The following is a 55747-nucleotide window of genomic DNA, read 5'->3' as shown; positions in this document are numbered from 1 at the left end:
TTCCGGAGCCAAGGCGCGAGTGTCGGCCAGTGACGTGTCCCCGGCGACCGCGACGGGTGCGGACATGCAGTCGTCCTCGTCCACGTAGAGGCACGTCCCGGTCCACGTGCACGGCGGGGTATCGGCGTCCGGGTTCGTCTGTGTATTGCCGGTGTGTGGTGGCGTGCAGCCCGTCGAGCAGTCCGGCCGCGGCCGGCGCGAACGCGCTAGGCGACCTTGAACGCGGCGATCCCGATTTCCGCGGCGAGCACCGCGGTGGTGGTCTCCAGACCGCGTTCGCGCAACCAAGCGCCCTCCGGCGAGCCGAGGATGCGATCAGTCATGATGGCCCGCTCTACCTGACCGGACCTTCGTCTTCTCCTGGCTGTTCGTCGGGCATGTCCAGGATGGCTTCTCGGGTGTAGTGAGGGCTCCCCGGTGGTGGGGCTGCCCCGGGGGCCATGAGTTCGGCGAGGAGCCTGCTCAGGTCATCCGTGGACAGCGCCAAGCCGAGGGTCTGCACGATGCGCAGAGCGCAGTCCCGGATGGACTGAGCGCTCCTCCCGGGCGCCGCCGTGCTCCTGATCTCGTCACACACTCGGCTGAACTGCTCGGCGCTGATCGTTGGCCGACTTACCGGTTGCGCCATGGTGCGCTCCTCCTGGAAGAACGGGCCGTTCCACCCGCTCTTCCAGAAAGCGCTGAGCACACCCCGATGGCAACTGGAGAGAGCCGGCGCGCAGGCGATCGGCCGGAGGCGCTCAGACTTCGTCGGCCAACGCCGGGCCTTACAATCCGCCCGCTTCGGAATCGGTTCCCGACAGGGGCCGGCGATTACCCAGCCGGCCGCCCCGATCCCGTCATCAGCATCCACCGGCAGGGATGATCAACTCGTTGGGCGTCCGGCACGCCCGGCCGAAGCACCTGAACCGAAGGAGTGGACATGGCCGAGCGACAGAGCGGCACCGTCAAGTGGTTCAACGAGGAGAAGGGGTATGGCTTCATCACTCCAGAAAACGGCCCCGACCTCTTCGTACACTTCAGGGCGATCCAGGGCGGCGGCTTCAAGAGCCTCCGGGAAGGCCAGAAGGTGACCTTCGTTGCAGTGCAGGGCCAGAAGGGCATGCAGGCGGACGAGGTCATCCCGGAGGGATGAGCCCGGCGGCCTGGCGTCGTGCACGGAGCGACCTCGGCCCGGAGACGACTCGGCTCCGGGCCGACGCGCCAGTGGTCGTCTGCCGGATCCGCTCAAACCGTGCTGGCACACGCCCAGGGTTCGATGGCACAGGACATTCGTGAACGCCTGACCGCGGATCACACCTTGAATCGAACATGTGAACGAGATGCGGCCGGACCCTCCTCCCCTTCGGGCGATCCTCGGGTACCTCGAAACTCAGCGCGCCGAGGAAGAGACCGCGGTCCCCTACCTGCGGCTCCGGGTTGAGTCCGTGCGGCACGCCCGCACGGTGACCGAGAGCCGGAAGCGTGCGGAGTCCGGCCCGCCGAAGCGCCGGCCAGCAGCAGCCCGTCCGGCACGGGGGCCCGCGCCGACCCGCAGCGAGCGGGGGCCGACGGGCTTCCCACGGTGGGCCCGTCGAAGGCGGAGACCTCGCTGCGCATCATCCGCGAGGTCGGCGTGCGGCCCGGGCAGACGCTGCCGGTCAGCGGCGCGTCCGGCGGCGTCGGGTCGGCGGTGCTACAGATCGCCCGCGAGCGCGCCATCACGGTGATCGGCACGGCCGGGGCTGCGAACCAGGACTACCTGCGCGGCCTGGGCGCCCTCGCCACGACCTACGACGAGGGCTGGGGCGAACGGGTGCGGCACCTGTGCCGGGTCGACGCAGCCCTCGACCTGGCCGGCTCGGGCGTGATCCGCGGACTCGCCGAGCCGACCGGGGACCCGCGCAAAATCGTCTCCATCGCCGACCTCGGTGCGCCGCAGCTGGGCGTCCGGTTCTCCGGCGTGGCCGGGAGCGTGCCCGACGCGCTCGCCGAGGCCGTCGGCCTCATCTCCCGGGGCAGGTTCCACATCCCGGTCGAGAAGTCGTACTCGCTCCCCGAGGCAGCGGCGCCGCACACTGACAGCCGCGCCGGCCACACCCGGGGGCGCCGGGTCCGGGTCGTCCGAGCCGCCGCCCGCCCGGCGTCCCGCGCCGAACGGCCGGTCACTGGCGGGTGGTGAAGCGGCGTCGGACGAAACCGGGGCGGCTACGCCTCGCACACCAGGGCGACCGCGGTGTCCTCCGCCGAGATCCGGTTCAGGCCGTCGGCGTTTCCTATCGCCTGTCTTGCTTGTCGGCCCGGGCATGGGGCGGGGTGATCTCACGCTTCGGCGATCCATTGGGCGAGGGAGATCAGGGTGGCTTCGACGCTGTTCGCCATGTAGTCGCGGAGTGCGTCGAGGTCGCGGCGGGTGGTGCCCAGCACCGGGTCGAGGCGCAGGAGTTGCCAGGACTGCTCGACGAGGGTTCCGCGTCCCTGGGGGTGGAAGGTCCAGGTCCACTGCACGATGCCGTCTTCGGCGCCGCCGACCACGAAGGTGAAGGCGTCGCCGGGGTCGGCTCGTACGACCTGGGAGCGGGTGGTCCATTCCCTGCCGTCCTTCTGATTGCGTCCGCTGAACCAGGCGCCGACCCGAGGCCCGGTGCCCTGGTCGAACGTGACGTCGGTCGCGTTGGGGCTCCAGCGGCCGATCGCGGACACATCACTGACCAGGTCATAGACCCGGGCGGGTGTGGCATCGACCCATGCGCGTCTGGTGAAGGCGAAGCCTGATGCGTCCAGATCCTCCACGAGGTCGTGTTCATTGGTGGTGGCGCTCAAGGCGTCCTCCTGGGTGCGTACGGGGTGGTGCCGGGTCGGCGACACCCACGTCATCACCAGTCCTGCCGGGGATCCAGACCGGCTGGTGCCTATCCACAGCTGGGGCAGGCTGTGCGTTTCGAGTCGGACCATACTCGGATCCATGACCGGAAAATCGCAGCTCGGGGGCTTCCTACAGGCGCGGCGCTCCCAGCTGCGCCCCGAGGATGTCGGGGTGCCGACCTATGGGGAGCGTCGGCGTGTGCCGGGCCTTCGGCGCGAGGAGTTGGCGCTGCTGGCGGGTGTGAGCGCCTCCTACTACACCCGGCTGGAGCAGGGGCAGTCGCTGAGCGCGTCGCCCGAGGTGCTGGACGCGATCGCATCGGCTCTGCGGCTGGACGCCTCCGAGCGGCGGTACCTGCATGACCTGGCCCAGGTGGACAGGCACCGCACTCGGGGCCGGCGGCCTGCACCGGAGCGCGTGACGGAGGCTGCACGTCAGTTGCTGGACGTACTGGCTGACGTTCCCGCGATCGTGCTCGGCCGGCGCAGTGACGTGCTGGCGTGGAATCGCCTGGGCCACGCGCTGTTCGCCGGGCACCTGGACCGTGGCGCGCCGGACCTGCCGGCGCAGCGTCCCAACATGGCCGGGCTGGTGTTTCTCGACTGTCATACCCGCGACCTGTACGCGGACTGGCCGAGCAAGGCCAGGGCGGTGGTGGGGAACCTGCGCCTGGTGGCGGCCCAGTACCCGCAGGACACGGCCTTGCACGCGCTGCTGGGTGAACTGAGCGCCAAGAGCACTGAGTTCGCCTCGATGTGGGCCGACCACCGGGTCAAGGCGTGCACCGTCGCCGCCTATGAGATGCGGCACCCGCTGGTGGGCACGCTGACCGTGGTTCAGCAGACCCTGAGTCAGGGGCCGGGTCCCAACGTCGTGGTCGCCACCACGGAGGCGGGCTCGCCCTCCCGGGCCGCGCTGGCCCTGCTCGCCCAGGCCGTCACCCACAACGCCATCCCGGCCGACCCGGTACAGCTGGGGCCCCGGGCCGGCACCGGCTGACCTCGCACGACGCCACCGGGCGCTCGGCCGGAACCTGCGAGCACCCCTGTCCCACCCGGGGACGGCCGACGACCGGCCGCCGCCGCGAGCAGCCTCGGGGCCGCCCGGCCCGGGGCAAGATCCGCCTTTCCTAACCCGTGCGTCGGCGCGTTGCTGCCGCATGCCCGAAAGCCAGTGAAGGAACCATGTTCAAGAAGCTCTCCACGTCCGCTGTATCGGGGGCAGTCCTTGTCGCGGCCGCGGCCGCGGCCGCAGCGCTCAGCCCGGCGTCGGCGTCGGCCGTCTCCGCCCCGCTGAGCAGCGCGCGGATCGCCGTGCACTTTGACCTGGCCAGGGGTCAGACGCCGGAGAACGCGTCCTGGCACCGGGCGGCGCCGCGTACGTCACCTTCGCCGAGGGCCGCCAGATCGCCGAGCTCTCCCCCAAGGGCACCCTCCGGATCCTGGCCACCCTGCCCAAGCCCGCCGACGGGGGTGTCCACACCCCGGCCCTGGGCTTCCCGCTGACCGTCGGCAGCACCGCGGCGAGCCCCGCCGGGCCCCGCCCCACCGTGCTCACCAGCGCCCGCCCGGTCCCCCGAGAAACCCGCACATCAGGAGAAGACCATGAAGAACACGCACGAGCTCGAACTCGGCGCTGTCACCGTCACCCGCATCGAGGAGATGCACGGTCCGATCATGCCTCCGGACCAGTTCTTCCCCGACCTGCCCGAGCATGCCTGGCAGGATCACCGCGAGATGCTGGTGCCCGACCACCTGGGTGCCGACGACGCCATGGTCAACGTCGCGATGCAGACCTGGCTGCTGCGCAGCGAGGGCAGGATCATCCTGGTCGACACCGGCGTCGGCAACAACAAGACCCGCCCGGCCGTCGCCGGGTGGGACCACCTTCGGCTGGACTACCTCGGCAACCTCGCCCGCGCCGGTGTGCGGCCCGAGGACGTCGACCTCGTGGTCAACACCCACCTGCACGTCGACCACGTCGGCTGGAACACCCGCCTGATCGACGGTACCTGGGTGCCCACGTTTCCGAACGCCACCTATCTGATGCCCAAGGCCGACTTCGAGTTCTGGAACCCGGCGAACAACCCGGACATCGCCGGCGGCGTCAACGAGAACGTGTTCGAGGACAGCGTCGCCCCCGTGCACGCCGCAGGCCAGGTTCAGCTGTGGGAGCACAGCCACGCCGTCGACGGCAGCCTGCGCCTGGAAGCGGCCCCCGGCCACACTCCCGGATCCAGCGTCGTCAAGCTTCAGTCCGGCAGCGACCGGGCTCTGTTCGCCGGTGACTTGATGCACACCCCCCTACAGGTCATGCACCCCGACCACAGCAGCTGCTTCTGCCAGGACCCGGCCCAGGCCCGGACCACCCGCCGCACGCTGCTCGGCTGGGCCGCCGACGCAGGCGCCCTCGTCCTGCCCGCCCACTTCAGCGGCCACAGCGCCCTCGAAGTCGAGAACAAGGGCAGCGGATTCGTGATCAAGAAGTGGGCGCCGATCACCCGGTACTGACGGCGACTTCACCCCACCGCCGCTCCAGCCACCCCGGAGCGGCGGCATCCACCTGTGCAACCAACAGCGAGGAGATCCGAAATGGCACCCGCCGATCCCGCCACCGTCACGACCACCTCCGGCCCGATCCACGGCCGCCGCCACGAACACGGGACCGTCTTCCTCGATGTGCCCTACGCCGCCCCGCCCGTCGGACGCAGGCGTTTCGCCGCGCCGAGCCCGCACGAACGGTGGAGCGGGATCCGTGACGCGACGCGGCCGGGACCGACCGCACCCCAGCCCACCCGGGACTCCTTCGGCACCCTCGACATGTCGCCCTACTTCGGCCCGGGCTGGCAGCGCGGCGAGGACTACCTCACCGTGAACATCTGGGCCCCGCAGCAGGATGAAGCGACCCGGCCAGTCATGGTGTTCGTGCACGGCGGAGGATTCGTCGCGGGCTCCAGCCGTGCGCCGCTCTACGACGGAACGGCTTTCGCCCGCGACGGCGTCGTGCTGATCACCGTCAACTACCGTCTGGGCATCCCCGGTTTCCTGCACCTTCCCGATGCCCCGGACAACCGCGGAATGCTCGACGTCCTGGCCGCCCTGCACTGGATCCAGGAGAACGCCGCCCGCTTCGGCGGCGACCCCGGCAACGTCACGCTCTTCGGCCAGTCAGCCGGAGCCGTCATCGTCGGCGGCATCCTCGCCGACCCGGCCTCCTCCGGCCTGGTCCGACGGGCGATCATCCAAAGCGGCAGCGGCACCGGAGCCTTCACCCCCGACCAGGCCGGCATCGTCACCGCGACGGTCGGACGCGAGCTGGACCTCGAACCCACCGTCAAAGCCCTGGCCGGCATCCCCGACGAGCGCCTCGTCGCCGTCATGGCCGGCCTGACAGGCCTGGACTTGCGCACGTCCACCCATCACGACCCGCTCGGCGGTATCACCTCCTTCAGTCTGGTCAGCGAGCACCAGCCGGCCACCGCGGTCGCCGCCGGCCAGGGAGGCGAGGTCGACCTGTTGATCGGCGCCAATCTCGACGAGGGCAGTCTCTACCTGGCCCCGTTGGGACTCCTGGCGAGCACCACCGATGCCGATGTCCGGGACACTGCGGCAAAGTTCCACCCCGGCCCCGACGAAGTCGTCCGTGCCTACCGGGCACAGCACCCGTCCGCCTCGGCCGCCGACCTGCGCACCACCATCCTCGGTGACGGGCTGTTCAGAGCCGGCACCCGGCAGATGGCCGCCGCACACGCGAGCGCCGCGGCCGGACGGACGTACTGCTACGAGTTCGTCTGGCGCTCCGACGCGATCGACGGGCGCCTGGGCGCCAGCCATGTCATGGAGTTGCCGTTCGTCTTCGACCGCCTGTCCCTGCCATCGCTGCGCGGCCCACGAGGGCTCCTCGGCAACGCCGAACCGTCCGCCCTGCTCGCCGCCCGTATCCACCGATCGTGGATACGGTTCGCTGAGACCGGCAATCCCGGCTGGCCCGTCCACGAACCGGCCGATGGCCACGTCCAGCGCATCGGCGTCGCCTGACCGCCGACCGCGGGCAACGGCGCCGCGCACTGCGCGCCGGGGGCCGGGAGGCGGTGCTCGCGACGATACCCGAGCAGACCCGCGGGACCTGATCAGTCCCGCGCCCACTGGCCGAGGGCCCGCAGACGCCGGTGGTCCGGCGCGAGCCGCCGACAGGGCCTCACCGGCTGGAACCAAGGTGATTCCACGTGCGGCAAGGAGTCTCGAGGGTCGCGCAGCGCAGGAGTTACGGGTCTCGATGCACATCGTCCCGAAGGAGCCATCCGCCCGCCAGCAGGTGCCGAACTGAGCCTGGCTGCGGGTGCCCCGGACCCGGTTCCCGCCGAAACCTGCGCCCCCATGCCCCACATGGTGCGCGAGAGGCCGTCGGCATCGATCGGCCGCCGGTCCGAGGGCCGCCGGCCGCCGCCGGACTCGCCGACGGACGGGACCGGCCCGCGCCCGGCTGTTCGCGGGCCCGCGGGCTCGGCTCATTCGGTGTCGCCGAGCGCTGCCATGGGGGTGGCGCGGCCGGCCCGGCGGGCGGGGAGGAGTCCGGCGAGTGCCGTGACGGCCGTCAGGGTGACGAAGACCGTCAGGAGCCGGCCCGTGGGCAGCAGCAGGGGCGCCGGTGCGACGGCGAGCCGGACGGCCAGCCAGGCGTACGGGACTCCCAGGGCCAGCCCCAGGATGCCGCCGAGGGCGCCGTACAGGGCGGCTTCCACGGCGACGGTCCGGCGTAGGGAGCCCCGGCCCAGGCCCAGGGCGCGCAACAGGCCGAACTCGCGGGTGCGTTCGACCGCGGTGAGGCTGGTGGTGGTGACCACGCCCACGACGGCGATGAGGATGGTGAGGCCGACGAGCCCGAGCGCGGTGGTACCCATGAGCCGGATGTCGCCGAGGGTGACGTCCCGTAGCTCGGCCGGTACGTCCAGGGCGGCCTCGTCGGGGTCGGGGACCTGGGCGGCGACGGCGGCCTCCAGGGCCCTGCGTGCCTCGCCGCGCGCGGCGAGGCCGCCGGACGAGGCGTTGGCGAGGATGCCGGTCGGCCGGGCGGCGGCGCCCAGGCGGCCGAGGTCGGCGGGTGTCACGAAGAGTCCCGTGCCGACCGGGCCGTCACCGGCGAGGGTGGCCGCGACCGTCAGCCGGAGGCGGCCGTGGGGAGCGGGGAGGCCGACGGTGTCCCCCGCGCGCACGCCGAGGTCGTCGGCGAGTACGGCCGCCACGATCACCTCGCCCGGACGCAGGGCGTTCAGGCTCCCCGTCGCCGTGTCGATGTCGTGGGCGGTGGGCAGGGCCCGCAGGTCCAGGTCGGAGACGGTCTGCCGGGTCTGCCCGACCGTGATGTCGAGCGTGCGGTAGGCGAGGACGTCGGACAGCCGTGGGGAGGCGGCGAGCCGTTGGACCAGGGCCGGCGGGAATCCCTTGGCGTCGGTCACGCGGAAGTCCGCCGGTGCCTCCACGGCCAGCTTGCGGTCCGTGTAACCGCCCAGGCAGGCGACGGCGACGAGGGCTCCCCCGACGAGCGCCACGCCGAGGGCGACCACGACGGACACCGCCGCGGCCCGGCGCGGTGCGCCGCCGACCACGCCGACCGCCAGCCTGCCGGTGGTGCCCAGCCGGCGCAGCGGCCATCCGGCGACCGCCAGCACCGGGCGGACCAGCAGCGGGCCCAGGGTGATCAGCGCCAGGAAGGCGAGGGCGGCCGAGGCGACGGTCACCAGCAGGGAGGTGACGTCCCGTTCGTAGCCGCCCGCCCCGGGCTGCGGCAGGTCGCTGAGGAGCAGCGCCACCAGCCCCAGGGCCGTGACGGCGAGGAACAGTCCGGTGGCCAGCCGCGCGGGGTGGAGACGGTGCTCGGCGGTGACGGTGGAGGCGGCGCGCAGGGCCTGCAACGGCGGCACGTGCGACGCCGACCGTGCGGGGGCGAGCACCGCGCCGGCCGTCACCAGCACGGCGCCGGCGATCACCAGAGCGGCCTGCGCGGCGGGGAAACCGGGCGCGGCCAGGTCCTGTCCGGCGGCGCGGGCGGCCGACGGGGCCAGGTGCCCGGCTCCCCAGGCCGCCAGGACCCCGAGTGTCCCCGCGGTGGCCCCCGCCAGGGCGCCTTCGGCCACGAGCGCGGTGACGAGCTGCCGTCGCTGGGCGCCGATGGCGCGCAGCAGCGCCAGTTGCCGCAGCCGCTGCGCGAAGACGATGCGGAAGGCCGAGGTGGCGACCAGGGCGGCGGCTCCCACCGCGACGGCCAGGAACACGGCGATCAGCTGGAAGATCTCCCGGTACTGCGCGAGGGCGGCGCGGGCCTCCGCGGCCCGGATCGTGTCACCGGAGCTCACCAGGGCGTGCGGGGACGGCGTCCTCAGGACGTCCCGTACCCGCCGGGCGATCTCCTGGGTGTCGGCGCCGTTCACGGTCCGGATGTCGAGCCGTGAGTAGCCGGACAGGGCCGCGATGCGCAGGATGTTCTGGCCGGTCGCGTACCCTGCGGCGTCCCGGTCGGCGTTCGTGGCGCCGCTGACCACGCCGGTGACCGTCAGCGTGGAGCGGATGGTCTTCTCCGGGTTCCCGGGGTCGGGGAAGAGCAGGGTGATGCGGCGGCCCGGGGCCAGCCGGAGCTCTTCCGCCGCCGGGCGGTTGACGGCGATCCGGCCGGGCCCGTCGGGATAGCTCCCTTCGACGAGCCTGACCCGGGACAGCGGGCCGGTACCGGGGTCGGCGCGCAGTTGCAGATAGTTCTGGGACAGGCCGCCGGAGACCGGGGCTCCGGCGTCGGCCCGGGCCGCGACCTCGGCCACGCCGGGCAGCGCGCGGATCCGCCGCAGCGCCGCCGGGCCGATCGAGGCGTCGGTGTCGGTGACGGCCAGCGAGACCGCCGCGGGCGTGCCGCGGAAGTGGGCGCGGGCGGTGTTCTCGGTGATCTGCTGCGCCATGACGGTGGCGAAGACGACGAAGGCGGCCACCAGGACCGACGAACCGGTCGTCAGCATGCGGGCCGGGCGGCGCAGCAGCTCCGCCAGCTGGGACCCCAGGACGCTCGCGCGCCAGGTGACGGACGTCGTCATCGGGTCCTCACCACCCGGCGCAGCGCGTCGGTGACCTCGGTCCGGGTGGGGGCGTCGAGGTCGTCGACGACGCGGCCGTCGGCGAGGACGATCACGCGGTCGGCGCGGGCCGCCGCGTCCGGGTCGTGGGTCACCATGACCACGGTCTGGCCGAGGTCGCGTACGGAGTCCCGGAGGAAGCCGAGCACCTCGGTGCCCGCACGGGAGTCGAGGTTGCCGGTGGGCTCGTCGGCGAAGACCACGGCGGGACGGGCCGCCAGGGCGCGGGCCAGCGCGACCCGCTGCTGCTGTCCGCCGGACAGTTCGCCGGGGCGGTGGGCGAGGCGGTCGGTGATGCCGAGGACGGTGACGAGGCGGTCCAGCAGGGCCGGGTCGGGGCGGCGGCCGGCCATGGTGAGCGGCAGCACGATGTTCTCCAGCGCGGTCAGCTGCGGGAGCAGGTTGAACGACTGGAAGACGAAACCGACCCGGTCGCGGCGCACCCGGGTCAGTGCCCGGTCCGACAGGCGGCCGATGTCCGTGCCGTCCAGCACGACCTGGCCGGAGGTCGGGGTGTCCAGCCCCGCCAGGCAGTGCATCAGCGTCGACTTGCCCGAGCCCGACGGCCCGACGATCGCGGTGAAACGGGCGCGGGCGAGATCCGCCGTTATCCCGTTCACCGCTGTGACGTCGGACTGCCCCTGCCGGAATTTCTTCACCAGGTTCACGGCCGAGATGGTCCCCGCGGTCACGTCAGAATTCCTTTCCGATCCGGAGCCGCTCCGCTCCGCTCCGAGAACGTCATCGCGGCCGTCAGGAATTGAATGCGGGCAGGGTGAGGGTGATACCGGCGTCCGTGCAGTGGCCGTTGGCCTCCTTGGCCATCCGGGCGAGTTCCTTGCCGGTCGGCGGCTCCCCCTCGCCCTTGGCGTGCAGGACCGCCCATCCCTCGTAGTTGGAGATCTGCGCGCCGAGGTAGCCGTCCTTCATCTGCGCCCTGCGCATCGTGGCCGTGCGCTGCCCCCAGGCGTCAGCCGCCTTGGCGTCCTTGGGGAGCCGCTGCGCCTCGTCGACGATCCGCTGCGCCAGCCGGCAGTCCGCGGCGGATGCCTGGCTGGGCTTGTTGTGCTCGTGCCAGCCGTATGCGGCAGTGGCGGCCACGACGGCGGCGAGCACCACCCCGACGGCCCCGAAAACCAGGGACCTGTTCTTGCGGACAGCACCGGAAACCGCCATGACCATAACCTCCGAGTAGTTCCGCCGGCGTTTTCCGGCGAGCCGTGGAAGTAATCCTCGGAGTTCGGCGTCCCCGACACATCGGAGCACGATCGGAGTTCAGGCGGGGGCGCTTGCGACCGCAGTGGCAGCGCGGGTCTACGACCACGGTCGTAGACCCGGGGAGCGACGTTCCCGACCTGCGAGAGCACGCGGGCAGCCCGGCGGAGATCGCCGAACGGCGAGGCGGCGGGGCGGCGGGGCGGCGGGGCGATCCGGCGCTGTCGCGTCTTACTGCCGCGCGCAACCGCCTATCCTCTCGGCCTGTCGTCCTCTCGGCCTCTCAGATCCGCTCAAGGCCCCGGACCTCCACCTGGACCGCGGCCCGGACACGTCCGCCCGCCCCCGGACACCGCCCGGCCGGTGCCCCGTTCAGGGCGCACCGGGGTCAGCCGACGGGGCGGACGAGGCCCGACTCGTAGGCGAACACCACGGCTTGCGCGCGGTCGCGCAGGTGCAGCTTGGCCAGCACCTTCCCGAAGTGCGTCTTGACGGTGGCCTCGGCGACGAACAGACGCGCGGCGATCTCGGCGTTCGACAGTCCTTCGGCGACCAGTTCCAGCACCTCCCGTTCACGAGTGGTCAGCACGGCCAGCCGGTCGTCATGCCGCGGAGACGGCACCAGCTTCCCCGCGAACCGGTCCAGCAGCGCCCGCGTGACCCGCGGAGCGACGACGGACTCGCCGGCGGCCACGACACGGATGGCCGACACGACGTCCTCGGCCGGGGAGTTCTTCAGCAGGAAGCCGCTCGCCCCGGCCTGCAGCGCGGCGAAGGCGTCCTCATCGGTGTCGAAGGTGGTGAGCACGAGCACCCGGGGCGCCGTGCCCCGTTCGGCGAGCCGCCGCGTGGCCTCGATGCCGTCCATGACCGGCATGCGGATGTCCATGATCACGACATGGGCCTCGGTGCTCTCCAGCAGTCTCAGTGCCTCGGCGCCGTCCGCGGCCTCCCCTACGACCTCCATGTCGCTCTGCGCCGACAGCACCATGGTGAATCCCGCCCGGATCAGCGGCTGATCGTCCACCACAGCCACCCGAATCGGCCTGCTCATGTCCCCGCTCGGGTCCGTGTTCATGTCCGTGCTCCCGCCCTTCACGTCGCTGCGCGCGCCTTCGTCGGAAGGTCCGCTTCGACCCGCCATCCCGCGCCGAGGCGCGGTCCGGCGGTGAAACGACCACCGGACACCTCCACCCGCTCGCGCATGCCCACCAGGCCGTTGCCGCCGCTGGTCACGCCCTCCGCTCCGGCGGGTGCGGGCGCCCCCAGCCGGCCGCCTCCGTCGTCGGACACCTCGATGTGCACGACGTCCTCCTCGCAGCGGAGTGTGACGGCGACCTCTGCGCCGGGGCCGGCATGCCGCAACGCGTTGGTCAGGCACTCCTGGACGACCCGGAACACCGTCAGCTGGTCCGCGGTCGGCAACCGGTCCCGGTCGCCGTGGACCGTCAGGGTCACCAGCAGTCCGGCCGTACGGGCCCGCTCCACGAGGGTCTCCAGACCGGCCAGCGACGCCCGGCGCCGGCCGTCGCCCAGCTCGGGCCCCTCCTCCTCGCCGTCGCCCGGAGCCCGGCCCGCGCGCAGGACGCGCACGATCCGGTGCATGTCCTCCAGCGCGTCCCGGCCGGTGGCGGCGATGGTCTGCAACGCCGTACCGGCCTTGTCCGGATCGGTCTTGAGCACGTAGCCGACCGCGTCGGCCTGGAGGATCATCACCGCCAGGCTGTGGGCCACCACGTCGTGCAGTTCCCGGGCGATCTCCGCCCGCTCCTCGGCCGCGGCGAGTTGCGCCAGATGCCGCCGCTCCCGCTCCTCCGCGGCGGCCTTCTCCTCCAGGCCGGCCGCGTACAGCCGCCGGGTCCGCAGCACCACGGCCGTCAGCCACACCGCCACGCAGATACCGAGGAACGCCACGAACGACACGAAGTCCATCGACGCCGCGCGTGGCGTGAACAGGCTGCCGACTCCGCCGAACCCCAGCACCACGCCGGCCACGACCACCGCGCCGGCGGTGTGGACCTGCCACCTGGCACGGGCGTGGGTGACCACGGACACCATCGCCACCAGGACGGCGATGTCGTAGCCCGTCGGCGCGCCCGCCTGGGCCTCGTCCGGAACAACGGCCAGCACGTACTGAAGCAACGCCAGCGCCGACACCACTCCCAGCACGGCCATCGGCCGCCGCCGCCGGAACACCAGCGTCAGCGCCATCGCCCCGCCGATCGCCTGGTCGTACCCCTCGCTGTAGTAGGAGGCCGAACAGGCCACCACCCCCGCGACGGCGACGTCGTAGGCCGTATGCATCCACGGCCGACGAGGAAAACCACGCACCATGGCCGCCAGGCTACGGCAGCCGGACACAGCCGGACGCCGGAGCACCGACCCCGGACGCGGCCCCAACTCGCCTCATCCGGAGGTCTGATGTGCCGGCCGACCTGTGCAGGTGCCGGTCAGGGTCCTGCTGGGGCGTCTCTCCAGGCACAGAGAAACGCCCCGTGTCACCGGCCTCGTATCCGCGCTCGCGTCGGGCCGCGCCGGGACTCGCGGCACGGTCACGCCGAGTGCGAAGTCACCAGGGGACGACGCCGTCGTCCTCGAAGAACGAACCGGTCGGGCCGCCGTCGGGCAGCGTGGCGAGCCGGATCGCCGTGGCCGCGCCCTGCTCGGGAGTACGGGGTCCGTGGAAGCCGGTGAAGTCGGTCGCGACCAGGCCCGGGCAGGCGGCGTTGATCAGGATGTTCGTACCGGCGAACTGCCGGGCGTACTGCACCGTGACGGCGTTGAGGAACGACTTCGACGGCGCGTAGGCCGCCATGACGGGGCCGATCTCGGTGTCCGGGTCCGCCTGCCGGGTGAGGGAGGCGACGGCACTGGAGACGTTGACGATGCGGGGCGACGTCGAGCGCCGCAGCAGCGGCAGCATCGCGTTGGTCACCCTGATGACACCGATGACGTTGGTCTCCACGACCGTACGGACCACGTCGAGGTCGAGCGTGGTCGGGTCCTGCACCCACCCCGGCCCCGTCTCTCCCGAGATGCCGGCGTTGTTGACCAGGACGTCCAGGCGCCCGGCCTGCCGTTCGATCAGGTCCGCGGCCTCGGTGGCGCTCTGGTCGCGGGTCACGTCCAGGGGCACCCCGAACGCGTCCACCCCCGCCGCGCGCAGCTTCTGGACGGCGGCCTCGCGCCGGGTCCGGTCGCGGGCCCCCACGCCCACGCGGTAGCCGAGGGCGCCCAGCCCGGCCGCGATCTCGTACCCGATTCCCTTGTTCGCGCCGGTCACCAGCGCGATCTTCGTTTCGCTCATGCCGTCGATGCTCGCCCGCGAACGAGCGGCGCATCCAACACCGATGCAGTGCCCTGTCATACCCGGCAGGTATCACCGACGTACGCTGTGCCCATGGACACCTTGGAGACCCGCGAGCTGAGGTACTTCCTGGCCGTCGCCGAGGAACTGCACTTCGGCCGCGCCGCCGAGCGCCTCGGCATGGCCCAGCCACCACTGTCCCGGGCGATCCAGCAGCTCGAACGGCGCCTCGGGGTCTCCCTGCTGAAACGCAACCGCCGCGGCGTCACCCTGACCGGCGCCGGAGAGGTCCTGCTGCACGAGGGCCGCGCAGCCCTCGACGCGACCACCGCCGCCGCTCGCCGCACCCGTCGCGCCGGTGGCGCCGACGATCCGGGCGGCCCCCGCAACCGTCTGGTGCTGGCGGTGAAGGCCGGCGCGTCCCACGAACTGCTGCACAAGCTCCTCGCCGCCTATGCGGCCGAGCCCGACGCCGCAGAGATCGAGGTGCTGCCGAGCGGCACGTGCGAGCAGGAGGACATGCTGCGCGACGGCCGCGCCGACGTGGCGCTCATGCACAAGCCGTTCAACTCCCTCGCCGGGTTCGACAGCGAGGAACTGATGACCGAGGGGCAGATCGCCGTCCTGCCCGCCGGGCACCCCCTGGCCACGCGCAGGACGCTGTCCCTGGCCGACGTCAGCGACATCCCCGACCTTCCGCTCGCCCGCTGGGCCCGCCACGGGATCTACCCACCCGGACCGGGCCCCGAGATCCACGACCAGACGCAGCTGGCCCAGCTGATCGCCCTCGGCCGCACCGTGGCCGTCTTCCCCGACTCCGCCCGCGCCTGGCTGTGGGCCGAGCACACCGCCGTCCCCCTGACCGACGCGCCCCCCGTCGTCACCCACATCGCCTGGCCCGCGCACAGCCGCTCCCTCGCCCTCGCCGGGCTGATCCGCACGGCCACCCGGCTGTGACCCGGACAGCCAGGGACACCGGATCGTCCCGGGCGATTGCGCCGGCTCGAAGGCGGGTTCCGAACCCACCCGCAGTGGATTGCCGTTCCCATGCGCCGAAGCTCCGCCTCGGCGATCGAAGCAGAGCCTCTGGGCCCCGGCCGAAAGGCACGGAGAAAGGTCCGGCCGACGGTGGATGCCGCCTGGTGAGCATCCAGATGACGTCCACCGCAGTTACCTGTAGGACATGGAGACGACCGCCCGCGAGTTCAACCAGAAGTTCTCACAGATCCTCGCCGCGGCGGCGCGCGGTGAGACGGTCACCGTCACCAAGAACGGCACCCCGGTCGCCCGGGTAGTGTCGATCACCGAAAACGACGTCCCCCCGTTTCCGACCGGCCCCATGGGGGCATTGAGCTTCCCGACCTCGGCCTGCCTGATCTCGGCGATGACGAGATCGAGGAAGTGCTGAAGCCATCGTTGCCCGGAGTCTGCGCCCGCACTGTGCCGACTCGCCTGAGCACGCCCCGCGAGCACAGCCGCCTTCGGGCGGATGAACAACTGGCGGCCTCTCGTGATCGGTCGTCACGTATTTCCGCGGTCGGCGAGGGCTCCTGGTCGCAGTGATCTTGTGAGGCCCGCTCGCGTCACCGGATCACCTCTTCCGCTTGACGTCGCTGCAGTAGACGTCCTTGCCCGGCAGGTGGCCAGTGGTCAGGAAGCCGACGGTCGCCTTGTCGGCGCAGGCGGAGCCTTCGTCGTATACGTAGTGCCCGCCGTTGTCCACGCCGACGAAGGCGGAACTGCCGCCGAGGGCCTGGTGCAGCCCTGTGCCGCCCTCCCACGGAGTGGCGTTGTCCCGGCGGTTCTGGAGGATCAGGGTGTTGCGCGGGCCTTCGTCGGTCACGGTGACGGGCCGCTCGGCCGGCTTCTTCCAGTAGGCGCACGCCCAGATGTTGGCCGGCATTCCCGCGGTGAGGGGCCACGCCTTGCGGTCGGCAGCGGTGCGGGTGGCGTAGCCGTCGGTGTCGTGGGGCCACTCGGCGTCGCCGCAGACGAGAGCCAGGAACATGGTGGCCTGGTTGTCCTCGGGGACGCCCGGAGCCGGCGGGGTGTCGGCGAGGATCTGCTGGAGAACCGCGTCGTCGGCGTCGGTGGCGCTGCCGGCGGCCAGGTCGGCGGCGGCTTTCCAGAAACGGGCGAGCGGCGCGAGCGTGTCGTTGTGCAGGAGCATGCCGTAGGTGACGGTCCGGAGCAGCGGTCCGTCCAACGACAGCGACATGCCGGGCACCGGCACGGGTTCCCGGTCGAGCCGCTCGGCGAGGGTGAGGTAGCTCTGGGTGACCTGCTTGACGCTGTTGCCCAGCCCGAGGGTGCTGTCCTGGGCTGCGGCGACGGCGGCCGCGTCCGGGAACCGGTCGGCCATGCCCTTGCCCCAGGTGTCCGCCACTTCGTCGGCCCACACCTTGTGGGGGTCGACGTTGCCTTCCAGGACCATCCGGTCGGTGCGGTCCGGGAACAGGGACCTGTAGACGGCGCCGAGGTAGGTGCCGTAGGACTGGCCCCAGTAGGAGATCTTCCGCTCGCCGAGCGCCTGGCGGACGCGGTCCATGTCGCGGGCCGTGTCGGCGGTGTTGAAGTACCGCAGCCGGTCGCCCGCCGCGTCGGCGCACGTCTTGGCGTCGGCCTTGGCGAGGGCCACGTTCTTGGTGATCGAGCCGTCCGCGGCGGGATAGGGGAAGAGTCCGGACACGCTGGGGTCCTTCAGACCGCAACTCTGCGGCGTGCTGTGCTCGACGCCGCGCGGGTCGAAGCCGATCAGGTCGTAGCGGTCCAGCACCGACTTCGGCAGCGTGGCCGCCATCGTTGCGGGCATGTGGAGACCGCCCAGGGCCGGCCCGCCGGGGTTCAGCAGCAGGACGCCGCGCCGCTTCCCGGGTTCGGCGGTGGCCAGCCGTGAGACCGCCACCTCGATCTTCGTGCCGCTTGGATCGCCGTAGTTCAACGGGACCTTCAGCGTCCCGCAGGTCAGACGAGGATCTCGGGTCGTTCCCCCGGCCGGCTCCGGGCAGGTGCCCCAGTCGATCCCGGCGTGGTCCGCGGTCTGCCCGGCGGCCTGTGCCCGCGGCGTGTCCGCGGCGTTCCCGTCGCATGCGGCCAGCCCGGTTCCGGCCAGCGTCGACATGGCCAGGGCCGTGGCGAAACGGCGGCCACCGGAGAATCCGGACTTCCCGGACCTGCGCGTCATCCTCATGGTGTCGGCCTCCTGCTGTTCGGCACGGTCGGGACCGTCGGCCCGACCGCTGCGTTGACAGTCACCGAGTCAACAGGCGGCCACCGGTGCCGCGCTTCACCCCTGAGTGGACACATCAGGTAGCTCGCTCGGGGGACAACGCTTCCGAGGACAACGCCGTGCCGGTCTCCCAGCCGCCGAACCGGACCGTCAGGCTCGTTCCCCGCGCCCCGTCACGCCCGCCCGGTACGCCAACACCACCGCCTGGACGCGGTCGCGCAGGTTCAGTTTGGTGAGGATGCGGGAGACGTACGTCTTCACGGTCTCGGGGCTGATGACCAGTTCGGTGGCTATCTCGGCGTTGGACAGCCCCTCGCTGATGAGGAGGAGGACCTCGTGCTCGCGGGGGGCGAGGACCTTGAGGCGGTCGCGCTCGGGGGACGCGGAGACGGCGGAGGGACGTACCCGTTCGGCGAAGCGGCCGATCAGGGCGCGGGTGACGGCGGGGGCCAGGAGGGACTCCCCGCGGGCGACGGTGCGTACCGCGTTGACCAGTTCGTGCGGTGCGGCGTCCTTCAGCATGAAGCCGCTGGCACCGGCGCGGAGGGCCTCGTACACGTACTCGTCGACGTTGAAGGTGGTGACGACCAGGATCTTCGCGGGACTGGGGGAATCGGGACCGGCCAGGTGGCGGGTGGCCTCGATTCCGTCGAGCAAGGGCATGCGGATGTCCATGAGGACGACGTCCGGATTCAGTTCCTCCGTGCTCCGGATCGCTGCTCGGCCGTCCACGGCCTCCCCCACGACCTCCATGTCGGGCTGGGCGGACAGGATCGTGACGAAGCCGGCGCGCACGAGAGCCTGGTCCTCACAGACCAGCACCCTGATCGCGGAGGGTGGAACACTCACGCGGCACCTCCCGCGGGGATGCGCGCGTACACACGGAACCCGCCCTCGGCGCGGCGCCCTGCCGCGAACTCGCCGCCCAGCATCTCCACCCGTTCCCGCAGCCCGGTCAGCCCCCGGCCTCCCGGGACGTGCGGGCCGCTGTCGCGCGGGGCGGCGGACTCGCACGTGCTGTCAGCCGTCTCGGCGGTGGTGACCTCGACGTCCGTCCAGCCGGGGGTGTGCACGAGTCGTACCAGCGTTCGACTGCCCGCGGCGTACTTCGCGGCGTTCGTCAGGGATTCCTGCACGACGCGATACACCGTGAGGTGGGCACCTACGGCCATGTCCGGCTGCTCTCCGTCCTCGACCAGCTCGATCGGCTGGCCGCTCGCTCGTGCCTGCTCCACCAGGTCGGGCACCCGGCCCGGCATCGGCGACCGGGACGCCGAATCACCGGTCGCCTCCAGCACGCCGAGCAGGAAACGGAGTTCGGCCAGCGCGCGGCGGCCGGTGCCGTTGATGGCGGCCAGTGCCTCGCCCACGCGGTCCGGCGACCCGGCGACGTACTGCGCGGCGCCGGCCTGCACCACCATCGCGGTCACATGGTGGGTCACCACGTCGTGCAACTCCCGGGCCAGGCGGCTGCGTTCCCCGGCGACGGCCGCCCGCGCGGACAGGAGTCGGCGCTCAGCCTCGTGCCCCCGCCGCTCGCGGACCAGGACACCCAGGGCCCACATCGCCGTGAGGGCCATGTAGTAGACCAGATAGTCGGTCGAGCCGTTGGGCGACCCCAGCGCGCTCAGGACGACGCAGAGGACCACGTATCCACCCGTCGCCGCCAGTGGTACGACCCGCCGGAGACGTTCCTGGTGGGCACCGACCGAGTACAGCGCGACGTAAAGGCCGAGGGTGGCGAAGGTCGGCGGGCAGCCGAGGGACTCGTGGAGTGCGAACGAGGTCCCCGCCACCGCGAGACAGAGGGCCGGCCACCGGGTGCGCACCGCGAGCGGCAGGGCCTGCCCCAGGGCCAGCAGGACACCCTCGACGGACGCGTCCCGGGCGGGAAGAGCACCCAACTGCGCCCCGATCCGCGACAGCGGCGCCACGAACGACAGCACAGTGACGACGAGCGCGAACACGCGGTCCCTGGTGGCGGGGGCGCATGATTCCCACCATCGCGACAGCAGACGGGGCCGGGCGGTCGCGGCGGCCACCGGGCTCGTGCGTGCGAGACCCGCGGGGGTGGGGGATGCAGAGCCCGATGACGCACGGACTGCTTGGTCTTCCACCGTCCTCCATGATTCCGCGGGTCCGACTCTGAGCGGACAGCGGACCCGGCCACGGCCCGTGAGCCGACACGTTCGGTTCGCCCGTCCGGCCTCCGCAGCACACGGTACGGCAGGTGCACAGCATCACTCCGCTCGGCCCGGTCGTCGCCGGCCTCAGCAGGCGGGCCAAGGCCGGTTCGGGCTTCGACAAGGCGGCCTTCACCAGCGACCGGGACCGTGAGCAGGCGCTCTGCTCGAGTGGGGCCACGAGTGTGTCCCGGACCGAGCCGAGGATGAACTCGGGTGTACGCCGGCGATCCGGACGACTTGTGGCGGCCACGGTTTTCGACGTCGTCGGTGAAGCCCTGATGGATCACGCCGACGACGGCCGGCGGCGGACACGGAACGCTCAGCGCCTGGTGGCAGCGCGCCGCGCCACGATGGCGGCCCGGCGCTCGTCGAACCGGGTCGCCTGCGCGTCCAGTGAACCAAGGAACTCGCCCAGCTCCTGCTGGGCCTTGAGCCCCTCGGGCCCGAGGCCGGTCAGGCGCAGGACCTTGAGGTGCCGCAGCACCGGCTGGAGGACGTCGTCGTGGTGGACGCGCAGGTTGTAGACACCGGCCAGCGCGATCTCGACGGCGGCGCGCTCGAAGCCCGGCAGGCCGTGGCCGGGCATCCGGAAGCCGCTCACCACGTCGGCAACGGCGCGCAAGGCCTGGTCGGGGGCGATCTCCAGAGCGGCCCTCAGCAGGTTGCGGTAGAAGACCATGTGCAGGTTCTCGTCGGTGGCGATGCGCGCCAGCAGGCGGTCGCAGACCGGATCGCCCGAGCTGTGCCCGGTGTTGCGGTGCGAGATGCGGGTGGCCAGTTCCTGGAAGGCGACGTACGCCACGGTGTGGAGCGGCGAGTGCCGGTTGTCGGAGACGAATCCGGCGGACATGTGGGTCATGCGGGCCTGCTCCAGTGCCGCCGGGTCCACGGCGCGGGACGCCACCAGGTAGTCCCGCATGACCATGGAGTGCCGGGCCTCCTCCGCGGTCCACCGATGCACCCAGGTGCCCCAGGCGCCGTCACGCCCGAACAGGGTGGCGATCTCGTGGTGGTAACTGGGCAGGTTGTCCTCGGTGAGCAGGTTCACCACCATCGCGACCTTGCCCACCGCGGTCAGCGGAGACTGCTCCGGCGCCCAGGGCTCACCGCCCAGGACCCCGTCGAAGTCCCGGCCTCGGCTCCAGGGGACGTACTCGTGGGGCATCCACTCCTTGAACACCCCCAGGTGGCGGTTGAGTTCGCGCTCGACCACCTCTTCCAGCGCGTGCAGGAGCTGCGGGTCCGTCCACGTGGTGCGGCGGACAGAGGAGGACGGGGGGACGGCGGCCATGGAGAAACCGGCCTTTCGCTGCGGGGTGGAACCTACGGTTCCGTAAGTTATGAGGCCGCCTCGTGGTTCCGCAGGGGCCGTTCGGCCCTACTGGCGCGTACGGGGGCGGAGGCCGGCGCGTACCGGGTGCTTCGGCCCCGCTCGTCGGGGGCCCGCGGAGGGGGTGCGCCGGGCCGCGGCCGGACCGCGGGAAGCCGCATGCTGTGCGACGGAGGTGCGTTCACCCGTGCCTGCCGCTGATGCCTCCGCCTGCGACCTCGTCAGGGGGTGCCCGACGCCGCGTACGACGAAGCAGCCCGCCATTTCGAGAGCTGAGGCTCCGGTCCGAGTCGCCGGACCGGAGCCTCACAGCTGAGCAAGCAGAGCACCGGGCTCAGACAGCGTGAAGAGACACTCCCCGCAGAGGCATCATCGCGGACGCACACCTCAGCCGTGGTACAGCACCCGCACGGCGTAGGCGTCGGCCGGAAGTGCGTCCAGGTAGTCGTTGAAGTGGCGGCGCCGCTCGGCGTTCGCGACGTCCAGCCAGCGTCCGTCCAGGGTCAGCAGGGCGTTCGAGGGCAAGACGTCGTCCACCGCGTGGCGCACCAGGGAGTCGAGGTCGTCGCCCAGATGGGCGACCGGATCGTCGCCCACGAGGTCCTCCAGTTCTGGGGTGTCCAGAAGCGCCGCGATGGCCGGCTGTGTGCGGAAGTCCTCCAGTGCCTGGGCACGCGGGTAGTTGTCGGGGTCGGCGAAGTGTCGGGCCCAGAATTCGTTCGCGGAGCGGGCGGGCGGGTAGGCCTTGGCGAAATCCCGCCACGCTTCGAAGGCTCGGCGTGCTTCGACGGCTGCCCGCGCACGCGGCGTTTCGAGGTCCAACAGCGCGCGTGGCCCACCGTCGCACAGTGAAGGCGGAACGTTGCGCCGCTCTCCGGACAGGGTTTCGGCACCCCGGATGAGACGCGGGTCGTCCTCGTGCCCCGGCACGACCAGGAACTCGCAGCCCCCGCCGTCAATCCGCCAGTAGTCCCACCAGGTCTCGACGTCCGGATCGCCGACCCCGGCGTCACGGTTGTAGTCGTACGGCGCCATCGCCGCGCCGATGGCCTGGACGACGTCCCCCGGGTCGCACGGGGGAAGGCACACCGTCACTCGTTCTTTCGCCACAGCTCTTTCCTCGGTCTCTTCACACTCATGCCATCGGCGGCGGGTCACAGGAGACGAGCCAGCCGTCACAGCCCCGCTGCCACGAACGCGTCGCGTCCCGGACGGCCGATCAGGTTTCACGACCTCCGCCATTCGACGGCGACGCTTCTTCTGGAGCAGGGCGTCGAGCTCGTCGTCATCAAGGAGCTCCTGGATCACGCGCACATCGGCGTGACCGCGACGGTGTACGCCCACGTCCGGTTCGCCTCCAGCGGCAAGCCATCGACCTCCTCGGACATGCCCTCGGGCCCTCTGCCGAAACCACCACCGAGCCCGACGACGGCGACACCCCGCTCGTTGGGCACCGTCTATTTTGGTCGCAGCACGACGAACGGGACTGCCACAGTGATCCGTATGGAACCTTTCCCCGACACCGTGCTCATCTTCGATCGCGACGAGGACCTGCTCGTCTTCGAATCCTTCGTCCACGCTACGAACTGGATCGAGGCGATTGACGTCGAAGAGGGTGAGTACACGGCGGCGTACTCACCGGACGGTGGCGTGTTGGCACTGACTGCCCCTGAAGGCCCGGAGGGATCGGTCGTTCTGGCCAGGACCGGCAGTGTGGACCTGGGCGATCTGGAGCGGAGGGTGGCCCGCTACTGGCGCCGCCACCAGGCAGGTAAGCCCACACGTGCCCCGCTGCGGACAGCGCGGTTCTTGATCGAGAGGGACAACAAGCCACGCGGGGGATGGCCGGGTCGGGTCAACGCCCTGCTGCGACGCGGAACAGCTGGGACCGAACCCACTCCATCGCCTCGTAGTGACTTCACCGCGCAAGGCGACGGTAGCCGATGAGGGCTGCGGCTATGCCGACGGAGTCGATCACGCCCCGCGGCCAGTCCAGCTGGCCGCGATCACCGAGTTCGTCGAGGACGACCCGGTGGAGCCTGGCCAGACCCTTTCCCGGCCTCCACTGGGCGAAGCACCGGTAGCCCGTGGGCCAGGTCGGCCGGAACACTGGCGGCAGCTGCCGCCAGGTGCAGCCTGAGGCAGCCACGAAGATGACCGCCGCCACGGGTCTCGCGGTCACCTGCTCTGCGTCGCCCCCCGCCCTGCGGCGCTTCACCTCCGTCGGTGGAACCACCCGCCGGAACAACGTGCACAACTCATCCGGCACTACTGACCTTTGCAGCGTGGTGTCGTTGAGGGCTGACGATGTGTGATCGTCGCGGTATGCCTGTTGTGTGAGGTATCCGCAGGGTGGTGGGCTGACGCCTGAACGGCAGGTGTTTCGCGAGCGGATCCGGCTGGAGGCCGCGGAGCGATTCGCTGGGGGTGCCTCCAACACGGAGGTCGCCAAGGACTTACGGGTGAGTGTGCGCTCGGTGCAGCGCTGGCGCCGAGCCTGGCACGACGCCGGCATCGAGGGGCTGCGGTCTGCCGGTCCCGTCTCACGGCCCAAGCTGGGTGAGGTCCTGTTCACCGTGCTCGAGCAGGAGCTGGCGAAAGGGCCGGTCGCGCATGGCTGGCCGGACCAGACGTGGACGCTGACGCGGATCAAGACGCTGATCGGGCGCCGGTTCCACAAGAGCATGACGCTGTCGGCGATCGCGCGGATGCTGCACCGGCACGGCTTCAGCCACCAGGTCCCCGTCCGCCGGGCCATCGAGCGCGACGAGCAGGCCGTGGCGGGCTGGGTGAAGGAGACCTGGCCGCAGGTGGAAGGTCCATGGCGGCGCTCGACGCCTGGCTGTGCTTCGAAGACGAGGCCGGCTTCTCGATGACGCCGCCCACCACACGGACCTGGGCCCGGCGCGGACGCACACCCGTCATCCGGGTGAGGGGACGCTCCCAGCGCCGCTTCTCCATCGCCGCTCTGGCCTGCTACTGGCATGGTGAACGCTCACGGCTGATCTACCGGCCCAAGCGGCATCTCGATCACAAGCGCGGCGGCAGACGCAGTCTCACCTGGACCGACTACCGCGACCTGCTCATCGCCGCGCACCAGCAGCTCGGCGCACCCCTTGTGCTCGTGTGGGACAACCTCAACGTCCACAAGGACCGCCGACTGCGGGAGTTCATCGACACCCACGACTGGATCACCTGCTACTTCCTGCCTGCCTATGCACCGGACCTCAACCCGGTCGAGGGCATCTGGTCCCTGCTGCGGCGCAGCAGCCAGGTCAACACCGCCTTCACCGACCCCGACCACCTCATCAGCACGCTCCGACACGGCCTCCGCCAGATCCAGTACCGCAGCAACCTCATCAACGGATGCCTCGCCGAAACCGGCCTCACCTTGACGACATCACGGCGACAACGTCAGTAACCGCTCGACCAGACCCGTCACGCACGACTCACCGAACGATCACGCCAAGAGAGACGACGTCTGAAGCACACGGCAACGGCCCCTGACCGTCATGACTGGTCAGGGGCCGTCCTTGCTCCGACGGGCGCACCTTTGTCCACCTGCGTGACCGCTACCGGAGCACGAAGATCACGAAGCCTCCATTGCTGAAACCGTGGTCGAAGCCGTTGCCGAAACGGTGATCGAAGCCGTTGCCGAACCGGTGGTCAAAGTCGTTGCCGAAACGGTGGTCGAAGCCGTTGCCGAAACGGTGGTCGAAACAGAACCCGGGGTGGTTGAAGCAGAACCCGCCTTGGTTGAAGCAGCGCCAGTCGTCGTGGCCGAAGCACACATTGGTGGTCACCTGGGTGTGCACAGCAGGAGCTGCTGCGGCTGTGCCGGCTGCGCTGATCGCAGCGCCGCCGGCCATCAGAATGCCGGCAGCGGACGCCGCGACGAGACGCCTCGTGCGTTGTGCTCGCATGATGGATACGCCCTTCGGTTCGTCCTCTCGCGCGACTCTCGGCGGCACGAGATAGGTGGCCGCAGCCGCGGAGCACGTCCCGCGTCCAGGATCCCGCTGCACGGGAACCAGCCGACCAGGTGCGTACTCCCAGGACGCGGCCTATTTCTGATACGTCGGAGGTGCCCTTTTGGATTTGCCCTTGCGGCCGTCGGTCAGGTCCCGGGCGGTTGCCGAATCGGCAAACAGGGTCGTCCGACCGTGGCAGGGCACGGGGCGGCGCCGGTGGCAGGCGGCTCGCCGCTCGCACCGGCGTCCTCGGTGACCCGTGCGATGGCCTGGACGTGCAGGACCGCTACCCCACCGACTCGCCACGGGTTCACTTGGCGAGTCCTTTCGGTGATCCGTCAGCCGTTCGCTCAGACGGGAAGTTCGGTGATGCCGAGGGCGAAGTCCAAGTTCCCCACCCCGTGGTTGGCGAGGCCTACCGTGACCACGCCCGCGCCTTCCAGCCAGTGCGCCATTTTCAGGCCGCCGACGTCCAGCGGGCGCAGTCCGAGGCTCTCGATGAACGCCTCCACACTTGCCTTGGCCTGCGCATTGTCGCCGGCGATGAAGACGTCCGGCCGGCCCTTCTCCAGGACATGGCGGAAGACGGTGTTGAACGCCTTCACCACGCTGGCGCCCGGTGGGGCCGCTTTGGCGGCTTCCTGCGCGATCGAGGTCTCCTCGCGGTGGGCCAGCCCGTCGAACGTGGAGTTGAAGGGATTGCTGATGTCGACGATGACCTTGCCCGCGAGTGCGTCTCCGTACCGGGCGACGGCCGGCACGACACCGTCGTACAAGAGGGCCACGATGACGATGTCCCCGGCCGGGGCGGTGCCCCATTCTCCGGTCGTGGCGCCGCCGCCGAGAGCCTTGGCCAGGTCAGCGGCCTTGGACTGATCGCGGCCCATGACCTCGACGGTGTTGCCGCCCGCTATCGCCCGCGCGCCGATGGTGCGGGCCATGTTTCCGGTGCCGATGATGCTGATGTTGCTCATGAGATGTCCAGACCTGGTTGGGGGTCGTCCGGTTCAGATGGCGGTGGTGCCGCCGTCGGCGACGAGTTCCATGCCGTTGACGTAGCTGGAGTCGTCGGAGGCGAGGAAGAGGGCGGCGGTGGCGATTTCGTCGGGGCTGCCCATCTGCCCGCGGGGGATGAGAGACTCGAACTGGCGCTTGGTGGCCTCGTCGAAGAGTTCTTCCTGCTTGGCGGTGGCTACCTGGCCGGGGGTCAGGACGTTGACGCGGATGCGGCGGTCCTTGAGTTCGTTGAGCCAGATGCGGGCCCAGGCCTGCTGGACGGCCTTGCTGCCGGCGTAGACGCTCCAGCCGGGGAAGGCGCCGAGGGAGGCGTTGGAGCCGGTCATGAGGATGGAGCCGCCGTCGTTGAAGAGCGGAAGGGCCTTCTGGACGGTGAACAGGGTGCCGCGGGCGTTGAGCCCGAACCAGGTGTCGAACTGGGCCTCGGTGATCTCGCCGAGCGGGGCGGGCTCGCCGCCGCCGGCGCTGGCCCACAGCACGTCGAGGCTGCCCTTCTCCCGCTTGACGGTGTCGTACAGGCGGTCCAGGTCGTCCAGGTCGGCGGCGTCGCCCTGGACGCCGGTGACGTTGCGGCCGATCTGCTTCACGGCCTCGTCCAGGGCGTCCTGGCGGCGGCCGGTGATGAAGACGTGCGCTCCCTCGTCGACGAACAGCTTCGCGCCGGCCAGCGCCATGCCGGTGGTGCCGCCGGTGATGACCGCGACCTTGCCGTCGAGCTTTCCCATAGTCGCTCCCTTGGGTCGGTGGTGCCGTGCGCACCTGGGGCGACGGTGTTATGTACACCGCCCTGTGTACGTACCGTACGGGGCGGGCGACCGGGGCGCAAACTATGTACACCGGTCGTTACCCTGTCGGGGTAGCATGGGGTCATGACGGAGTTGGAGAAGGGCCCCACGGGCCGCCGCCGCGGCCGGGGCGCCCGCGAGCGCATCCTCAGCGCGTCCCAGCAGCTGTTCCGCGAACAGGGCATCAACCGCACCGGCATGGACCAGCTCTGCGCGGCGGCCGAGGTGTCCAAGCGCACGGCCTACCAGCACTTCACCGGCAAGGACGAACTCGTCGCCGAGTACCTGCGCCGGTTCGACCCCTCCGTTCTGTCCGGCGTGTTCGACCGCACCGACCTCACGCCCCGCGAACGGCTCCTCGCCGCCTTCGACATCCCCCCCACCACTCCCCTGTGCCCCTACATCGCCGCCGCCGTCGAGCTCCACGACCCCCAGCACCCCGCGTCCCAGTACGCACGCGACTACAAGAAAGCCGTCGCCGTGCGGCTCGCCGACACCGCCCGCGAAGCCGGCGCCGCCGACCCCGAACAACTCGGCGAGCAACTCGCGCTGCTCCTCGACGGCGCCGCGGCCCGCACCCGGGTCCTCGACGCCGACGCCTTCCCCACCGCCGCCGCCATCGCCGCCGTCCTCATCGACAACGCCATCCCCGCCACAGCCGGCGATGACCGGCGGCGGGAGGAAGTGCCAAGCTGACGTGGCACTCCGCGGCCGGGCTGGACGCGCTGCCCCTCGCGCGGCTGCACCCGCTGGTACGCCGGCCGAAGAACGGAACCGGCTCAGAGGCCAGCCGCAACAGCACCACTCCGTCAGGCCATGTCACTCTCCGGCGCACGATGAGGGGGGCAGCCGAACCGCTCAAGCGTGCCTTGAGACGACATCGCCTCCAAGCTGCCACATCTCATGGTTCCCACATTCTGCCGTGATCTCGGCCGCCGACCGAGCCGCGGTGACGAAGTCGTCGACCACCGGCGAGGTGTGCGATGCCGCCACCGCGAGGCACACCTGGTCGGGCGCCAGATCCGGGATGGGCACATAGACGACGTCCGGATGCGAGTAGAACACGGACGCCGAACGGGCCAGGAAGGAGATGCCCCGGCCGGCCGCGACGTGCTCGAGCGTCTCGTCCACCCCGCGCACCCGGTACCCGGCATTGGGAAGCGGGCGCTTCGTGGGCTGTGTGCTCGGGTCACCGTGCCAGACAAGCGTCTCGCCGGCCAGGTCGGCCTCGGTGACCTCCTCCTTGCCGGCCAACCGGTGTCCGGCGGGCAGCACCGCCACCCGCGGCTCGGTGTACAGCGGGGTGACGCGCAGGCCTGCCTCGTCGATGGGCAGCCGCACGTAGCCGACGTCGATGCGGCCGTCGAGCAGCATCGCAGCCTGGTCGTCCCCTTCGATCCGCTGCATGTCCACGACCACGTCCGGGTGCCGGTCCTCGAACGCACGGGCCGCCGGGGTGACCGCAACGCCGGCCCGGAAACCGACCATCAGCCGCCGCTTGCCGCCGGCGGCCGCGGACACCCGGCGGCGGACCGCTTGGGCTGAGGCGAGCAGCGGACCGGCGTCGGCCAGCAGTTGCCGGCCCGCATCCGTCAGCTCTACGCCGTGGCGATCCCTGGTGAACAGCGAGGCGCCGAGATCCTGCTCGAGCGCGCGGATCTGCCGGCTGAGCACCGGCTGTGCGATGTGAAGCTCATCGGCGGCGCGGCCGAAGTGCAACTGGTCGGCCACGGCGACGAAGTAACGCAGTTTGCGCAGGTCCAGATCCATGGCACCTCCGAGCTGGTGATGCCTCCAAGGTATCACCGCCACTGAAAGAAGTCTTGGACGCCTACTCAGGCCAATGGCAACCTGAATAGGTACCTGATGGTCCGAGCGGATTCGGCACAAGAATTCGACGGCGGAGGACCCAGGCCCAGAATGAGCACATCAGGAATTGAGCGCCCCTCCCTTCGCGTCATTCGGCGGCGTCGACGACACAACCGTTGACAACGACTGGACGGGCATGGCGTCCTATCCGGCTCCAGAAAGCAGGAACTCCATGAGCAGCATCAGCATTATCGGCCTGGGGAACGTGGCCCGCGCCCTGGCCGCCCGGGCGCTCGCCGGCGGCAACGCAATCGAGATCATCGGCCGCGACCCGGCCAAGGCCGAGGAACTGGCCGCCGCGCTCGGTGGCGCCACGGTCGGGACGGCCGGCACCGCTCCCGCCGGGGACATCGTTGTCCTGGCCGTGCCGTACGCCGGCGCCGCGGCGGTGGTGAGGGAGTACGGGGACGCACTGCGCGGCAAGATCGTCGTTGACGTCACCAACCCCGTAGCCCCCGACCTGAAGGGCTTCGTCGTCCCCGACGACAGTTCCGGCGCACAGGAGATCGCCAAGGCGGCTCCCGACGACGCGCATGTCGTCAAGGCGTTCAACACTGTGTTCTCCCACGTTCTGGCGGCCGGCCCGGCCGAGGACCGCCCTCTGGACGTGTTCATCGCCGGCGACGACGCGCAGGCGAAGGCACGCGTGTCGGCGTTCGTCGAAAGCCTGGGGCTGCGCCCCTGGGACACCGGGGCACTGTTCATGGCGCGGGCACTGGAGAACGTCGGCCTGCTGGAGCTGGGCCTCATGAACCACTCCGTCAAGCACACCAATTTCTCCCTCGGTATCGCCCTTCTCAGCTGAGCAAAACCCCTACCACCATCTCTCGTGCCGCATTACGCCCGTTCACTTACGGCACGGGAAGACCCTGCACCTACCCTCACAAGGAAAGTCAGATGCGCGTATTCGTCGCCGGGGGGACCGGCCATTCCGGTTCGTACATCATCCCCGAGCTCATCGCCGCCGGGCACGAGGTCACCGGCCTGGCCCGGTCGGACGCTTCCGCGGCGGCCCTGTCCGCGCTCGGCGCGAAGGTGCGTCGCGGCGACCTTCAGGATCTCGACGGGCTCAAGGAGGCAGCCTCGGGCTCCGATGGCGTCATCCACGTCGCCCACAGGCAGGATCTGCTGCCCTCCGGCGGGATGGACGCCGTGGCCGCTGCGGAGCTCCCGATCATGCTCGCGTACGGCGAGGCACTCGCGGGAACCGGAAAGCCGCTGGTCACGGCGGGGAGCATTGGCTCACCCGGGCAGCATCTGGGCCGGCCGGCCACCGAGGAGGACCCGGCCCTCCCCGCAGGCGAGGAGCACAAGGGCACCCTGCGGGTCCGCAACGTCGTGGAAAGGGCCGTTGTCGGCCTCGCCGAGCAGGGGGTGCGGTCTTCGGTCGTGCGGATCGCCAACATCGCGCACGGCACGACCGATCGCGCCGGCTTCCTCCCCACGCTGATCGCGCTCGCGAAGGAAAAGGGGTTCGCCGGCTACCCCGGCGACGGCGCGAACCTGTGGAACGCCGTGCACATCCGCGATGCCGCCACCTTGTTCCGCCTGGCGCTGGAGAAGGGGCCGGCCGGCAGATACTGGCACGCGGTCGGGGACGGCGGCATCCCGTTCCGCGAGATCGCCGAGGCCATCGCCAGCCGTCTGGGCCTGCCCGCCGTGAGCGTTCCCGACGATGCCCTGATGACGCCGGGGTACTTCGGGTTCCTCACGAATATCGTCACGCAGAGCTACCCGGCGTCCACCCTCATCACCCGCCGGACCCTCGGCTGGGAGCCCGCCGAGCCCGGCCTGCTCGCCGATCTGGACAACGGCCATTACTTCCCCGCCGGCTGACGGCAGGAACCCGGATCGTAACGAGCCCGGCAGCCGGCAAGGTCGGCTCTTCTGAAGGACGTTGAGCTTATGACGACTGTGGGATTCATCGGAAGCGGAAGCATCGGCAGGACCCTCGCGCAACTCGCCGTCGGGGCCGGGCACCAGGTGATGCTCAGCAACTCGCGCGGTCCCGAGACGCTCGCGGACGCGGCCGCGGAACTGGGGCCGCAGGCGTCCGCGGCGACGAGCGAAGAGGCCGCGGCGGCCGGTGACATCGTCGTGGTCACGGTGCCGGTCAGGGCCTTCCCCCACGTGCCCGCCGGGCCACTGGCCGGGAAGACGGTCATCGACACCTGCAACTACGGCCCCGAACGTGACGGGCACATCCCCGAGCTCGACAACAAGTCCCTCACCTCAGGCGAGCTGCTGATGCGGTACATCCCGGACGCCATGCTCGTAAAGGCGTTCAACAACGTCTTCTTCAAGCACCTGCTGTCACTCGCCCGCCCGGCAGGGGCAGCCGACCGCTCCTACCTGCCGATCGCCGGGGACTCCGCACCGGCGAAGGCGGCAGTGACCGAATTCATCGACTCCATCGGCTACAGCGTGGTGGACGCGGGAACGCTGGCCGACAGCTGGCGGCAGGCGACGGGCACGCCGGTGTTGTCGATGTGCCCCCACCCTCGTGACCCTCAAGGGCCGCTGGGGATCGATGAGTTAGAGGGCGTCGATGTTCCCGATGAATTCGAGAATGGCCTTCGCCAACTCCGCAGGGGCCTCCATCGCGGCATAGTGCCCCACACCGTCGAGTGACACCGAGCTCACTTCGGTTGCTGCGGCCTGGGACATGGTGCCGACCGTGAAGGGGCCTCCGCCCGCGCCGACCGCGAGTACAGGCACGGTCAGGCCGTGCGTCTCGGCAAGAGCCTTGATCTCGGGCCCCTCCCTGAGCATCGACCGGTAGAGGCCGATCGCTCCGCGCCAGCCGTCGGGGCGGGAATAGGTACGGGCGAACTCCTCAATGTCGGTGTCGGTGATGGCTCCCGGGGTCGCGTTCAGGGCGGGGAATGCGAACTGTCCCAGAAACTCCCGCTCGCGGCCGGCCAGGAGCATCTCGGGGATGCCGGGTGCGGCGAGGACACCGATGTGCCAGGCGCCGCCGTGGGTGATGTCGGCCAGCCTTTCGAGGCCGAATCCGGGCAGGCCCATCTCGATCGCGGTGAGACTGCGTACGTCCTGCGGGTGGGTGGCCGCCAGACGGAAGACGGTTGCTCCGCTGATGTCCTGCCCGGTCAGGTGGACCGGGCCGACGCCGAGCTGTTCGATGAGAAGGTGCAGGTCCTCTGCCGAGGTCCTGCTGTCGTACTCGCCCGGCCCGTTGCCGGAGTCCCCGAAGCCGCGCAGGTCGACGGCGAAGACCCGGTGGCTCTCCGCGAGGAGCGGGATGATCTTGTGAAAAGTCCACCAGCTCTCGGGAAACCCGTGGACCAGAAGGACTGGCGATCCACCCGCTCCCGCCGCTGCGTAGTGCAACCGGGTTCCGTTGACCTCCGCGAGGTGGTGGGAGATACCCGCAAGTGCGGGACCCGGAAGTGTGGCGCCCATCGGTCTCCTCAATTCGACAACCTTGTTGTCCAAGACAATAGACAACAAGGTTGTCGATGTCCAGTCCGTGGTCGCCGTAGTCTTCTTCCATGTCACGATCTGGCGCTGATCTCGCACTGCTCCTGCTCGGAGGTTTTCGCTCGCTGGTGGACGCCGCGACCGCCGAGCTGGCCCGCCGCGGCTACGAGGACGTGCGTCCCGTCCATGACTTCGCCATGCGAGCCATCGCCGCCGGCGCGGACAACGCTTCAGAACTCGGGCGGCGCCTGTCGGTCTCCAAGCAGGCGGCAGCGAAAACCATCACGGTGTTGCAGGAGCGCGGATACGTGGCACGAGACACGGACCCCCTCGACGCCCGCCGCAAGCGCCTGCACGTCACCCCACTCGGCTACGAAGTGCTGCGGCAAGGCGAATCGATCTTTGACGAGTTGCGCGATCAATGGAAACAGCAGATCGGTTCCAGCGAACTCGCGAGCCTGGAGACGCACCTGGCGGACCTGGTCGGCGCTCAGCCGGTGCGCCTTGACGCACCGGGCTGGATCGTGCAGGACCTCGGCGAGCCGGTCTGACACTCGTCCCGTCCAGGGCGGCGCCTGCCCTGGTGTGTCAGTGCCGTCGAGGATTCCATCCCCCTCCGATCGGAGAACCGTCGATACGGCCGCCCACAGACAGTGGAAGCCGAGCTTCCGGTGGTCATGCTGGCAATCCCCTTCGGCCTGTCCATGGACTACCAGGTCTTCCTGGTCAGCCGGATGCACGAGGAGTGGGAGCACACCCGCGACAACCACCGCGCCATCCGGATCGGTCAGGCCGAGACCGGCAGCCCGCATCGACGGCGCGAACACCTTCCGGATCTTCTGGTCCGTGGTGCTGCCGATGGCCCGGCCGGCCCTCATTACCCTGACCATCCTGTCGTTCCAGGGATCGTGGAACGAACTGCCGCACTTCCTCGTGTCCCGGCAGAGCCCAGACCTGAACACCGTCACCACCGGGGTCGCCTCACTCGTCTCCGGCCGGCTCGGCCAGGGCGACCAGTACCCGATCAAGCTCGCAGCGGCTCTGCTCATGACCATCCCCGAGGCACTGGTCTTCTTCGCCTTCCAGCGGCACTTCGTCCGCGACGGCACGGCAGGCGCGACCAAGGGCTAGGCCCGGCGAGAACCCCGAGTAACCGACCTCCATCAGGCCCGGAGCGGTTCAAGGCATCACACGAGAGGGCAAGTGCCGCCCTTCAGGGGCCGATGGTCTCCCCCTCGCGCTGGTCTTCCCGGTCGTGGTCCTCGCTCTCACGGGTCTGCTCGCGGTCATGGCCTCCGGGTGGCCCGGTGCACGAAGGCGGGCGGCAGGTTCGCCCACACCGTCTTCGAGCGTTCCAACCGGTCGAAACGGCGGGCCAGTTCGGCGGTGAGTTGACGGGCGGGCGGGGTCCAGGCAGCGTGCACGTAGGCGAAGGTGGTGAACCGGCCGCCGGGCGCGAGGACATCGGTCACGGCATCCAGGATGTACCCGCGCCGGTTCTGCGGCATGACCGTCCACGGCAGTCCGGAGACCACCGCGTCGGCCGGTTCACCCACCGCGGCGGCCAGTTCGGCCGCCGACCCCTGCACCACGGTCAGCCGTGTATCGCGCCGGGTGGCCGTCAGCCGGGCGGCGAGCACCGGGTTGAGCTCGACGGCGACGAGCCGTGCGTCGGAGGCCAGCCGGGCGAGGATCGCGTCGGTGAACACCCCGGTCCCCGGGCCGAGCTCGGCGACGAGGCGGGCCCGCTCCAGGCCGATGCCCTCGGTCATCGCGTACGCCAGCCGTCGTGAACTGGGCGCCACAGCACCGGTCATGAGGGGCCGCCTGAGGAACTCGGTGGTGATCGACATGCCGGCCATGGTGGAAACGCCCCGGGTGGCCGCACGTCGTATCCCCGGCCGGTGTCCGTACGACTGCGGGAGGACCCCGTGACGCCCGCCAGGACGATGCCGGGGAGCGGGCCCCGGCCGTAGCGTGAGGCGGTGCAACGGCTGATGGAGACCCTGCCCCGCCTGCGGCGCGGACATCCGTGGCTGACGGACCTGCTGCTGGTCGTGCTGGTTGCCGTGCCCCCGGTGATCCGCCCCCAGCCGGGCTGGCGGCCCGGCTGGGTACAGACGGGCGTGTACGCCGCCCTGGTGCTTCCTCTGTTGTGGCGCCGCCGTCGGCCGGTGCTGGTCGCGGCCCTGGTGACGGCCGGGTTCTGGGTGCAGTTTCTCGGGCAGGTGTGGGGACAGGAACCGGGACGCGGCGCCGTCGCCCTGGCCGCGGTGCTGGCCACCCTCACGGTGCGCGGCCTGCGCCGGGCCGCCGCGGCGACGGTGATCTGTGCCGCCGGCTGCGTCGTGCTGTGGATTCCCGCCTGGCAGCGGGACTACGGGGGCCCGGGTGCCCGCGGTGCCTGGCTCACCCCGCTCGCCGTGGGGCTCCTGCTGGCCGGGGCCTGGGTGTTCGGCGAGTACGTCCGGGCCCGGCGCGCCTATATCGCCGAGTTCGAGCGGCGGGTCGCGCTCGCCGAGTCGGAGCGCATCGCCCTGGCCCGGGTCGCCGTCGCCGAGGAGCGGGCGCGCATCGCCCGCGAGATCCACGACGTCCTCGCACACAGCGTGAGCGTGATGGTGCTGAACGCCGAGGGCGGCAGGCTGATGCGGCACGCCGACCCCACGGTCGTCGACCGCACCCTCGGTGTCATCAGCGCCACCGGCCGCGAGGCCCTGGACGAACTGCGCCGGCTGCTGGAGGTGCTGCGCACCCCCGACGCGGACGCCCCGGCCGGCGGCCCCGGACCCGGACCCGACAACGGTGGGGCCGGCGCGTCCCTCTCGGCCGATCTGCGGCGGCTGGTCGGGCGCCTCAACACGAACGGCGCGCGCGCCCGGCTGGACCTCCGCGGAGAGCCGGGCGGACTGTCGGCGGACCTCACCGCGCAGACATACCGCATCGTGCAGGAGGCGCTCACCAACATCGTCAAGCACGCACCGCCGAACGCCACGATCCGCGTCCGGGTCGACACCGGTACCGGGGGGCCCGGACGGCTGGTCCGCGTCCGGGTGGAGAACTCGGCCGGAGCCGGAGCCGGAGCGGGAGCCGTCCCGGAGCACCCCGCCCCGCTGCTCTCCCGCGGTCACGGACTCACCGGTATGCGCGAACGCACTGCCCGGTACGGCGGGAGCGTCGACGCCGGACCCACACCCGACGGGGGCTACCGGGTCACCGCCACCCTGCGCCCCACCGAGCCCGAGCCCACCACGGCGATCCCATGACCGGCCAGGGCCCGTCATCGTCCCGGGTGCTGATCTGCGACGACCAGGAGCTGATCCGGATGGGACTGCGCATGGTCATCGACAGCCAGCCCGATCTCACGGTGGTGGGCGAGGCCGCCGACGGCGACGCGGCGATCGCGGGCGTGGCCGCCCTGGAACCGGACCTGGTCCTGATGGACGTACGCATGCCCGGTCTGGACGGGCTCGCCGCGACCGAACACCTCTGCGCGCAGCCCGATGGACCCCGGATCCTCATCGTCACCACCTTCGACCTGGACGAGTACGCCTACGCGGCCCTGCGTGCCGGCGCGAACGGCTTCCTCGTCAAGGACGCCCCCGCCGAGGAGATCCTGGTGACCGTCCGCGCGGTGCTGCGGGGCGAGGTCATGGTGGCGCCCTCGCTCACCCGGCGCCTGGTCGAACGCTTCGTCCTGCAATCCCCCATGTCCGCGCCCGCCCAGCGCAGCCGCCTGGCCGCACTCACCGAACGGGAACGGGACGTCCTCGCACTGGTCGCCCGGGGAATGGCCAACGGCGAGATCGCCGACCGCCTCTTCGTCGGGGAGACGACCGTCAAGACCCACCTCGGCCGCATCCTGACCAAACTCGGCCTCCGCGACCGTATCCACGCAGTGATCTTCGCCTACGAGAGCGGGCTGATACGGGCCGGGGACTGACTGCTCGGCAGACCGCCCGCGACCTAGACCGGGCTTCGCGAACGGCCGGAGCTGTGCGCCGACCGGCGGCCACTGCGAGGGGTCCAGTGCGGCGAACTCCGGTGGTGGTACCAACCCGTCCGCACGCCTGGAGAACCCGACCACCGCGCCGGGACGCCGCCATGCCCAAGCGGTGAACACACCCCGCCCACGCGCCAGTCGACGATCAACGACGTCTCATCACCCCAACCGGAAAAGCCAATTAGTCTGCCGGAATGGAGATCGTCGAGCGGTCGCCCGCCGTCGGCGTGGGGCAATGAACGGCTTCGCGGGGCACGGGTGGGCCCTCTTCCTCTTCGCGGCGGTCTGCGCGCTGATCACGGTCCATCTGCTGGCCGTACGCAGGACCGCCGGTTCCTCGCTCACGGCGGCCGTCGTGCTCACGCTGGCCGTCGCCGCGATCCCCGCTCTCCGCGGTGAACCGCCGCACTACGTGACGGGGGTCGCGCTGACGGCCGGTGGGGTGGTGGCGGTCGTCTGGGCGAGGGGCCGCTCCCGCCGTCACCGGTCGGCCCGCCGGTCCGCGCTGGCGGACTACGAGGCCGGCACGGCGGCGGTCCCGCTGTTCGCGGCGCTGGCGGAACGGGACCGGCTGGCGGCGGAGTTGCACGACGTGGCCGCGCATCGGCTGACCGGGATCGTGGTGGCCGCGGGCGCCGCGCTCAGGCTCGCCGACCGGGTACGGACCGGTGACGCGCTGCGCCACGCCGACGAGGCGGGCCGGGAGGCCGTCCGCGAACTGGAGCGCCTCACCGAGCTGGACGCGACCGCGGCCGGCTTCACCGAGGTCGACGCGCTGGCCGCCGCGCACGCGGTGGACTACCGGCGCACGGTCGACAAGGCACCGGCGGGCAGTACGGAAGCGACGTACCGGGTCGTCCGGGAGGCGCTGACCAACGCGGCCCGGTACGCCGCGGGCGCGACAGTGCGCGTCCGGATCGAGCCAGCGGACGACCAGGACAAGCCCCTACGGGCCGGCGGCGATCACCTGTTCGTCGTCACCGTCACGGACGACGGCGGTACGGCCGTCGAGCCGGGCCTCGGGACCGGGCGCGGTCTCGCGGGGCTGGCGGCCACGGTCACCGCGACGGGCGGGACGTTCCGCGCGGGACCCGTGGGACAGGGCCGTCGAGAGGGCTGGCTCGTGCGGGCCTCGCTGCCTGCGGCGACGGTTCTTCCCCTCCGCCGGTGGCCCCTGTGGCGTGGGACGGCCGCGCTCGACTACGCGCTGGTGGCCCTGGCGATCGCGCTGTCGCTCGGTGCGAGCCTGCTGTCGGCCGACGTGCCGACTCCGTTCGGCGGCCTGCTGCCCGCACTGGTGACCGTCGTGCTGTCGGGCCTGCACGCCGTGCCGCTGGCCTGGCGCTCACGAGCGCCCGGCCGCGCGCTCGCGGCGGTGCTGTCGGCGCTGCTGCTGTGGTGGGCCTGCGACCGGGCGGGCTGGACCCAGCCGCCGGTGAGCGACATCTTCCTGGTGTACGGGTGGGTCGAGCTGACGCTCGTCCACAGCGTCGGGGTGCGGCTGCCGTGGCGCCGAGGCCTGTGCGCGCCGCTCGCCGTGGCCGCCGTGGGCGGGCTCGCGCTGGCGAGCGGCAGCGGCATCACCGGCAGCCGTACGGCGGCCGGGGCCGTACTGGCGGGCGTGCTGGCCCTCCCCGCCCTGGCCGTCTGGTCGTGGGGGCGCCGGACCGCCCGGCGGCGTGAGCGGCTGCGGGCCGCGGACGCCCGGCGGCGGGTCCTGCTCGACGGGGACGCCGACGCTGCGGTGTCCGCACAGCGTCTGCTGTTCGCCACCGCGCTGCGGGACACGGCACTCCGGCACGCGCGGGCGGTCGTCGCCGCAGCGGAGGAGGGGGACCTGCGGGCCGTGCGGGAAGAGGCCCGCGCCGGACTGACCGTTCTGCGGAACCTGTTGTCCGGGCTGCGCGCAGGGGACGACGCCGACGACGGCCCTCCGCCCACCGTCTCCGGGATCACCGCGCTGGCCGCACGCTACGGCGCCGTCGTCCGGTACGTCGGAGCACGCCGTCCGCTGCCCGCCGCCATGGAGGTCTTCGCGTACCGGACCGCCTCCGCGCTCATAGCCGTGGGCGCCACCCTCACCGTGCGCACGCTCCCCGACGGCGTGGAGGTCTCCGGCCCGGCACCGGCCGTTCCCGCGGTGGAGCGGCGGCTGCGCGCCCTCGCGGACGCCGCCGGCGGTACCCTCTCGACGACCGACAGCGGTGCCGTACGCGTGTGGCTCCCGGAGGCGTTCCCATGACGATCAGAGTGACCGTCGCCGACGACCAGGCCGTCGTGCGGGCCGGGATCGCGGCGATCCTCGACGCCGAACCCGACCTGTGCGTCGTCGGGCAGGCGGCGGACGGCGACACCGCGGTCGAACTCGCGCTGTCGGCGCGGCCGGATGTCGCGCTGATGGATGTCCGCATGCCGGGGATCGGCGGGCTCGCGGCGACCGCCGCGATCACCGAACGCAGCTCCGCGACCCGTGTTCTGGTGCTCACCACCTTCGGTCTCGACGAGTACCTGTTCGCCGCGCTGCGCGCCGGGGCCGCCGGTTTCCTGCTCAAGGACACCGAGCCGGAGCGGGTGATCGACGCGGTACGGGTGGTCCACGGGGGCGCCGCGCTGCTCGATCCGGCGGTGACCCGCAGGCTGATAGACCGGTTCGCGGACGGGCCCGGTCCGCTCGACACGGCCCGCCTCGACCTGCTCACCCCACGCGAGACGGAGGTGCTGCGGCAGGTCGCGCGAGGGCTGTCCAACGCGGAGATCGCGGCGGTGCTGGGGGTGAGTCCGCCCACCGTGAAGGACCACGTCTCCGTCCTCCTCGGCAAGCTCGGCGTACGCGACCGGGTACAGGCGACGATCGCCGCGTACGAGACGGGGCTGATCCGGCCCGGCAGCGGGCCGTGAGGTGACTCGGCACCCCGCCGTGAGGCGGGGGTGACACCCCGCCGCGGGGCGGCCCTCGGACGCGGCAGGACCGTCCCTGAGCTGGACGGATCGCCCGCGTCGGCTTCCTAGCCTCGAAGCCATGTCACGCATCCTCTCCTACCGTGTCGCCGGCGGTGTCCTGCTGCTCCTGGCGCTCTTGCTGACGCCTGCCGTGGCGGCGGCCGGCTTCCTCGCCGCGGCGTTCGTCACCGCGAGCGTGCCGGTCCTGGTTGTCGTCGGCCTCGTCTGCGGCGCCCTGGCCGGCGGGCTGCTGGGCCGGGCGGCGTTCGCCCTGGTCGGCCTCGGCCGCCGCCCGGCCCTGCGGGCGTCCGCGTTCTTCACGGTCGGCCTGACCGCGGCCGTCGCCGTCCTCGCCGCCGTCACCGTCCTCCGTCCGATGCCCACCACGACGGCCGCCCCCGCCCCGCCCGGCGTGCGGTTCTGGGATCTGCCGACCGGTTCACGCATCGCCTACGTCCACGCCCCCGCCGCAGGCAAGGCCAGACCGACCCCGGTGATCTTCCTGCACGGCGGTCCGGGCACCCCCGCCGAGGGCGTCCCCACCGGGGGCCGTGAACTCGCGGCCGACGGCTTCGACGTCTACTCCTACGACCAGCTCGGCGCCGGCCGCTCCACCCGGCTGCGGGACATCACCGGATACACCGTGGCCCGCCAGGTCGCCGACCTGGAAGCGATCCGGCGCACACTCGGCGCCGACCGGATCATCCTGGTCGGCCAGTCCTGGGGCGGATCACTCACCGCCCAGTACCTGGCCGCCCATGGCGGGCACGTCGCCAAAGCGGTCTTCACCTCGCCGGGCGCGCTGTGGGGCCGTCAATACCCCGGCCCCAAGGCCGGGGAACCCTGGAACCGCCTCTCCCCCGCGCAGAAGGCACGGCTCGACCGGCTGAACAGCGCACCCCGCATCATCGCGGCGAGCCTGCTCCTCCAGATCAACCCCGGCGCCGCGCACGCGCTGGTCGGCGACCGCGAGGTCGACCACTGGATGCACGAAGTCGCCCTCCAGGGAAAGGACAGCACCTCGTGCGAGGGCGCTTCGCCCACCACGGCGCACGACAACCCTCAGGGCTTCTACAGCAACCAGATGACCGTAAGGGACTTCGAGCAGCTCCCCGACCCCCGGCCCCGTCTGCGCACCCTGCGCGTCCCCTCTCTGATCATGCGCGGGGAGTGCGACTTCATCAAGCCCGCTGTGACCGCCGAGTACCAACACACCCTCGCGGGCTCCGAGTTGGTGACCGTCAAGGGAGCCGGACACTCCATCTCAGGCGAACAGCCCGCCCGCTACACCGCGCTGCTGCGGGCCTTCCTCCTGGACGAACCGCTGCCGACGGGCACCGGCTGAGTCCGGAACGGGCGGTCCGGTCGGGGGGAGCGTCGTGCCGCCCGTCGGAGTCTCCGGTCTCCAGGACCTGCCGGGGTCCTGCCCTGGGAAGGACGATGAGGCTTGTCCAGAGTCTCTGTCAGCCCAGCGGAAGGGCGCCTTCGGAGTGCGCACCACAGGGTCACGGCCCCGCCCTGTGGTTTCGGCCGACGGGCGTGGAGCGGTCAGCCCATGCCGGGTCCCGCCTGCTGGCTGATCTTGCCGACGCCACCGGCCCGGTGGTGACGCTCGCCGACGGCGGCGAGGCCATGACCGGCCTCGCTGTTCTGCGCAACCAGCCTTCGGCCCTGTCGCTTCCACCGCGACGGCCTGGCGCCTGCCGGCCGGCATCGGCCCGCCGATCGTGCCGCCGGTGGGAGCGGTCTCCCCTTCGGGCTGTTTCCTGGACCCACCGGCCATCGCCAGGACGCGCGCTCAGCCGCCACCTGCCGCCACCTGCCGCCACCTGCCGCCACCTGCCGCCACACAACACCGGGTGCACCATCGGCACGCAGGCGACCGACACACCTGGACAACTCAGGTCAGCGGAGACCGGTAAGGCGAGTGCCGGACGGACATCACGGCGCCCCCGGAGGAGGTGCGGTGGCGGCTGCTTCCAGGTCGTCGGCACGGGAGCATGCGGCGTCGAACTGCCGCAGGAGAGCGAGGGTTTTGGTGCCCCTGGTCTGCTCGATCACGGGTGGCTGGTGGATCCGTGGCCCGCGGAGCAGGCTGTGGAGACGTTCGACCTCGCCGGTGGGCGGCCAGGGGTGCGTGCCCCCGTCGACGGGCTCGTCTTCGAGCACGCCATGACCATGTCCCGGGTCGTGGTCGTCCCCGCCCGTTCCCCTCTCGCCGACGCCGACCGTCTGACCGAGGCCGACGTCAGTGACAGCCCGTGGCCGCCCACCGACCTCACTCATCCCGCACTCGAAGCATGGTCCGGGCCCGCCACCGACGGTTCCCACAGCCGTGGCGCCCTGCGCAACCCCGCCGCCCTGCCGGGAGCCGTGGCGACAACCGGCCGCATAGCCCTGCACGCCGAGGCCGCCGGCCGCTTCGGGTTCCGCTGCCGGTCCTAGCCTGTATATAAACGATCCAGTATCTTGATATACACAGTCGGTGGGCGGAGGAGGGCACCATGAGTCGAACAGTCATCGATCTCGACGACGAGGCGCTGGAAGAAGCAGCCAGAGAACTCGGCACCACCACCAAGCGCGACACGATCAACACCGCTCTGCGGGAAGTCACGGCCCGCTACCGGCGTCTGCGCTCTCTCGAAGAAGCCCGCGAACTGGCGGCCGACGGCGCCCTCGACATGGATCTGCTGCTGGACAAGCGCGCGTACCGCCCCAGGGGCGCGGGCGCGGGCTCGGCAACCGGCGAACGCGGTACCGGAGCGGACGGGTGACCGTCGCCGACTACCTCATCGACACCTCCGCCCTCGCCCGCGTACTGCTCCGCCAGAACACGGCCGAATGGGACGACAGGATCGGCGCGGGCCTCGTAGCGATCTGCGACCTCACCGAGCTGGAAGTCCTCTACTCGGCCCGTTCGGCCGCGGACCGCGCCCGCTTGAAGGCCGCACTCGACGCCCACTACGCCTGGTGCCCCATGCCGGACGGCGTCTACCGCCGCTCCCGCACCGTCCAGGAGCAAATGACCGCCAAGGGGGAGCACCGCAGCGCAGGCCCGGTCGATCTCCTGGTGGCCGCTGCCGCGGAAGAAGCGGGGCTCACCCTGCTCCACTACGACCGTGACTTCGAAACCATCGCCCGTACGACAGGGCAGCCGGTCCGCACGATCGACCTCAGGCGGTAAAGCCCGCTCGCACGCACGGACGGGCACCAAGCCGCTCGTCGACCGCACGCCTGGCGGTGCTGTCGCGGCGACGCCCAGTGCCGAGCAGTCCTCGTTCCGTCCACGTGCCCCCGGCCCTCGGACTGGCCGTTTCCCCGGCACCCGGCTCGGGTCGTGGCGCACTCGCACGAACTGCCGCGGGGCCGCGGACGTCGACGTGCCGTCGCAGGGTGCTGCGCCGCGCGTGAAAGCGGGCGGGTGCGGGGGCAGACCTTCGCTGCGGAACATGGCGAACAGGGCGGGCGGAGCGCGACGCTGGCGTCAGTCGTCCAGGCCGGGCTTGACGACGGTGTCGACGAAGTCACCGATGGCATCAAGGGCCTGTCCGAGCTGCTCGATCTGCGGAAAGTGACCGGCGTCGGGGATGGGCACGAAGCGGCTGTTGGGGAAGGAGTCGGCATAGCCGCGGCCGTAGGTGGTGTTGGCGATGCCGTCCTCCTCGCCCCAGGCGACCAGGACCGGCAAGGTGATGCGGCGCAGTCGGCTCCGGAGCTTGGGGTCGTAGGTGAAGCCGGCGCCGCCGTAGACGGCCAGGGTCTGCTGGTTGGCCGCGGCGGCGGCGCGCTGCTGGTCGGTGAAGGCCGAGAAGTCGGGACGGAAGGCCGCGTTGGCGAAGGAGAGCTTGGTGACCGCCTGGGGCGGCAGGGTGCGAGGGTCTATGACCTGGTTGACCTGCATGTTGGCGTGGATACCGACGGCGTTGAGAAGGGTGAGGGCACCGATGCGGCCCTTGGTGTCGCGCAGGGCCATCTCGGCGGCGATCCAGCCGCCGAGCGAGTTGCCGATCACCATCACGCCGGTCAGGTCCAGGCTGTCCAGCAGATCGAGGTAGGCCACCGCGAGGTCGGCGACGGAGTCGCACCAGTCGGGGCGGGGAGCGCCGTCGAAACCGGGGTGGGTCACGTTGACGGCGAAGACATGCTCCGACAGCGCGGCGGCCAGGCCGGACATGGTGCGGGGACCGGCGCCGCCGTGCAGGAGCAGAACGCCGGTGCCCTCGGTGTTGGCGCCGTACTCGTCGATGGTGACGGACAGACCGTCGGCGAGGTCGACGGTGCGAGTGGTGTGGGTGGTGGCCGGAGCGGTCATGGGAATTCCTGTTCGTGAGAGTTGACTTGCATGAATATAGACAGCTCTCCCGCGTTGATGCAAGTGAACTCTCATAAAGAGAGTCTCCTGCCGCGCGGCCCGCACGGACACCCTCAGGCGAAGTCGCCGACCGGGGTCGTGGCGTAGCGGCCCATCAGCTCGGCGACGGTCCGCCCGTCCGGCGCGCGCCCCCCGGCGCGCGCGTCCCGCAGATCCCGGAAGTACTGCACATACCGATCCGGCGTGAAGGTGTTGATCACGACCAGCGGCTCGGCGCCGGGGTTGGCGAAGGTGTGCGGGACGCCGGGCGGCACCATCACCAGCGCCCCGGCGCAGGCGTCGTGAGCGGCACTCCCGACGGTGAACCTGGCGGTACCGGACACGACACAGAAACCCTCGCCGTGCTCGGCGTGCACATGCTGCGGCGGACCCTGACTGAACGGGGAGAGGGCGATCTCGACGATCGCGAGGCGATGCGCGGTCGTCCCGTGGCCGTCGTCCGGCCCGACGACCGAGACACTGCCCATGGCAACTCCTTCGTGAGAGTAAACTGTCACGAAGGTAGAGTGCTCGCATCACGGGGAGCAAGCCTTCTCCCCGCACGGGGCCAACCCGCCCGAGCCGTGCGCACGACGAAAGGTGGACCGATGGGATCACAGAGCGCGACGGGCCGCGCCAACCAGAAACTGCGCACCCGCACCGCGATCGTGCAGGCCGCAGCCGAACTCAGCCGCACCGGCCGGGAAGTGACCATGCCCGAGGTCGCCAGAACGGCCCTGGTCTCCGAAGCCACCGCCTACCGCTACTTCCCCGACCTGCTCAGCCTGCTGCGCGAGGCCATCGCCGGGCAGTTGCCCACTGCCGACGAGGCGCTGCGGCCGGTCGCCGACTCCCCCGACCCGGTGGAGCGCGTCGCCGCCGCGACCGAGTTCCTGCTGCGCCATGTCCTGGCCCGGCAGGGTGTGGTGCGCGCCATGATCGCGGCCACCGTGGTACGGCCCGCGGAAGCCGCCGCCCGGCCCGGCCTGCGCTTCGGACTGATCGACCACGCACTGGCACCCCTGACCGAGACCAGCGCCGTCAGGCCTGCCGCACTGGACCAGCTCAAGCACGGCCTCGCGGTCGTCGTCAGCGCCGAGGCCCTCTTCAACCTGACCGACCTGCACGGACTGGCCCCCGAGAAAGCCATCGCCAGCCTCGTGCACACCGCGACCACCCTCACCCGGGCCGCACTGCGGGATGTGGAACACGCCGAAAGCGACGCCGGGCCGGACGCCACGGCTCGTCCGCAGACAGTTGCCTGACCGGGCCCAAGGGGCACAGGGAGGAGATCTCTCCCCACTCGGAACCCGGTATCGGACTCACTCGCAGCGGATTCCCCTTCCCACGCGCAGAGGCCCCGCGCCGAGTGCACAGGAGCGGAGCCTCTGCGGCCTTTGCCACGGGTCGGCCTGACGGGCGGTCACAGCTGCTTCGCCTGCGTGGGCCGGCGCTCCTGGTCACGTACGACTGACCCTCCTGGTCCGACCAGGTGTCGAGCCGCGTGCGTCGGCCCCGGGGGGACGGGCTGGAAGCGGTGGCCCGGTACGGTCGGTCGGCGAGCGGTCGGCGCCGACCGACGTACGGGAGGTGCTGCTGTGTCGTCGACTGCGGAGCCGCGATCCATTGTCGCGATCCTCCCGATCATCTCAGGGCTCTCCCTCGCTTTCACGATCACGGCCATCGACCCGCTGGTCCTCAGCCTGAACATGCCGCAGGTCAGCCGGGCGCTCCACGTGCCGCCGGAAGTCGTCGGGTTCCTGGGAGGCGCGGCGACGCTGATCGTGGCCGCCGCCGTGCTCGCCGTGGGCAGTCTCGGGGACGCCTTCGGGCTCAAGCGGCTGCTGATGCTGGGGCTGGTCGGCGACATCGTCGTCAACCTGCTCTCCGCGATCTCCCCCGGCTACACGTTCCTGCTGGTGATGCGCCTCCTCGACGGCCTGGCGCTGGCCGCGGTGCTGGGCGTGTCGATGGCCTTGCTCAAGGTGTCGGTGCCGCCGGATACACGACCGGCGGCCATCGGCATCTTCATGGCCATCGACATGGTGCTGTGCGGGGTGACCCCCGCGATCGGGGGCTGGGTGGTGGAGGCCGTCGGCTGGCGGTGGCTGTTCCTGCTCGCCCCCCTGCTGTCGCTGATCGCGCTCGGGCTGACGGCCCGGTACGTCACCGAGCCCCCCGTCCTGGAGCGCCGCGGAGTCGACGTCGTCGGCGTCAGCCTGGTCGGCGTCACCCTGCTGACCCTCGTCCACGGCGTCGCCGAGGGGGAGAACGGGATCTCCCAGTTCCGGGCCTGGCTGCCGCTGGCGATCAGTGCGGTCGCCGGCGGGCTGTTCGTGCTCCGTGAACGCCGGACACCGGAACCGGTCCTGGACCTGTCGCTGTTCCGCAGCAGTCCGTTCGCCGTGGCCGCGCTGGCCAGCCTGACGCTCAACTTCCTCGTCGCGGGGTTCAGTTTCACCCTCGCGCAGTTCGGCAGTGTGATCCTCTCCCTGCCCCCGCGCACGATCGGCCTGCTGTTCCTGCCCGGCACACTGGCGATCGCCGCCGCCGTCATCCTCGCCGGGCGCCTGATCGGGAAGTACACCCCCCGGCCTGTCCTCATCACCGGCCTGCTGGTGATGGTCGCGGGCGGGCTGCTGATGGCGGCCACCGCTACGCCCACGATGGCGCTGTGGATCGTCGTACTGGCCACCTGGCTCACCAACCTCGGCTCGCTGGTGACCTCCGCCGCGGTGGCCGAGACCATCCTTTCGCACGCCCCGCCCGGAAAGTCCGGCGCCGTGGCCGCCGTCCAGCCGGCGTTCGGAATGACCGGCTACGCGCTCGGCCCCGCCGTCTACCTCCTGCTTCTCAACCTCTTCTTCCGGCGGCAGTGGCTCAACGACGCCGAGGCGCGCGGTATGTCGGTGTCCGAGGCCGATCAGGCCGTGGACGCGACGCGAAGCGCGATGGCGCACAGTCCGGGCACCGCCGGATACGACCCGAACCTGCTCCGGCAGTCCGGACTGGACCTCGGGCTGGACTTCACCAACGGCCTGCGGCTCACCATGCTGGTCGTGAGCCTCCTGCCGCTCGCCCTGGCCGTGGCGGCGTACCTGCTCATGCCCCGTCGGACCCGGACCGCACGGTAGGAGCCGTCCGGATCATTCGACGTACTCGGCCCGCGCGGTGGCGGCCCGCGGCCTTGCGCGGGGACCGCCTGGCGGACGGTCACCCTTGCGCTGCACACGCTGCTCGACGCACGCCCGGCACGGCTCGCTGGGTGCCGACCAGGAGACCGTCTTCGCAGGACGGGACCCAGTAGCACGGGACAGGGCCGATCTCAGCTCCCGGGTGATGCCGAACGGAGAACGCGGCTCCCCGCCGTACAGCTCGGGCTCGGAGCCGTCCGCCGTACGCCGTCCGCCGTCCGCCGGCGGGCGATCCGCCCGGCGATCCGCCCGGCGATCCGCTCGGCGAGCCGGTCGACGGTGCTGGAGTCGGGGGCGGCGAGGACCGCCGAACGGTTCCGCCTGGGGATGTGTCCATACGGCAGCAGCGAGAGCAGGACCGGCGGGAGACAGCACGCCCGCGCCGCCCTGATCCGCCTGGTCGGCGCGGGCACGTCAGCGCCGTTGCGGGTCAGGCGTGCTGATCAGGGTCAGCCCCGTGCGGTGCTTGTCGATCCGTTCCTGTCCTCGCGGCCCCTCAACGGCCCCTTCGCACAGCGGATTCCCTTACCGCCGAGATGATGCTCCCCCTTGTTCCGGGTGGAACACCATCCCTGACGAGTTCGCCTCCCGGGCCGCGTACGGTCCTGGGGCACGGCATGCCGATCGGCTCAGCCGAGGACGTAGGTCTCATCACCGAAGTCGGCGACGATCTTCAGCTTGCCGCCGAGCGCCTTGCCGTAGGCGGCGAGGGTGTCGACCTCCCCCCTGTCGACGACGCGCCCCGAAGGCAGGAATCGTGACCTGCATCGCGCCTGAGGTACGGGCGGTTGTGGCGGAAGACCGTTTCCGTGGAATGCGACAGGCAGGGTGCCAGCCGGACGACGTGTCCAGCAGCGGGATGAGCAGCGCGGAGATTGGTCCTCGGTTCGAAGGTGAGGGAAGTACGCCGACGACTCCGAGCACACCCGAACCGGCCTTCGGGGCCACGAAATGCCACTGAAGGGCCGGGAAACTACTGGTCGGTGCGGTCGGTGCGGAAGTTGGCCGTCAGCCGGTTGATGCTCTGGACCGCGAGTTCGGCGAAGTTCGAGCGGGCGACGATGGCTGTGGTCTCCCCGTGCCGTCGGACGCTGCGCAGATCACGCTGGACCTGGCGTGAGAGCTGGTGCAACTCGCGCTGGGCGGTGGCGAGTCGCTTCTCCGCGGCGGTGCGCGTCTGGCGGTGCTCTCGCCGGGTACGGGGTGTGCGGGTGCTGTCGGAAGAAGTCTCTGCGGGCATGTCGGTGCTCGATTCCGTGGTCGCGGGTCGCGTCGCCGTGAGGGGGCGGACGCCGACGGTGTCGAGATAGGTTTCGAGGCCGGTGAGGCCGGCGGTGTCGACCACGGCGGCGACGTATCCGTCCGGGCGGATGAGCACCCACTGTTCGGAGGACAGTCCGTAGCCGCTCTGGACGCGGTCGCCGGTGTCGAGGATGTCGCCGCGGGCGCCGATGGTGTGGATGCGCAGGCCGCGGCGTGGTGCCGGGGCCGACGTGTCGTCGACGTCGTGGCCGAGCAGGGTCCAGTGAGGTCCTTGGAACAGGCTGAACAGCCGGGTGGGCAGGCCGCCGGCGCCGGTCACGGGCGCGTCGGGCGCACGGTCGCCGGCGACTACGCCGGTGTCGCGTTCCGGGGTGTGCAGCGACAGGGGTGAGTCCAGGTAGCCGAGGTCGAGCTGGCTGACCTCGCGCCCCCGGTGGATGTCACGGTTCTTGGCCGCTTCGAGCAGCTTCTCGGACAGCCCGAGGACGGCTTCGGCGATCGGCCGGCGTTCCTGCTCGTACGTCTCCAGCAGGGATTCCGGGGCGCCGTCGAGTACGGCGGCGAGCTTCCAGCCGAGGTTGTAGGCATCCTGGACACTGGTGTTGAGGCCCTGGCCGCCGGTCGGCGGATGGCAGTGCGCCGCGTCCCCGGTCAGGAAGACCCGTCCGCGCCGGTAGGTGTCGGCGAGCCTGGCGTTCATGCTGAACGCGGACGCCCAGGACACGGAGCGGATCACGACGTCGTGACGGCCGGTGCGTTCACGGAAGAACGCGGTGAGCCCTTCGGCGGTGAGGTCCGGGTCGACGTCGAAGGGGACAGGGGCCTGGAGCTGGAACATGTCGGTGCCGTACAGCGGGCACATCGACACCTGCCCGGCGGTGCCCTCGCCCCAGCGGTGCCAGGCGTCCGACGAGACGCCGTCGACGTGGACGTCGGCCACGACGGCGCGTACGCCGAGGGTCTTGCCGGGGAAGCCGATGCCGAGGGTCTTGCGGACGAAGCTGGAACCGCCGTCGGCACCGATCAGGTAAGCGGCCCGTACGGTCTGTTCGCCGTCCGGAGTGGCGATCACCGCGGTCACGCCCTCGGCGTCCTGGTCGAAGCCGACGAGTTCGTGGCTGTAGTGCGGGGCATGACCGAGTTCGGCGAGGCGTTCACGCAGCCGGCGTTCGGTGAGGAACTGCGGGACGAGCAGCGGTATCTGGTACGGCTCCTCCGGCGTCGGCTCCGACATCTCCACGCCGACCTGGTCGATGGGTCCGTCGGCGGTGTGGATGCGCTGGACGGGGTACTCGCCGCCGGAGGCGACGATGCGGTCGATCACGCCAAGGTCCTCGAAGACCTCCTGGCTGCGGGGCTGGATGCCCTTGCCGCGGGAGCCGGCGAACGGGTGCGGCGCCTTGTCGATCAGCAGGAAGGCGATGTTCCGGCGGGCGAGGTCGATGGCCAGGGTCAGCCCTGCCGCGCCCGTCCCGCAGATGATCACGTCGGTGTCCGTGGTGTGTGACATGGCTCTGTGCTCCTTCGGTAAGTCCAGTACGGGCTGCACGACGGTCCTGCCGGGGTCAGGGCACCAGGACGGTGCGCATGCCCGGGACCTCGGGTGCGTTCCATGCGGTTTCGAGGTCGGCGAGGGGTACGGCCTTGGCGGTGACCGTGAGGCCTCCGGCCTCGATCTCGTCGACGAGGGACGGGAGTTCCTCCAGGTAGGTCCTGGTCGACACCGCGCCCTGGCCGTTGCCCTGCAGTCGGAAGTTCGCCGAGCGCAGCGCGACCGACGGGAGTTCGATGGTGGGGCCGGCCATGGCGCCGATCTGGATCCAGTTCAGGGCACGGCCGCGGTCGGCACGGGCCCGCAGCAGCGCCATGATCGCGTCGCCGGCGGGCTTGCCCCACAGGTAGTCGATGACCAGGTCGGCCTCGGCGGCCTCCTTGGCCAGGGCCGCGGTGGTGGCGTCGGCGTCGTCGGTGAGCGCGACGGTCGCATCGGCGCCGAGCCCGGGCAGGGCCGCCAGCCGGGCCCGGTCACGGCCGGCGCCGACGACCCGGCCGGCGCCGAGACGCTTGGCGACCTGGACGGCCATCTGGCCGGCGTTGCCGGTCGCGCCGAGGATCAGCACCGACTGCCCGGCCTCGATCGGGACGCGACGGCGCAGCGCCACCCAGGACGACATCGCCGGGTTCATCGCCGCGGCGATCTTCACCACGTCCGCGCCGTCGGGCAGCGGGATGCTGCGGCGGACGTCGATGACGGTCCGGGTGGCCATCGGGCCGACGAGCTCGTCATCGGCGACGAAGTACACCAGCCGGCCGTCCTCGCGCCGGCCGACCCCGTCGACACCGGGAACCATCGGCAGCTTCCCGGTGCTCGTGTAGTGGCTGCCCGACGCACCGGTACGCACCCTGGGGTGCAGGCCCACCGCGAGGACATCGACGAGCACCTGGTCCTCGCCGGACGGGGCGGGCAGGTCGAAGGGCTCGTAACGGGGCGGGCTGTCGAACGAGCTGACGACGGCGGCATGGATGTCCACGGCTGCTCTCCTCAGATTTGGTACGCGGGGCAAAGGATTTAGTAGGCGTGACGAAGGTTTTAGTTCGTGATGCAAATCAAAATAGTAGGTGCCACGTACCTTTGCAAGTAGGATCGGGACATGACGCCGTCCCACGACATGCCACCCCCGCCCGTGCCGTCGCCCGCAGCCGAGGACCTCGGGCTGGTCGATGCGCTGGCCCAGCTGTCGTTCCTGGTACAGAACGGCCTCGCCGAGATCGCGGGGCAGTACGACCTGTCGATCACCCAGACACGGCTGCTCGGGATACTCCGGGACCGGGAGCCGACGATGAACCAGCTCGGCCGCCACCTCGGCCTCGACAAGTCCTCCATCACGGGCCTGGTCGACCGTGCGCAGCGCCGGGGTCTGGTCACCCGCACCGTCAGCGCCGTCGACCGCCGCTCGTACCAGGTGTCGATCACCGACGCCGGCCGTCAGCTCGTCGAACAGGTCGCCGCTCGGTTCGCCGGACAGATCGAGAGGTGTGTCGAGCCACTGCCCGAAGCCGACAGGAAGCAGCTGTCACAGCTGGCGACCCGGATCGTGACCGCGGACGCCCAGGCCCGCGGCATCGGCCCGCACCACACCCCGCACTGACCGGACTCCGTCCCCCAGGTCGATGAGCTGAACCTCGGCTGGGACGCCCGCCCGATACCGGGCAACCCCGGCCCCGCGCTCATGGTCTGCACCGCCGCCGGCGGCAGCCCCGACGCCGAACGACTCCGACGCCTCACAGGTCGGCCCGGCACCCGCTGACAGCGCCGTACCGACGGACCTTGTCCATCGCCGCGGCGCCCGGACCGTGCGGCAGGGTCGCCGCGCGATGTGCCGGCACCCCGGGCGGCGGAGGACACGATGGCCTGGGAGATGCTCCCGTCCTCACGCCAGGATCGGGTCGCGTCAAGCTTGTGAGGCCATGCTAGCCCGGTCGGGTTGGCCGACCCTCGGGTCTTGTACCGGGAGGCGGCGCGGATGCGATCGCCGTCCACTGGGCCAGGAAAGCCGGAATGATTACGGCGGCGACCTGTTCCAGGAGCCGGGTGTTGGCGACGGAGTCCCGCATGCTCGCCGCAGTGACCACCACGGCAAGCAGGAGACCGATGGGGTCGGTGACGATGCTCCGCTTCCGCCCGACGATCTCCTGCTCCGCCGGAACACCGCCGACTGGGACGACAGGATCGCCGCCGGCCTCGTCGCGATCTGCGACCTCACCGAACTGGAAGTCCTCCACTCGGCCCGTTCCGCCGCCAGCCGCACCCGCGTGAAGGCGGCCCTCGACACCCACTACGCCTGGTGCCCCGTCGATCTCTCGGTGGCCGCCGCGGCCGAGGAAGCCGGACTCACCCTGCTCCACTACGACCGCGACTTCGAAACCATCGCCCGCACAACAGGACAGCCGGTTACAACGCCAGCTCGGAGGTGGGTTTCGAACCCGTTCGCAACGGATCGCCCTTCCCATGGGCAGACCTCCGCGCGCAGCGACGCACGGCCGCGCGAACCCACTACGCCGGTTCGGTGAACTGGTCGAACACCGTCACGGCGGCCCGGGTGACGAGGGACCAGCCGTCCTCTCCTTCCGGGTCCTCCAGGTTGGGGTGTCCGGCGATCCAGCGCATGTGGAAGCCGTCGAGCAGGGCGGCGATGGTGGTGGCGAGGTGTTCGACCTTGTAGGGCGCTCGCATGCGTAGCCCGTAGGCGTCCAGCAGCGCCTGGTACGCCTCGCAGGCGACCTCGGTGAACGACTCGCCGTAGTGCCCCAGGGCGTCGCGAACGCGTGGGTTGGCGGCGCTGGCGTAGAAGCCGAGCAGCACGCGGTAGATCGGGTCCACGCGGTGGTTCTCGTGGTTGTCCGTCAGGACATCGTTGAGAGCCTCCTGCCAGGTCGTGCCGCTGTCGACCGCCTCCTTGAAACGACGGATGCTCTCCGGCAGCCCCGGGACCAGTTCGGCCTGTCGGCTGGTGAGATGGAAGAGGAGATCCGCCTGGAAGTCGGCCTGCGCGGGCCAGATCTGGTAGATGGATCCGGTCGTGATCGCCGGTGCCGTGTCGTCGCCCAGCCTCTCCCGCATGATGCGGGTGGCTTCCTCGGTGACCCGCTTGACGCGGATATGAGCAAGGGCTGCGGAGACAGCCGCCTCACTCGTGTCAGAGGTGCCGGCGCAGACGAGTTCGGTGGCCGCCTCCAGCATGAGAGCCCGGGTCTCTTCGGGTGTGCGCCGAGGGAGCCTGCGCCTCACGGCGTCCGCCGTCATGTCCTTCCCCTCCCATTGCATGATCGTTAATTCGGTGTGAACCGGGGCGTTGACAGGGCGCCAGCGTACACCTAGATTCCCGATCCGTAAGAAAGTTACGAAACTCGAAAGCGCTGATCACCTGGCCTTTCGAAGTATCTCGGGCTGGACCCAGGCACCGGTCATCCCTGTGCGCCCTCCTGCCCTCTCTGCCTTCCGCGCTCTCCCCGCATGCCGTGCCGGGCACCGCCCTGCCGTTTTCCGATCCTGGAGGATCCCGCATGCCCGCAACCTCACGTCCCCTAAGACTCGGCCTCGTCTCCGCCGCCATGGCGCCCCTGCTGGGCATCGCCGCATGCGGCGGATCGGGCACCAACGCACCCTCGTCGTCCGGCGCCTCCAGGGGTGGCTCCTCCGCGAGTGCGGACTCCCGCTCGGCGAGTGACGTCGTGACCGACTACCTCGGCTACGTCGGCGGAAAGGCGGGTAAGGCCGACGCCGGCCTCGACCCGGTCACCCTGGGCTGGGTGAACGTCGAGGGCGGCCCCGGCGGCAACCCCGAGGCCACCCTGGGTGCCCGTGCCGCCGTGGAGTACGTCAACGACAGGTTGGGCGGTATCGGCGGGCACCCGCTGAAGCTGAACGTCTGCACGGTGGTGTCCGCCGAGGAGGAGGGGCAGAAGTGCGGCCAGCAACTGCTCGGCGCCAAAGAGGTCTCCGCCATCGGTGTGGGCAACCTCTACCTCGGAGACGCGTCCTTCAACTCCGTGATCGCGGGGAAGAAGCCCGTACTGGTCGGAGTGGCGACGGGTCCGACCATGCCCAGCGCGAAGAACACCTTCAGTACGTTCGGCGACCTGCCGCACATCTTCGGTACCTGGGGCACGTACGCCCGTGACGCACTGAAGGCGAAGACCGCGGCGGTGATCCACACGAACACGCCCGGCGACAAGATCGCCTCCGGGGCCGCGGTGAAGGGCCTGGAAGCCGCCGGTCTGAAGGTGAAGTCCGTCGGATTCGACGCGCAGTCCACCGATCTGATCGGCCCGGTCACCGCGGCCGGGGCGAACACCGCGGATGTCGTGGTGCCCATCTCCATCGGTGGCGGATGCGTCGGGATCGCCAAGGCGCTGAAGCAGCTCAATGTCACCAAGCCGGTGGTCTCCACGCCGCTGTGCATGTCCCCCGATGTCGCCCAGGGGCTCGGAGGGGACCTGCCCACCTGGACGTACGGCGTCGCCCAGACACTGCCGATGGACTCCTCGGCCGCCGACTCCAAGGCGTTCCTGAAGGCCTCGGCGCAGGCGGGGCTGGGCAAGGACGACCAGTCCAAGGTCTTCGCGCCGCTGGGCTGGAGCACGATCCTGACGTACGCGAAGGTGCTCGACGCCATCGGCCCGGACAAGATCACCCCCGCGTCGGTGACCGAGCAGCTCAAGAAGTTCACCGGGCCGGTCATCATGGGCGCCGCAGAGGTCGAGTGCGGCAAGTACCCGGCCGCCCCCGCCGTCTGCAACGACCAGGCCAGGTTCTACCAGTACGAAGGCAAGGGCCAGTTCAAGCCCCTGACCGACTGGATCCGCCCGCCCCAGTGAGCCCCGCCCGCCCCGCCGCCGCTGAGGCCGCAGCCCCCGCCGGACGCAGCCTCAGCAGCGCGGACTCGCGGATGTGCGGACTCATGACAGGAGTCATGAATTGGAACAGATCCTGCTCTTCGCCGTGCTCGGCCTCGGCCAGGGGGCACTGATCGCCGGCATCGCGCTCGGCGTGGTGGTCACCTACCGGGGCTCGGGCATCATCAACCTGTCCACCGGCGCGGTCGCCATGGCCTCGGCCTATGCCTTCTGGGCCCTGACCACCGGTTTCTTCGGGGTCACGCTGCCCGTGGGACCCGCTCTCGCCGGTGCCCTCGCAGTCGCGCTCGCCGTCGGAGTTCTGACAGAGGTGGCGGTCTTCAAGCCGCTGCGCACCGTCTCGCCCCTGGCCAAACTCGCGGCCTCCCTCGGCATCCTGCTCACCCTGCAGGCCATCGTGCTCCTGGTCTTCGGGGTGCAGCCGCAGCAGGCACCGAGCATCCTTCCGGCCGGCACCGTCACCATGCTGGGCGTCACCACACCCTCCGACCGCTTCGTCCTGGCCGGACTGGTCGTCGTGATCGCCCTGGTCCTGGGGGCCCTGTACCGGTGGAGCCGCTTCGGCCTGGCCACCCGCGCGGCCTCGGAGAACGAACAGGCCGCTCTTCTGGCAGGCCTGTCGCCCAACAGCGTCTCGATGGCCAACACACTCCTGGCCGCCCTGGTCGCCGGGCTCCTCGGTGTCCTGGCCGCGCCCATCGTCCAGGTGGACTCCATGACGCTGCCCTTGCAGGTGGTCCCGGCCCTGGCCGCCGCCCTCTTCGCCGGTTTCACCTCGCTGTGGATCGCCTGCGCCTCGGGCATCCTCATCGGAGTGCTCCAGTCGATCGTGTACTACCTGTCCACGCAGAGCTGGTTTCCGACCGACAACGGCAACGCCATGCCCGGCCTCCAGCAGCTCCTCGTCTTCGCCCTGATGGTCGTCGCCCTGTACGTGCGCGGCGCCGGTCTGCCGCGCCGCGGTGAACTCGTCGAACAGCGGCTGCCCGCGGTGCCCCTGCCCGAGCGGCTGCTGCGTCCCGCCTTGACGGCCACAGCGGTCGCCGCCGCCGCACTGATAGTGCTCCCGTTCGATTTCCGCCAGGCACTCACGAACTCGATGATCGGCATGGTCATCGTCCTGTCCTACGTCGTCATCACCGGCTACGTGGGACAGATCTCCGTGATGCAGCTCGCGCTCTCCGGAACCGCGGGCTTCGTCCTCTCCCACCTCTCGGTCCGGCTGGGAATCCCGTTCCCGTTCTCCGCCCTCGGCGCAATAGTGCCG

The 55747-nt window shown here is 71.0% G+C and carries 53 protein-coding genes and 5 pseudogenes (2 of these 58 cut by a window edge); 31 read left to right on the top strand and 27 right to left on the bottom strand.

Going from position 1 to position 55747, the window contains the following annotated elements; translation table 11 throughout:
* Positions 1 to 66 carry the beginning of a hypothetical protein gene (locus tag AB0P24_RS07360; RefSeq protein WP_365791243.1) on the bottom strand. 126 nt of this gene lie to the left of the window's left edge, so only the first 66 of its 192 coding nucleotides appear in the window; it begins with the start codon at positions 64 to 66; the stop codon falls past the left edge of the window.
* 856 nt (positions 67 to 922) lie between these two features.
* Between AB0P24_RS07360 and AB0P24_RS07355 the strand changes: the two genes are divergently transcribed.
* A complete protein-coding gene (locus tag AB0P24_RS07355; protein WP_365791242.1) occupies positions 923 to 1135 on the top strand; it encodes a cold-shock protein in 213 nt (70 codons plus the stop codon).
* A 447-nt stretch (positions 1136 to 1582) separates the two neighbouring features.
* A pseudogene (locus tag AB0P24_RS07350) lies at positions 1583 to 2161 on the top strand (zinc-binding dehydrogenase); the annotation flags it as partial.
* Positions 2162 to 2301: 140 nt separating this feature from the next.
* Here the strand turns inward: AB0P24_RS07350 and AB0P24_RS07345 are convergent.
* Entirely contained in the window at positions 2302 to 2934 is a 633-nt protein-coding gene (locus tag AB0P24_RS07345) for an SRPBCC family protein (protein ID WP_365791241.1), read from the bottom strand.
* 10 nt (positions 2935 to 2944) lie between these two features.
* Here AB0P24_RS07345 and AB0P24_RS07340 point away from each other — a divergent pair, with 10 nt between their 5' ends.
* From AB0P24_RS07340 to AB0P24_RS07330, 3 genes are all read left to right on the top strand, one after another.
* On the top strand, positions 2945 to 3844 hold the full coding sequence (locus AB0P24_RS07340) for a helix-turn-helix transcriptional regulator (RefSeq protein WP_365791240.1): 900 nt from the start codon (positions 2945 to 2947) through the stop codon (positions 3842 to 3844).
* Between the two features lie 605 nt (positions 3845 to 4449).
* Positions 4450 to 5355, top strand: a complete 906-nt coding sequence (locus AB0P24_RS07335) for an MBL fold metallo-hydrolase (RefSeq protein WP_365791239.1) — start codon at positions 4450 to 4452, stop codon at positions 5353 to 5355.
* 81 nt (positions 5356 to 5436) lie between these two features.
* Entirely contained in the window at positions 5437 to 6882 is a 1446-nt protein-coding gene (locus AB0P24_RS07330) for a carboxylesterase family protein (RefSeq protein WP_365791238.1), read from the top strand.
* Positions 6883 to 7352: 470 nt separating this feature from the next.
* On the opposite strand, the gene AB0P24_RS07325 is transcribed toward AB0P24_RS07330, so the two are convergent.
* The 6 genes from AB0P24_RS07325 to AB0P24_RS07300 form a co-directional block, all read right to left on the bottom strand.
* Positions 7353 to 9923, bottom strand: coding sequence for an FtsX-like permease family protein (locus AB0P24_RS07325; protein WP_365791237.1), 2571 nt, complete (start codon positions 9921 to 9923; stop codon positions 7353 to 7355).
* Positions 9920 to 10654 carry an ABC transporter ATP-binding protein gene (locus AB0P24_RS07320; RefSeq protein WP_365791236.1) on the bottom strand — a complete coding sequence of 245 codons (735 nt, stop codon included), beginning with the start codon at positions 10652 to 10654 and terminating at the stop codon, positions 9920 to 9922. The genes AB0P24_RS07325 and AB0P24_RS07320 overlap by 4 nt, the downstream gene beginning before the upstream one ends.
* Positions 10655 to 10715: 61 nt before the next feature.
* Entirely contained in the window at positions 10716 to 11138 is a 423-nt protein-coding gene (locus AB0P24_RS07315) for a hypothetical protein (protein WP_365791235.1), read from the bottom strand.
* Between the two features lie 427 nt (positions 11139 to 11565).
* Positions 11566 to 12255: a response regulator transcription factor gene (locus AB0P24_RS07310; RefSeq protein ID WP_365791234.1), complete on the bottom strand. Its 690-nt coding sequence runs from the start codon at positions 12253 to 12255 to the stop codon at positions 11566 to 11568.
* 17 nt (positions 12256 to 12272) lie between these two features.
* Positions 12273 to 13511, bottom strand: coding sequence for a histidine kinase (locus tag AB0P24_RS07305; protein ID WP_365791233.1), 1239 nt, complete (start codon positions 13509 to 13511; stop codon positions 12273 to 12275).
* Between the two features lie 235 nt (positions 13512 to 13746).
* Complete coding sequence (locus tag AB0P24_RS07300; RefSeq protein WP_365791232.1) at positions 13747 to 14484, bottom strand: SDR family oxidoreductase; 738 nt, start codon at positions 14482 to 14484, stop codon at positions 13747 to 13749.
* A gap of 93 nt (positions 14485 to 14577) precedes the next feature.
* Between AB0P24_RS07300 and AB0P24_RS07295 the strand changes: the two genes are divergently transcribed.
* Together AB0P24_RS07295 and AB0P24_RS07290 are read left to right on the top strand one after the other, a co-directional pair.
* On the top strand, positions 14578 to 15441 hold the full coding sequence (locus AB0P24_RS07295; protein WP_365791231.1) for a LysR family transcriptional regulator: 864 nt from the start codon (positions 14578 to 14580) through the stop codon (positions 15439 to 15441).
* Between the two features lie 226 nt (positions 15442 to 15667).
* Complete coding sequence (locus tag AB0P24_RS07290; protein WP_365791230.1) at positions 15668 to 15892, top strand: type II toxin-antitoxin system Phd/YefM family antitoxin; 225 nt, start codon at positions 15668 to 15670, stop codon at positions 15890 to 15892.
* Between the two features lie 183 nt (positions 15893 to 16075).
* On the opposite strand, the gene AB0P24_RS07285 is transcribed toward AB0P24_RS07290, so the two are convergent.
* The 5 genes from AB0P24_RS07285 to AB0P24_RS07265 form a co-directional block, all read right to left on the bottom strand.
* Entirely contained in the window at positions 16076 to 17674 is a 1599-nt protein-coding gene (locus AB0P24_RS07285) for an alpha/beta hydrolase (protein ID WP_365791229.1), read from the bottom strand.
* A 189-nt stretch (positions 17675 to 17863) separates the two neighbouring features.
* Positions 17864 to 18562, bottom strand: a complete 699-nt coding sequence (locus AB0P24_RS07280) for a response regulator transcription factor (RefSeq protein WP_365791228.1) — start codon at positions 18560 to 18562, stop codon at positions 17864 to 17866.
* On the bottom strand, positions 18559 to 19680 hold the full coding sequence (locus AB0P24_RS07275; protein ID WP_365791227.1) for a histidine kinase: 1122 nt from the start codon (positions 19678 to 19680) through the stop codon (positions 18559 to 18561). Before AB0P24_RS07275 ends, AB0P24_RS07280 begins: the two co-directional genes overlap by 4 nt.
* Before the next feature lie 538 nt (positions 19681 to 20218).
* Positions 20219 to 21190, bottom strand: coding sequence for an acyl-ACP desaturase (locus AB0P24_RS07270; protein ID WP_365791226.1), 972 nt, complete (start codon positions 21188 to 21190; stop codon positions 20219 to 20221).
* A 426-nt stretch (positions 21191 to 21616) separates the two neighbouring features.
* Positions 21617 to 22339, bottom strand: a complete 723-nt coding sequence (locus AB0P24_RS07265) for a hypothetical protein (protein WP_365791225.1) — start codon at positions 22337 to 22339, stop codon at positions 21617 to 21619.
* A 108-nt stretch (positions 22340 to 22447) separates the two neighbouring features.
* On the opposite strand from AB0P24_RS07265, the pseudogene AB0P24_RS07260 reads away from it, so the two are divergent.
* A pseudogene (locus AB0P24_RS07260) lies at positions 22448 to 22626 on the top strand (tyrosine-type recombinase/integrase); the annotation flags it as partial.
* 521 nt (positions 22627 to 23147) lie between these two features.
* On the opposite strand, the gene AB0P24_RS07255 reads toward AB0P24_RS07260, so the two are convergent.
* Positions 23148 to 23498 (bottom strand): transposase, encoded by a 351-nt coding sequence (locus tag AB0P24_RS07255; RefSeq protein WP_365791224.1) that lies wholly within the window; start codon positions 23496 to 23498, stop codon positions 23148 to 23150.
* 67 nt (positions 23499 to 23565) lie between these two features.
* On the opposite strand from AB0P24_RS07255, the gene AB0P24_RS07250 reads away from it, so the two are divergent.
* Both AB0P24_RS07250 and AB0P24_RS07245 read left to right on the top strand, forming a co-directional pair.
* Positions 23566 to 24105 (top strand): winged helix-turn-helix domain-containing protein, encoded by a 540-nt coding sequence (locus AB0P24_RS07250; RefSeq protein WP_365791223.1) that lies wholly within the window; start codon positions 23566 to 23568, stop codon positions 24103 to 24105.
* Positions 24102 to 24650, top strand: coding sequence for a transposase (locus tag AB0P24_RS07245; protein WP_365791344.1), 549 nt, complete (start codon positions 24102 to 24104; stop codon positions 24648 to 24650). The genes AB0P24_RS07250 and AB0P24_RS07245 overlap by 4 nt, the downstream gene beginning before the upstream one ends.
* Positions 24651 to 24801: 151 nt before the next feature.
* On the opposite strand, the gene AB0P24_RS07240 is transcribed toward AB0P24_RS07245, so the two are convergent.
* The 3 genes from AB0P24_RS07240 to AB0P24_RS07230 all read right to left on the bottom strand — a co-directional run bounded on the left by AB0P24_RS07240 (position 24802) and on the right by AB0P24_RS07230 (position 26942).
* Positions 24802 to 25152: a hypothetical protein gene (locus AB0P24_RS07240; protein WP_365791222.1), complete on the bottom strand. Its 351-nt coding sequence runs from the start codon at positions 25150 to 25152 to the stop codon at positions 24802 to 24804.
* 398 nt (positions 25153 to 25550) lie between these two features.
* A complete protein-coding gene (locus AB0P24_RS07235) occupies positions 25551 to 26174 on the bottom strand; it encodes an NAD(P)-binding domain-containing protein (RefSeq protein WP_365791221.1) in 624 nt (207 codons plus the stop codon).
* Positions 26175 to 26207: 33 nt separating this feature from the next.
* A complete protein-coding gene (locus AB0P24_RS07230; RefSeq protein WP_365791220.1) occupies positions 26208 to 26942 on the bottom strand; it encodes an SDR family oxidoreductase in 735 nt (244 codons plus the stop codon).
* Positions 26943 to 27086: 144 nt separating this feature from the next.
* Between AB0P24_RS07230 and AB0P24_RS07225 the strand changes: the two genes are divergently transcribed.
* The gene (locus AB0P24_RS07225; protein WP_365791219.1) at positions 27087 to 27698 is read left to right on the top strand and encodes a helix-turn-helix domain-containing protein; all 612 of its coding nucleotides are present in this window, start codon (positions 27087 to 27089) and stop codon (positions 27696 to 27698) included.
* Positions 27699 to 27860: 162 nt separating this feature from the next.
* Here AB0P24_RS07225 and AB0P24_RS07220 read toward each other — a convergent pair whose 3' ends face one another.
* Positions 27861 to 28772 carry a LysR substrate-binding domain-containing protein gene (locus tag AB0P24_RS07220; RefSeq protein ID WP_365791218.1) on the bottom strand — a complete coding sequence of 304 codons (912 nt, stop codon included), beginning with the start codon at positions 28770 to 28772 and terminating at the stop codon, positions 27861 to 27863.
* 271 nt (positions 28773 to 29043) lie between these two features.
* On the opposite strand from AB0P24_RS07220, the gene AB0P24_RS07215 reads away from it, so the two are divergent.
* The 3 genes from AB0P24_RS07215 to AB0P24_RS07205 all read left to right on the top strand — a co-directional run bounded on the left by AB0P24_RS07215 (position 29044) and on the right by AB0P24_RS07205 (position 31502).
* Positions 29044 to 29676 (top strand): NAD(P)-binding domain-containing protein, encoded by a 633-nt coding sequence (locus AB0P24_RS07215; protein ID WP_365791217.1) that lies wholly within the window; start codon positions 29044 to 29046, stop codon positions 29674 to 29676.
* 92 nt (positions 29677 to 29768) lie between these two features.
* Complete coding sequence (locus AB0P24_RS07210; RefSeq protein ID WP_365791216.1) at positions 29769 to 30707, top strand: SDR family oxidoreductase; 939 nt, start codon at positions 29769 to 29771, stop codon at positions 30705 to 30707.
* Between the two features lie 78 nt (positions 30708 to 30785).
* Positions 30786 to 31502, top strand: a complete 717-nt coding sequence (locus AB0P24_RS07205; RefSeq protein ID WP_365791343.1) for an NAD(P)-binding domain-containing protein — start codon at positions 30786 to 30788, stop codon at positions 31500 to 31502.
* Here AB0P24_RS07205 and AB0P24_RS07200 read toward each other — a convergent pair.
* A complete protein-coding gene (locus AB0P24_RS07200; protein WP_365791215.1) occupies positions 31407 to 32294 on the bottom strand; it encodes an alpha/beta hydrolase in 888 nt (295 codons plus the stop codon). The two genes, AB0P24_RS07205 and AB0P24_RS07200, sit on opposite strands and share 96 nt — an antisense overlap.
* A gap of 89 nt (positions 32295 to 32383) precedes the next feature.
* Between AB0P24_RS07200 and AB0P24_RS07195 the strand changes: the two genes are divergently transcribed.
* From AB0P24_RS07195 to AB0P24_RS07185, 3 genes and pseudogenes are all read left to right on the top strand, one after another.
* Positions 32384 to 32863, top strand: coding sequence for a MarR family transcriptional regulator (locus AB0P24_RS07195; protein ID WP_365791214.1), 480 nt, complete (start codon positions 32384 to 32386; stop codon positions 32861 to 32863).
* A 102-nt stretch (positions 32864 to 32965) separates the two neighbouring features.
* Positions 32966 to 33112: pseudogene (locus AB0P24_RS07190) on the top strand (MMPL family transporter); the annotation flags it as partial.
* Between the two features lie 46 nt (positions 33113 to 33158).
* Entirely contained in the window at positions 33159 to 33443 is a 285-nt protein-coding gene (locus AB0P24_RS07185; protein ID WP_365791213.1) for a hypothetical protein, read from the top strand.
* A gap of 155 nt (positions 33444 to 33598) precedes the next feature.
* Here AB0P24_RS07185 and AB0P24_RS07180 read toward each other — a convergent pair whose 3' ends face one another.
* Positions 33599 to 34165 (bottom strand): methyltransferase domain-containing protein, encoded by a 567-nt coding sequence (locus AB0P24_RS07180; protein ID WP_365791212.1) that lies wholly within the window; start codon positions 34163 to 34165, stop codon positions 33599 to 33601.
* Positions 34166 to 34297: 132 nt separating this feature from the next.
* On the opposite strand from AB0P24_RS07180, the gene AB0P24_RS07175 reads away from it, so the two are divergent.
* The 8 genes from AB0P24_RS07175 to AB0P24_RS07140 all read left to right on the top strand — a co-directional run bounded on the left by AB0P24_RS07175 (position 34298) and on the right by AB0P24_RS07140 (position 42439).
* Entirely contained in the window at positions 34298 to 35578 is a 1281-nt protein-coding gene (locus tag AB0P24_RS07175) for a histidine kinase (protein ID WP_365791211.1), read from the top strand.
* Positions 35575 to 36255 (top strand): response regulator transcription factor, encoded by a 681-nt coding sequence (locus tag AB0P24_RS07170; protein WP_365791210.1) that lies wholly within the window; start codon positions 35575 to 35577, stop codon positions 36253 to 36255. Before AB0P24_RS07175 ends, AB0P24_RS07170 begins: the two co-directional genes overlap by 4 nt.
* A 295-nt stretch (positions 36256 to 36550) precedes the next feature.
* The gene (locus AB0P24_RS07165) at positions 36551 to 38557 is read left to right on the top strand and encodes a histidine kinase (RefSeq protein WP_365791209.1); all 2007 of its coding nucleotides are present in this window, start codon (positions 36551 to 36553) and stop codon (positions 38555 to 38557) included.
* Positions 38554 to 39213, top strand: coding sequence for a response regulator transcription factor (locus tag AB0P24_RS07160; RefSeq protein WP_365791208.1), 660 nt, complete (start codon positions 38554 to 38556; stop codon positions 39211 to 39213). The genes AB0P24_RS07165 and AB0P24_RS07160 overlap by 4 nt, the downstream gene beginning before the upstream one ends.
* 121 nt (positions 39214 to 39334) lie before the next feature.
* Positions 39335 to 40600, top strand: a complete 1266-nt coding sequence (locus AB0P24_RS07155; RefSeq protein ID WP_365791207.1) for an alpha/beta fold hydrolase — start codon at positions 39335 to 39337, stop codon at positions 40598 to 40600.
* A 752-nt stretch (positions 40601 to 41352) separates the two neighbouring features.
* Complete coding sequence (locus AB0P24_RS07150; RefSeq protein WP_365791206.1) at positions 41353 to 41700, top strand: hypothetical protein; 348 nt, start codon at positions 41353 to 41355, stop codon at positions 41698 to 41700.
* Between the two features lie 59 nt (positions 41701 to 41759).
* The gene (locus tag AB0P24_RS07145; protein ID WP_365791205.1) at positions 41760 to 42029 is read left to right on the top strand and encodes a type II toxin-antitoxin system VapB family antitoxin; all 270 of its coding nucleotides are present in this window, start codon (positions 41760 to 41762) and stop codon (positions 42027 to 42029) included.
* Complete coding sequence (locus AB0P24_RS07140; RefSeq protein ID WP_365791204.1) at positions 42026 to 42439, top strand: PIN domain nuclease; 414 nt, start codon at positions 42026 to 42028, stop codon at positions 42437 to 42439. The genes AB0P24_RS07145 and AB0P24_RS07140 overlap by 4 nt, the downstream gene beginning before the upstream one ends.
* A gap of 300 nt (positions 42440 to 42739) precedes the next feature.
* Here AB0P24_RS07140 and AB0P24_RS07135 read toward each other — a convergent pair whose 3' ends face one another.
* Together AB0P24_RS07135 and AB0P24_RS07130 are read right to left on the bottom strand one after the other, a co-directional pair.
* The gene (locus AB0P24_RS07135; RefSeq protein WP_365791203.1) at positions 42740 to 43567 is read right to left on the bottom strand and encodes an alpha/beta hydrolase; all 828 of its coding nucleotides are present in this window, start codon (positions 43565 to 43567) and stop codon (positions 42740 to 42742) included.
* 113 nt (positions 43568 to 43680) lie between these two features.
* Positions 43681 to 44094 (bottom strand): cupin domain-containing protein, encoded by a 414-nt coding sequence (locus AB0P24_RS07130; protein WP_365791202.1) that lies wholly within the window; start codon positions 44092 to 44094, stop codon positions 43681 to 43683.
* A 120-nt stretch (positions 44095 to 44214) separates the two neighbouring features.
* Between AB0P24_RS07130 and AB0P24_RS07125 the strand changes: the two genes are divergently transcribed.
* The gene (locus tag AB0P24_RS07125; protein WP_365791201.1) at positions 44215 to 44871 is read left to right on the top strand and encodes a TetR/AcrR family transcriptional regulator; all 657 of its coding nucleotides are present in this window, start codon (positions 44215 to 44217) and stop codon (positions 44869 to 44871) included.
* Positions 44872 to 45204: 333 nt separating this feature from the next.
* On the top strand, positions 45205 to 46740 hold the full coding sequence (locus AB0P24_RS07120; protein ID WP_365791200.1) for an MFS transporter: 1536 nt from the start codon (positions 45205 to 45207) through the stop codon (positions 46738 to 46740).
* 191 nt (positions 46741 to 46931) lie between these two features.
* On the opposite strand, the gene AB0P24_RS07115 is transcribed toward AB0P24_RS07120, so the two are convergent.
* The 3 genes from AB0P24_RS07115 to AB0P24_RS07105 all read right to left on the bottom strand — a co-directional run bounded on the left by AB0P24_RS07115 (position 46932) and on the right by AB0P24_RS07105 (position 50594).
* Positions 46932 to 47213: a hypothetical protein gene (locus AB0P24_RS07115; protein ID WP_365791199.1), complete on the bottom strand. Its 282-nt coding sequence runs from the start codon at positions 47211 to 47213 to the stop codon at positions 46932 to 46934.
* Positions 47214 to 47773: 560 nt separating this feature from the next.
* Positions 47774 to 49573: an FAD-dependent oxidoreductase gene (locus AB0P24_RS07110; RefSeq protein WP_365791198.1), complete on the bottom strand. Its 1800-nt coding sequence runs from the start codon at positions 49571 to 49573 to the stop codon at positions 47774 to 47776.
* A gap of 55 nt (positions 49574 to 49628) precedes the next feature.
* Complete coding sequence (locus AB0P24_RS07105; protein WP_365791197.1) at positions 49629 to 50594, bottom strand: zinc-binding alcohol dehydrogenase family protein; 966 nt, start codon at positions 50592 to 50594, stop codon at positions 49629 to 49631.
* Between the two features lie 120 nt (positions 50595 to 50714).
* Here AB0P24_RS07105 and AB0P24_RS07100 point away from each other — a divergent pair, with 120 nt between their 5' ends.
* Positions 50715 to 51212 (top strand): MarR family transcriptional regulator, encoded by a 498-nt coding sequence (locus AB0P24_RS07100; protein ID WP_365791196.1) that lies wholly within the window; start codon positions 50715 to 50717, stop codon positions 51210 to 51212.
* Between the two features lie 418 nt (positions 51213 to 51630).
* Here the strand turns inward: AB0P24_RS07100 and AB0P24_RS07095 are convergent.
* Positions 51631 to 51774, bottom strand: a pseudogene (locus tag AB0P24_RS07095) (IS5/IS1182 family transposase); the annotation flags it as partial.
* On the opposite strand from AB0P24_RS07095, the pseudogene AB0P24_RS07090 reads away from it, so the two are divergent.
* Positions 51757 to 52023 (top strand): annotated as a pseudogene (locus tag AB0P24_RS07090) (VapC toxin family PIN domain ribonuclease); the annotation flags it as partial. The pseudogenes AB0P24_RS07095 and AB0P24_RS07090 sit on opposite strands and share 18 nt — an antisense overlap.
* A gap of 94 nt (positions 52024 to 52117) precedes the next feature.
* On the opposite strand, the gene AB0P24_RS07085 reads toward AB0P24_RS07090, so the two are convergent.
* Positions 52118 to 52867, bottom strand: a complete 750-nt coding sequence (locus tag AB0P24_RS07085) for a hypothetical protein (protein WP_365791195.1) — start codon at positions 52865 to 52867, stop codon at positions 52118 to 52120.
* Positions 52868 to 53175: 308 nt separating this feature from the next.
* Here AB0P24_RS07085 and AB0P24_RS07080 point away from each other — a divergent pair, with 308 nt between their 5' ends.
* Complete coding sequence (locus tag AB0P24_RS07080) at positions 53176 to 54441, top strand: ABC transporter substrate-binding protein (protein WP_365791194.1); 1266 nt, start codon at positions 53176 to 53178, stop codon at positions 54439 to 54441.
* Between the two features lie 100 nt (positions 54442 to 54541).
* A protein-coding gene (locus tag AB0P24_RS07075; protein WP_365791193.1) for an ABC transporter permease crosses the window boundary here: on the top strand, positions 54542 to 55747 show its 5' portion. Its footprint extends 822 nt past the window's final position; the window shows 1206 of its 2028 coding nt (coding positions 1-1206); the start codon lies at positions 54542 to 54544; its stop codon lies off the right edge, out of view.

It is taken from the genome of Streptomyces sp. NPDC086519 (assembly GCF_040686075.1).
GTDB lineage: Bacteria > Actinomycetota > Actinomycetes > Streptomycetales > Streptomycetaceae > Streptomyces > Streptomyces shenzhenensis.
The sequence above is the reverse complement of the archived record's forward strand: the minus strand, read 5'-3'. Positions and strand labels throughout refer to the sequence as shown.

Bases quoted from the DNA above. Each gene is read 5' to 3' on its own strand.
- AB0P24_RS07165 (WP_365791209.1), top strand. From the start codon at position 36,551: ATGAACGGCTTCGCGGGGCACGGGTGGGCCCTCTTCCTCTTCGCGGCG.
- AB0P24_RS07195 (WP_365791214.1), top strand. From the start codon at position 32,384: ATGTCACGATCTGGCGCTGATCTCGCACTGCTCCTGCTCGGAGGTTTT.
- AB0P24_RS07085 (WP_365791195.1), bottom strand. From the start codon at position 52,867: ATGACGGCGGACGCCGTGAGGCGCAGGCTCCCTCGGCGCACACCCGAA.
- AB0P24_RS07230 (WP_365791220.1), bottom strand. From the start codon at position 26,942: ATGGGAAAGCTCGACGGCAAGGTCGCGGTCATCACCGGCGGCACCACC.
- AB0P24_RS07340 (WP_365791240.1), top strand. From the start codon at position 2,945: ATGACCGGAAAATCGCAGCTCGGGGGCTTCCTACAGGCGCGGCGCTCC.
- AB0P24_RS07315 (WP_365791235.1), bottom strand. From the start codon at position 11,138: ATGGCGGTTTCCGGTGCTGTCCGCAAGAACAGGTCCCTGGTTTTCGGG.
- AB0P24_RS07225 (WP_365791219.1), top strand. From the start codon at position 27,087: ATGACGGAGTTGGAGAAGGGCCCCACGGGCCGCCGCCGCGGCCGGGGC.
- AB0P24_RS07155 (WP_365791207.1), top strand. From the start codon at position 39,335: ATGTCACGCATCCTCTCCTACCGTGTCGCCGGCGGTGTCCTGCTGCTC.
- AB0P24_RS07110 (WP_365791198.1), bottom strand. From the start codon at position 49,573: ATGTCACACACCACGGACACCGACGTGATCATCTGCGGGACGGGCGCG.
- AB0P24_RS07285 (WP_365791229.1), bottom strand. From the start codon at position 17,674: ATGAGGATGACGCGCAGGTCCGGGAAGTCCGGATTCTCCGGTGGCCGC.
- AB0P24_RS07135 (WP_365791203.1), bottom strand. From the start codon at position 43,567: ATGACCGCTCCGGCCACCACCCACACCACTCGCACCGTCGACCTCGCC.
- AB0P24_RS07180 (WP_365791212.1), bottom strand. From the start codon at position 34,165: ATGTCGATCACCACCGAGTTCCTCAGGCGGCCCCTCATGACCGGTGCT.
- AB0P24_RS07200 (WP_365791215.1), bottom strand. From the start codon at position 32,294: ATGGGCGCCACACTTCCGGGTCCCGCACTTGCGGGTATCTCCCACCAC.
- AB0P24_RS07235 (WP_365791221.1), bottom strand. From the start codon at position 26,174: ATGAGCAACATCAGCATCATCGGCACCGGAAACATGGCCCGCACCATC.
- AB0P24_RS07215 (WP_365791217.1), top strand. From the start codon at position 29,044: ATGAGCAGCATCAGCATTATCGGCCTGGGGAACGTGGCCCGCGCCCTG.
- AB0P24_RS07345 (WP_365791241.1), bottom strand. From the start codon at position 2,934: ATGGTCCGACTCGAAACGCACAGCCTGCCCCAGCTGTGGATAGGCACC.
- AB0P24_RS07245 (WP_365791344.1), top strand. From the start codon at position 24,102: ATGACGCCGCCCACCACACGGACCTGGGCCCGGCGCGGACGCACACCC.
- AB0P24_RS07160 (WP_365791208.1), top strand. From the start codon at position 38,554: ATGACGATCAGAGTGACCGTCGCCGACGACCAGGCCGTCGTGCGGGCC.
- AB0P24_RS07330 (WP_365791238.1), top strand. From the start codon at position 5,437: ATGGCACCCGCCGATCCCGCCACCGTCACGACCACCTCCGGCCCGATC.
- AB0P24_RS07305 (WP_365791233.1), bottom strand. From the start codon at position 13,511: ATGGTGCGTGGTTTTCCTCGTCGGCCGTGGATGCATACGGCCTACGAC.
- AB0P24_RS07325 (WP_365791237.1), bottom strand. From the start codon at position 9,923: ATGACGACGTCCGTCACCTGGCGCGCGAGCGTCCTGGGGTCCCAGCTG.
- AB0P24_RS07100 (WP_365791196.1), top strand. From the start codon at position 50,715: ATGACGCCGTCCCACGACATGCCACCCCCGCCCGTGCCGTCGCCCGCA.
- AB0P24_RS07220 (WP_365791218.1), bottom strand. From the start codon at position 28,772: ATGGATCTGGACCTGCGCAAACTGCGTTACTTCGTCGCCGTGGCCGAC.
- AB0P24_RS07290 (WP_365791230.1), top strand. From the start codon at position 15,668: ATGGAGACGACCGCCCGCGAGTTCAACCAGAAGTTCTCACAGATCCTC.
- AB0P24_RS07145 (WP_365791205.1), top strand. From the start codon at position 41,760: ATGAGTCGAACAGTCATCGATCTCGACGACGAGGCGCTGGAAGAAGCA.
- AB0P24_RS07300 (WP_365791232.1), bottom strand. From the start codon at position 14,484: ATGAGCGAAACGAAGATCGCGCTGGTGACCGGCGCGAACAAGGGAATC.
- AB0P24_RS07170 (WP_365791210.1), top strand. From the start codon at position 35,575: ATGACCGGCCAGGGCCCGTCATCGTCCCGGGTGCTGATCTGCGACGAC.
- AB0P24_RS07210 (WP_365791216.1), top strand. From the start codon at position 29,769: ATGCGCGTATTCGTCGCCGGGGGGACCGGCCATTCCGGTTCGTACATC.
- AB0P24_RS07310 (WP_365791234.1), bottom strand. From the start codon at position 12,255: ATGAACACGGACCCGAGCGGGGACATGAGCAGGCCGATTCGGGTGGCT.
- AB0P24_RS07355 (WP_365791242.1), top strand. From the start codon at position 923: ATGGCCGAGCGACAGAGCGGCACCGTCAAGTGGTTCAACGAGGAGAAG.
- AB0P24_RS07080 (WP_365791194.1), top strand. From the start codon at position 53,176: ATGGCGCCCCTGCTGGGCATCGCCGCATGCGGCGGATCGGGCACCAAC.
- AB0P24_RS07295 (WP_365791231.1), top strand. From the start codon at position 14,578: ATGGACACCTTGGAGACCCGCGAGCTGAGGTACTTCCTGGCCGTCGCC.
- AB0P24_RS07240 (WP_365791222.1), bottom strand. From the start codon at position 25,152: ATGCGAGCACAACGCACGAGGCGTCTCGTCGCGGCGTCCGCTGCCGGC.
- AB0P24_RS07125 (WP_365791201.1), top strand. From the start codon at position 44,215: ATGGGATCACAGAGCGCGACGGGCCGCGCCAACCAGAAACTGCGCACC.
- AB0P24_RS07335 (WP_365791239.1), top strand. From the start codon at position 4,450: ATGAAGAACACGCACGAGCTCGAACTCGGCGCTGTCACCGTCACCCGC.
- AB0P24_RS07130 (WP_365791202.1), bottom strand. From the start codon at position 44,094: ATGGGCAGTGTCTCGGTCGTCGGGCCGGACGACGGCCACGGGACGACC.
- AB0P24_RS07270 (WP_365791226.1), bottom strand. From the start codon at position 21,190: ATGGCCGCCGTCCCCCCGTCCTCCTCTGTCCGCCGCACCACGTGGACG.